Origin of the sequence: Flavobacterium sp. A45 (genome assembly GCF_002001005.1) — a bacterium.
Taxonomy (GTDB): Bacteria; Bacteroidota; Bacteroidia; order Flavobacteriales; family Flavobacteriaceae; genus Flavobacterium.
The window spans coordinates 1-57,671 of the sequence record NZ_MUNX01000064.1 but is presented as its reverse complement, the minus strand read 5'-3'; the positions used below and the strand labels follow the sequence as shown (position 1 = coordinate 57,671).

49 protein-coding genes, 1 tRNA gene, 2 pseudogenes and 1 riboswitch (1 of these 53 running past the window's edge) are annotated in these 57,671 nt (G+C 34.7%); of the genes and pseudogenes, 24 read left to right on the top strand and 28 right to left on the bottom strand.

Features of this window, described 5'->3' with window-relative positions:
* The 11 genes and pseudogenes from B0E44_RS06055 to B0E44_RS06005 form a co-directional block, all read right to left on the bottom strand.
* Positions 1–2,805, bottom strand: a pseudogene (locus tag B0E44_RS06055) (DUF11 domain-containing protein) (its annotated part extends 1,204 nt beyond the left edge of the window); the annotation flags it as partial.
* 239 nt (positions 2,806–3,044) lie between these two features.
* Positions 3,045–3,965, bottom strand: a complete 921-nt coding sequence (queG, locus tag B0E44_RS06050; RefSeq protein ID WP_077371533.1) for a tRNA epoxyqueuosine(34) reductase QueG — start codon at positions 3,963–3,965, stop codon at positions 3,045–3,047.
* A 123-nt stretch (positions 3,966–4,088) separates the two neighbouring features.
* Positions 4,089–5,111, bottom strand: coding sequence for a Holliday junction branch migration DNA helicase RuvB (ruvB, locus tag B0E44_RS06045; RefSeq protein ID WP_077371530.1), 1,023 nt, complete (start codon positions 5,109–5,111; stop codon positions 4,089–4,091).
* A gap of 82 nt (positions 5,112–5,193) precedes the next feature.
* Positions 5,194–6,990 (bottom strand): cbb3-type cytochrome c oxidase subunit I, encoded by a 1,797-nt coding sequence (locus B0E44_RS06040; protein ID WP_077371527.1) that lies wholly within the window; start codon positions 6,988–6,990, stop codon positions 5,194–5,196.
* Between the two features lie 28 nt (positions 6,991–7,018).
* Positions 7,019–8,176 (bottom strand): cytochrome c oxidase subunit II, encoded by a 1,158-nt coding sequence (locus tag B0E44_RS06035; protein ID WP_077371524.1) that lies wholly within the window; start codon positions 8,174–8,176, stop codon positions 7,019–7,021.
* Positions 8,177–8,195: 19 nt separating this feature from the next.
* On the bottom strand, positions 8,196–9,572 hold the full coding sequence (locus tag B0E44_RS06030) for a quinol:cytochrome C oxidoreductase (protein ID WP_077371521.1): 1,377 nt from the start codon (positions 9,570–9,572) through the stop codon (positions 8,196–8,198).
* Positions 9,573–9,602: 30 nt separating this feature from the next.
* Positions 9,603–10,151 (bottom strand): cytochrome c, encoded by a 549-nt coding sequence (locus tag B0E44_RS06025; protein ID WP_077371518.1) that lies wholly within the window; start codon positions 10,149–10,151, stop codon positions 9,603–9,605.
* Positions 10,152–10,158: 7 nt separating this feature from the next.
* Positions 10,159–10,683 (bottom strand): DUF3341 domain-containing protein, encoded by a 525-nt coding sequence (locus tag B0E44_RS06020; protein WP_077371515.1) that lies wholly within the window; start codon positions 10,681–10,683, stop codon positions 10,159–10,161.
* Positions 10,676–12,079 (bottom strand): NrfD/PsrC family molybdoenzyme membrane anchor subunit, encoded by a 1,404-nt coding sequence (nrfD, locus tag B0E44_RS06015; protein ID WP_077371512.1) that lies wholly within the window; start codon positions 12,077–12,079, stop codon positions 10,676–10,678. The genes B0E44_RS06020 and nrfD overlap by 8 nt, the downstream gene beginning before the upstream one ends.
* Before the next feature lie 36 nt (positions 12,080–12,115).
* Positions 12,116–15,178 carry a TAT-variant-translocated molybdopterin oxidoreductase gene (locus B0E44_RS06010; RefSeq protein WP_077371509.1) on the bottom strand — a complete coding sequence of 1,021 codons (3,063 nt, stop codon included), beginning with the start codon at positions 15,176–15,178 and terminating at the stop codon, positions 12,116–12,118.
* An 86-nt stretch (positions 15,179–15,264) separates the two neighbouring features.
* Entirely contained in the window at positions 15,265–16,590 is a 1,326-nt protein-coding gene (locus B0E44_RS06005; protein ID WP_077371554.1) for a c-type cytochrome, read from the bottom strand.
* A 219-nt stretch (positions 16,591–16,809) separates the two neighbouring features.
* Between B0E44_RS06005 and B0E44_RS06000 the strand changes: the two genes are divergently transcribed.
* Positions 16,810–17,199: an SPOR domain-containing protein gene (locus B0E44_RS06000; RefSeq protein ID WP_124019294.1), complete on the top strand. Its 390-nt coding sequence runs from the start codon at positions 16,810–16,812 to the stop codon at positions 17,197–17,199.
* 30 nt (positions 17,200–17,229) lie between these two features.
* Here the strand turns inward: B0E44_RS06000 and B0E44_RS05995 are convergent, their stop codons facing one another.
* The 4 genes from B0E44_RS05995 to rimP form a co-directional block, all read right to left on the bottom strand.
* Entirely contained in the window at positions 17,230–17,985 is a 756-nt protein-coding gene (locus tag B0E44_RS05995; protein ID WP_254423258.1) for a 5'-methylthioadenosine/adenosylhomocysteine nucleosidase, read from the bottom strand.
* Positions 17,986–18,322: 337 nt separating this feature from the next.
* Positions 18,323–21,226 carry a translation initiation factor IF-2 gene (gene infB / locus B0E44_RS05990; RefSeq protein WP_077371503.1) on the bottom strand — a complete coding sequence of 968 codons (2,904 nt, stop codon included), beginning with the start codon at positions 21,224–21,226 and terminating at the stop codon, positions 18,323–18,325.
* Between the two features lie 90 nt (positions 21,227–21,316).
* Complete coding sequence (gene nusA, locus B0E44_RS05985; RefSeq protein ID WP_077371500.1) at positions 21,317–22,570, bottom strand: transcription termination factor NusA; 1,254 nt, start codon at positions 22,568–22,570, stop codon at positions 21,317–21,319.
* A gap of 13 nt (positions 22,571–22,583) precedes the next feature.
* A complete protein-coding gene (gene rimP / locus B0E44_RS05980) occupies positions 22,584–23,048 on the bottom strand; it encodes a ribosome assembly cofactor RimP (RefSeq protein ID WP_077371497.1) in 465 nt (154 codons plus the stop codon).
* Positions 23,049–23,220: 172 nt separating this feature from the next.
* Between rimP and B0E44_RS05975 the strand changes: the two genes are divergently transcribed.
* Positions 23,221–24,045, top strand: a complete 825-nt coding sequence (locus B0E44_RS05975) for a universal stress protein (RefSeq protein WP_077371494.1) — start codon at positions 23,221–23,223, stop codon at positions 24,043–24,045.
* 108 nt (positions 24,046–24,153) lie between these two features.
* Here B0E44_RS05975 and B0E44_RS05970 read toward each other — a convergent pair.
* Positions 24,154–24,224, bottom strand: a tRNA-Gln gene (locus B0E44_RS05970).
* A 262-nt stretch (positions 24,225–24,486) separates the two neighbouring features.
* Between B0E44_RS05970 and B0E44_RS05965 the strand changes: the two genes are divergently transcribed.
* Both B0E44_RS05965 and B0E44_RS05960 read left to right on the top strand, forming a co-directional pair.
* Complete coding sequence (locus tag B0E44_RS05965; protein WP_077371548.1) at positions 24,487–27,762, top strand: DUF2723 domain-containing protein; 3,276 nt, start codon at positions 24,487–24,489, stop codon at positions 27,760–27,762.
* A gap of 96 nt (positions 27,763–27,858) precedes the next feature.
* The gene (locus B0E44_RS05960) at positions 27,859–28,536 is read left to right on the top strand and encodes a polysaccharide deacetylase family protein (protein ID WP_077371491.1); all 678 of its coding nucleotides are present in this window, start codon (positions 27,859–27,861) and stop codon (positions 28,534–28,536) included.
* An 18-nt stretch (positions 28,537–28,554) separates the two neighbouring features.
* On the opposite strand, the gene B0E44_RS05955 is transcribed toward B0E44_RS05960, so the two are convergent.
* Positions 28,555–28,851 (bottom strand): co-chaperone YbbN, encoded by a 297-nt coding sequence (locus B0E44_RS05955; protein ID WP_077371545.1) that lies wholly within the window; start codon positions 28,849–28,851, stop codon positions 28,555–28,557.
* A gap of 73 nt (positions 28,852–28,924) precedes the next feature.
* Positions 28,925–30,160 carry a metallophosphoesterase gene (locus B0E44_RS05950; protein WP_077371488.1) on the bottom strand — a complete coding sequence of 412 codons (1,236 nt, stop codon included), beginning with the start codon at positions 30,158–30,160 and terminating at the stop codon, positions 28,925–28,927.
* Between the two features lie 131 nt (positions 30,161–30,291).
* Between B0E44_RS05950 and polA the strand changes: the two genes are divergently transcribed.
* Positions 30,292–33,153 carry a DNA polymerase I gene (polA, locus tag B0E44_RS05945; RefSeq protein WP_077371485.1) on the top strand — a complete coding sequence of 954 codons (2,862 nt, stop codon included), beginning with the start codon at positions 30,292–30,294 and terminating at the stop codon, positions 33,151–33,153.
* A 234-nt stretch (positions 33,154–33,387) separates the two neighbouring features.
* Positions 33,388–33,807, top strand: a complete 420-nt coding sequence (locus tag B0E44_RS05940; protein ID WP_077371482.1) for a hypothetical protein — start codon at positions 33,388–33,390, stop codon at positions 33,805–33,807.
* Positions 33,808–33,902: 95 nt separating this feature from the next.
* Here the strand turns inward: B0E44_RS05940 and B0E44_RS05935 are convergent, their stop codons facing one another.
* Complete coding sequence (locus tag B0E44_RS05935; protein WP_077371479.1) at positions 33,903–34,922, bottom strand: LacI family DNA-binding transcriptional regulator; 1,020 nt, start codon at positions 34,920–34,922, stop codon at positions 33,903–33,905.
* A gap of 350 nt (positions 34,923–35,272) precedes the next feature.
* Here B0E44_RS05935 and rplM point away from each other — a divergent pair, with 350 nt between their 5' ends.
* From rplM to tsf, 4 genes are all read left to right on the top strand, one after another.
* On the top strand, positions 35,273–35,728 hold the full coding sequence (rplM, locus tag B0E44_RS05930; protein ID WP_077371476.1) for a 50S ribosomal protein L13: 456 nt from the start codon (positions 35,273–35,275) through the stop codon (positions 35,726–35,728).
* Positions 35,728–36,114: a 30S ribosomal protein S9 gene (gene rpsI, locus B0E44_RS05925; protein WP_077371473.1), complete on the top strand. Its 387-nt coding sequence runs from the start codon at positions 35,728–35,730 to the stop codon at positions 36,112–36,114. Before rplM ends, rpsI begins: the two co-directional genes overlap by 1 nt.
* A gap of 174 nt (positions 36,115–36,288) precedes the next feature.
* Entirely contained in the window at positions 36,289–37,083 is a 795-nt protein-coding gene (rpsB, locus tag B0E44_RS05920) for a 30S ribosomal protein S2 (RefSeq protein WP_077371470.1), read from the top strand.
* A 136-nt stretch (positions 37,084–37,219) separates the two neighbouring features.
* A complete protein-coding gene (gene tsf / locus B0E44_RS05915; protein ID WP_077371467.1) occupies positions 37,220–38,182 on the top strand; it encodes a translation elongation factor Ts in 963 nt (320 codons plus the stop codon).
* A gap of 316 nt (positions 38,183–38,498) precedes the next feature.
* Here tsf and B0E44_RS05910 read toward each other — a convergent pair whose 3' ends face one another.
* Positions 38,499–39,740: an MFS transporter gene (locus B0E44_RS05910; protein WP_077371464.1), complete on the bottom strand. Its 1,242-nt coding sequence runs from the start codon at positions 39,738–39,740 to the stop codon at positions 38,499–38,501.
* Positions 39,741–39,961: 221 nt separating this feature from the next.
* Here B0E44_RS05910 and B0E44_RS05905 point away from each other — a divergent pair, with 221 nt between their 5' ends.
* The 12 genes from B0E44_RS05905 (at position 39,962) to B0E44_RS05850 (ending at position 50,311) form a co-directional block, all read left to right on the top strand.
* Positions 39,962–41,020, top strand: a complete 1,059-nt coding sequence (locus B0E44_RS05905) for an exopolyphosphatase (RefSeq protein WP_077371461.1) — start codon at positions 39,962–39,964, stop codon at positions 41,018–41,020.
* Positions 41,021–41,171: 151 nt separating this feature from the next.
* Positions 41,172–41,873, top strand: a complete 702-nt coding sequence (locus tag B0E44_RS05900) for a hypothetical protein (RefSeq protein ID WP_077371458.1) — start codon at positions 41,172–41,174, stop codon at positions 41,871–41,873.
* Complete coding sequence (locus tag B0E44_RS05895; protein WP_124019293.1) at positions 41,870–42,433, top strand: DNA-3-methyladenine glycosylase I; 564 nt, start codon at positions 41,870–41,872, stop codon at positions 42,431–42,433. Before B0E44_RS05900 ends, B0E44_RS05895 begins: the two co-directional genes overlap by 4 nt.
* A 91-nt stretch (positions 42,434–42,524) precedes the next feature.
* Positions 42,525–42,619: riboswitch (TPP riboswitch) on the top strand.
* Between the two features lie 64 nt (positions 42,620–42,683).
* The gene (gene thiS, locus B0E44_RS05890) at positions 42,684–42,890 is read left to right on the top strand and encodes a sulfur carrier protein ThiS (protein ID WP_077371455.1); all 207 of its coding nucleotides are present in this window, start codon (positions 42,684–42,686) and stop codon (positions 42,888–42,890) included.
* 188 nt (positions 42,891–43,078) lie between these two features.
* Positions 43,079–44,902, top strand: a complete 1,824-nt coding sequence (gene thiC, locus B0E44_RS05885; RefSeq protein WP_077371452.1) for a phosphomethylpyrimidine synthase ThiC — start codon at positions 43,079–43,081, stop codon at positions 44,900–44,902.
* An 86-nt stretch (positions 44,903–44,988) separates the two neighbouring features.
* Complete coding sequence (locus B0E44_RS05880) at positions 44,989–45,600, top strand: thiamine phosphate synthase (RefSeq protein WP_077371449.1); 612 nt, start codon at positions 44,989–44,991, stop codon at positions 45,598–45,600.
* Positions 45,573–46,328: a hydroxymethylpyrimidine/phosphomethylpyrimidine kinase gene (locus B0E44_RS05875; RefSeq protein ID WP_077371446.1), complete on the top strand. Its 756-nt coding sequence runs from the start codon at positions 45,573–45,575 to the stop codon at positions 46,326–46,328. The genes B0E44_RS05880 and B0E44_RS05875 overlap by 28 nt, the downstream gene beginning before the upstream one ends.
* The gene (locus B0E44_RS05870) at positions 46,321–46,959 is read left to right on the top strand and encodes a thiamine phosphate synthase (protein WP_077371443.1); all 639 of its coding nucleotides are present in this window, start codon (positions 46,321–46,323) and stop codon (positions 46,957–46,959) included. The genes B0E44_RS05875 and B0E44_RS05870 overlap by 8 nt, the downstream gene beginning before the upstream one ends.
* On the top strand, positions 46,940–47,716 hold the full coding sequence (locus B0E44_RS05865) for a thiazole synthase (RefSeq protein ID WP_077371439.1): 777 nt from the start codon (positions 46,940–46,942) through the stop codon (positions 47,714–47,716). The genes B0E44_RS05870 and B0E44_RS05865 overlap by 20 nt, the downstream gene beginning before the upstream one ends.
* A 157-nt stretch (positions 47,717–47,873) precedes the next feature.
* Positions 47,874–48,251 (top strand): GxxExxY protein, encoded by a 378-nt coding sequence (locus tag B0E44_RS05860; RefSeq protein ID WP_077371436.1) that lies wholly within the window; start codon positions 47,874–47,876, stop codon positions 48,249–48,251.
* Between the two features lie 99 nt (positions 48,252–48,350).
* Positions 48,351–49,487: a 2-iminoacetate synthase ThiH gene (thiH, locus tag B0E44_RS05855; RefSeq protein WP_077371539.1), complete on the top strand. Its 1,137-nt coding sequence runs from the start codon at positions 48,351–48,353 to the stop codon at positions 49,485–49,487.
* A gap of 113 nt (positions 49,488–49,600) precedes the next feature.
* The gene (locus tag B0E44_RS05850; RefSeq protein ID WP_077371433.1) at positions 49,601–50,311 is read left to right on the top strand and encodes a HesA/MoeB/ThiF family protein; all 711 of its coding nucleotides are present in this window, start codon (positions 49,601–49,603) and stop codon (positions 50,309–50,311) included.
* 104 nt (positions 50,312–50,415) lie between these two features.
* Here B0E44_RS05850 and aat read toward each other — a convergent pair whose 3' ends face one another.
* The 3 genes from aat to B0E44_RS05835 all read right to left on the bottom strand — a co-directional run bounded on the left by aat (position 50,416) and on the right by B0E44_RS05835 (position 52,462).
* Positions 50,416–51,054: a leucyl/phenylalanyl-tRNA--protein transferase gene (aat, locus tag B0E44_RS05845; protein WP_077371430.1), complete on the bottom strand. Its 639-nt coding sequence runs from the start codon at positions 51,052–51,054 to the stop codon at positions 50,416–50,418.
* A 125-nt stretch (positions 51,055–51,179) separates the two neighbouring features.
* Entirely contained in the window at positions 51,180–51,554 is a 375-nt protein-coding gene (locus B0E44_RS05840; RefSeq protein WP_077371427.1) for a DUF3127 domain-containing protein, read from the bottom strand.
* A 32-nt stretch (positions 51,555–51,586) separates the two neighbouring features.
* Positions 51,587–52,462 carry a flavin reductase family protein gene (locus tag B0E44_RS05835; RefSeq protein ID WP_077371424.1) on the bottom strand — a complete coding sequence of 292 codons (876 nt, stop codon included), beginning with the start codon at positions 52,460–52,462 and terminating at the stop codon, positions 51,587–51,589.
* A gap of 267 nt (positions 52,463–52,729) precedes the next feature.
* Here B0E44_RS05835 and B0E44_RS05830 point away from each other — a divergent pair, with 267 nt between their 5' ends.
* Entirely contained in the window at positions 52,730–53,875 is a 1,146-nt protein-coding gene (locus B0E44_RS05830; RefSeq protein ID WP_077371421.1) for a PAS domain-containing sensor histidine kinase, read from the top strand.
* A 214-nt stretch (positions 53,876–54,089) separates the two neighbouring features.
* Here the strand turns inward: B0E44_RS05830 and B0E44_RS05825 are convergent, their stop codons facing one another.
* The 3 genes from B0E44_RS05825 to greA all read right to left on the bottom strand — a co-directional run bounded on the left by B0E44_RS05825 (position 54,090) and on the right by greA (position 56,298).
* Complete coding sequence (locus B0E44_RS05825) at positions 54,090–55,256, bottom strand: transglutaminase domain-containing protein (protein ID WP_077371418.1); 1,167 nt, start codon at positions 55,254–55,256, stop codon at positions 54,090–54,092.
* A gap of 80 nt (positions 55,257–55,336) precedes the next feature.
* Positions 55,337–55,726, bottom strand: coding sequence for an HIT family protein (locus B0E44_RS05820; RefSeq protein ID WP_077371415.1), 390 nt, complete (start codon positions 55,724–55,726; stop codon positions 55,337–55,339).
* Between the two features lie 95 nt (positions 55,727–55,821).
* The gene (greA, locus tag B0E44_RS05815; RefSeq protein ID WP_077371536.1) at positions 55,822–56,298 is read right to left on the bottom strand and encodes a transcription elongation factor GreA; all 477 of its coding nucleotides are present in this window, start codon (positions 56,296–56,298) and stop codon (positions 55,822–55,824) included.
* Between the two features lie 166 nt (positions 56,299–56,464).
* On the opposite strand from greA, the gene B0E44_RS05810 reads away from it, so the two are divergent.
* The gene (locus tag B0E44_RS05810; RefSeq protein WP_077371412.1) at positions 56,465–56,881 is read left to right on the top strand and encodes a hypothetical protein; all 417 of its coding nucleotides are present in this window, start codon (positions 56,465–56,467) and stop codon (positions 56,879–56,881) included.
* 157 nt (positions 56,882–57,038) lie between these two features.
* Here B0E44_RS05810 and B0E44_RS05805 read toward each other — a convergent pair whose 3' ends face one another.
* Together B0E44_RS05805 and B0E44_RS18765 are read right to left on the bottom strand one after the other, a co-directional pair.
* Positions 57,039–57,506, bottom strand: a complete 468-nt coding sequence (locus B0E44_RS05805) for a hypothetical protein (RefSeq protein WP_124019292.1) — start codon at positions 57,504–57,506, stop codon at positions 57,039–57,041.
* Positions 57,487–57,671: pseudogene (locus B0E44_RS18765) on the bottom strand (hypothetical protein); the annotation flags it as partial. The pseudogene B0E44_RS18765 and the gene B0E44_RS05805, both read right to left, overlap by 20 nt.

Here is a 57,671-nt window from a genome sequence, read left to right as displayed (position 1 = left end):
CCTTACACTATAATCATCAATACTATTAGAATTTGATTGACGATTAACAACAACTCTAATGCCATTTATTGTAGCTCCTGCCGGAATGGCAAAACCGTAATTAGTTCCAAAAAGATAATTAGTTATCGCATTTGATGCCAAATTCTGAGAAGCAAAATTAGTATCAGATGTGTTGATTATATTTCCAGTATTTGTCCAAGCACCAGTTCCTATACTACTGTCATTTGTACCATTCCCAGCATTATTAGGTCCGCTTGAAATTGTAGTTGTGTTACACACACCTGAAGAACTCAACGAACCAGAACCATCCTGACAAATCGTAACACCAGTAGTTATTGGTAACCCCGCAACCGCATTAATAACAATATTTGCACTAGTATTTGAAACACAACCACTAGCATTAGTAACTGTAAAGGTATAAGTAGCATTCGCTGGCAAATTAGAGATAGTTGCTGTTGTTCCAGTTCCTGATGTCGTTATTGAACCCGGCATTCTTGTCACTGTCCAAGTCCCTGACGGAGGCAAACCACTTAACAAAACACTTCCTGTTGGTGTTGCACATGTTGGCTGCGTTGGTGCAGCAGCATTTGGTGCGACTGGATTTGCAGCAATTACATCTACAGTCCCACTAGTTGCTGAACAAGATCCACCAACAGTAGCAGTTACATAATAACCGTTCCCTGCTGGGAGTAAAGTCCATGTTAATCCTGATCCTGTTCCTGCTTTAGCGCTTTGTACCGCGACGTTACTGGAATTATACAACTGATAAATGACTCCACTAACTGATGTTGATGACGAAATTGTACCATTTCCTCCTGGTGACACGCAAATTGTGCTTCCTGTCAAAGAAAGAGCTGTGGGTAATGCAACGGGAGTAGTCGATACACTAGCTGAATTGTTCGCAGTATTACTATCTGGCTGACTACCTGTCGGAATACTAGCGGTATTCAAATAGATTCCAGAAGCATTTACTCTACATAAAACTTTTAAAGTAATTACTTGAGCATTATTTAAATTTCCTATACTCCAAATACCTGTACCTGAATTGTAAGTTCCAACTGATGGCACAGAACTTATATAAGTATAGCCTGAAGGCAATAAATCATTAACCGATAATCCAGAAGCATTATTGGGTCCTAAATTAGTTACTGTAACAGTAAACTCAACATTTGAGCCTACACATGGGTTAGCTACATCAACTGTTTTTACTAATTCAAGATCAGTACATAAAGTAACAACTACTGGTTTTGACTGAATCTGTGACCCACAAACTAAAGTTGACGCAACTGAATACGAACCTGTCTGTGTAGCTGTATATGTATTTGAAGTTTGACCTGAAATAGCAACTCCATTAAAATACCATTGATAAGGAGCAAATCCTAATGGTGTAGATAAAATTGCCGAATTATTAGTACATCCACCACCTGAAATATAAGTCAAAGTGGGATCATCCGGCTGTTGTGCAAAATTTGAGAAAAAACCAGCCATAGAAAACCCTCCTCCTTGCTGTACAATAGAAACAGTCAACTTTGCTGAACTTGAAACCGAAATTATATCTGGGCTATTAATTTCTGTATCCGTAAAATTTATTAAATACCATCCAGTTGTACCTAATTGATATCTTGCTCCCGCAAGGGTTTCAATATTAACACCATTAACATCAACAACTGCTGTAGCATCATTAAGAAGTACATAACCAAAATAAGGTAATGAAGTAGCCGTATTATAAGCTCTAAATTTTTTGGTTTCTATAAAATTTGATCCCCCACAAGCAGATACTGGCGCAATTACCGATATATCAACTTCACATGATTGTGCTGTTCCTGAATAAACTGCTACATTTTCTGTTGCAGAAATTCTTGATGCAGTAAAATCAGTCCCAGGAACTCCGTTTATAAATGTATGAAAATCACCGGCATTAATTAGAGTAGTTGTAACTGTACCTGTTAATGCACCCGTAATAGAAAAAGTATTAATTGTCAAAACAGTATTTGGCTTTGTAGCAACTACCGTAGTTTGCTCCGCAGTATTATTCCCTCTACCTCTTTGAATAAAATATTCAGATCCCAAAACAGCTTCCGGAGGAATTTGATCAAAAGTACCATCACCACAACCACCGGGAGCATCTAATCTAGCAGAGGTATTCATTACAGTACCATTCGAAGATTCAACCAAAGAACCAATTGGCGCTTGAAACAAATAACTTTGTCCTGCGTTTAATGTTGTTAAAACAGTACCATTTAATCTTACTGTAGTACCATTACTTATTGCTAATATACTGTAGGTTGGCGTTTCAGAGCCTGCAATAGCACCATTTCTATAGTAACCTATTCTATAACGAACACCTATTCCCGCATCCCCAAAACTTGTCAACGAAGCATTCCCTTTTATGTTAGCATCAGACCCTTCAGATCCTAAATTATCAGAAGCTACATTTCTTAAGTTAACCGAAGTTGGTCCATTACTAGTTACTATTAATCCGGCCGCATTTATAACTGTATTAGTTGGATGAACAGCCAAAACACTTGGAAGTCCCAAAAAACGATAAACTGCTGGCGTTCCCTTAATGGCAGTCAGATTTGCTATTAAAGTCCCATCACTTTTTTTCAACTCGACACTAACAGTAGTAGTAGAATTTGTAGCAATAATAATTTCATTAGCTTTACTAAAGTATTGCCATGGAGCTGGAGCTACATAATGTGTTGTGTAAAATTGAGAAAAAACAGTATGACTACTGAATAAAAACAAAGCAATAAAAAACAATGACTTAACAAGGTTAAGCCTTTTCAAAGTAAAGTTTGTCATAATCAATTTAGCATTAAGTTTAAATAGAATGGGTTTTGCAAAACTATATAATTATTAATAACTTATTAACAAAATCCGTTTAACTGCGTTTTTTGTCGCCAATTAGCATTTTAATCGACATAATGCCGAATAAAACGTTAAATAGCAATCAATTACAAGCTAAAAATTAAGTATTTCACAAAGAAAATGAAAGAAGCAAAACCAACAAGTAATACAAAAAACTTGTTAAAAAAATTGAATTATTCTAGAAACGAAATATTCCTATTAAGACCCTGATATTTAGCCCGTTTAAGAGGAGAATCCTTAAACACGATTTTGAAAATTTCCTCGGTAATTTCTATCCAATCTTTCTTGGACATTGAAAGTAATTCTGGATTTGCATTGAACAAAGGTTCATTGTGGGATTTAGAAAAACGATTCCAAGGGCAAACGTCTTGACAAGTATCACAACCAAAAGCCCAATCATCAAATTTACCCTTCATATCCGAAGGAATGTTTTCTTTAAGTTCAATAGTGAAGTAAGAAATGCATTTACTGCCATCCACGACATAAGGCGCAACAATAGCCTCTGTTGGACAAGCGTCAATACAGGCTGTACAGGTACCGCAATGGTCCGTAACAGCTTGGTCATATTCTAAATCCAAATCAATTATAAGCTCAGCGATGAAATAAAAAGAGCCAACTTTTTGAGTTAATAAATTACTGTTTTTGCCAATCCAGCCTAAACCACTTTTGGCGGCCCAAGCTTTATCCAAAACAGGAGCAGAATCCACAAAAGCGCGCCCAGAAACTGCACCTATATTTGACTCTATCGAAAAAAGAAGTTCTTTAAGTTTGTCTTTGATGACAAAATGATAATCCTGCCCATAGGCATATTTGGATATTTTATAGGAATCTGGATTTTGAAATTCTGAAGGGTAGTAATTTAATAAAAGAGATACCACACTTTTGGCATCATCAACGAGTAAAGTGGGATCCAAACGTTTATCAAAATGATTCTCCATATAGGACATCTGTCCATTGTAATTTTGATTCAGCCAGTTTTCCAAACGAGGTGCTTCATTTTCCAGAAAGCCAGCTTTTGATATACCACAAGATAAAAACCCGAGACGTTTGGCCTCGGATTTTATAAATTGCGTGTATTTTGACTTATTATTTATGACTTATTTTTTAAAAAAGATCTTAATCACTATCAAAGCCCTAGCCCTGATAGAAACGGCTTCCTTTTCTGCTTCCTTCAAGCAGAAAAAGATATAGTGGATAGCAGGAATTTCTCCTAGCCATTAAAATAACCCACCTTGAATATTGGTATTTATTTTTCCCAAATGCTTATAAGCTTTTTCGGTAACTTCACGCCCTCTAGGTGTTCGCATAATGAAACCTTCCTGAATCAAAAATGGCTCATAAACTTCCTCAATAGTTTCGCTACTTTCGGACACAGCTGTTGCCAATGTCGACAAACCAACAGGACCTCCTTTGAACTTATCAATGATGGTATTCAAAATTTTATTGTCCATTTCGTCCAAACCATGAGCATCTACATTTAATGCCTTTAAGGCATAACGGGCAATTTCAATATCGATTGTTCCATTTCCTTTTATTTGAGCAAAATCACGAACACGACGCAATAACGCATTTGCAATTCGAGGCGTCCCTCTGCTTCTGCCAGCAATTTCGATAGCGGCTTCCATAGTAATCGGCATTTTGAAAATCATGGCACTACGTTCGACAATAGTGGTCAAAAGCTCCGTGGTATAGTATTGCAGTCTTGAGGAAATACCAAAACGAGCACGCATTGGAGCAGTCAAAAGCCCTGAACGGGTAGTCGCACCAATAAGCGTGAATGGATTCAAATTGATTTGAACTGTCCTTGCATTTGGACCCGATTCGATCATGATATCAATCTTAAAATCCTCCATAGCCGAATATAAGTACTCTTCGACTATCGGACTCAAACGATGAATCTCGTCTATAAACAAAACATCTCTTTCTTCAAGATTGGTAAGCAATCCAGCTAAATCACCTGGCTTGTCCAAAACAGGTCCAGAAGTAATTTTGATGCCTACCTCCAATTCATTGGCCAAAATATTAGCCAAAGTTGTTTTTCCCAAACCTGGAGGCCCATGAAACAGCGTATGATCAAGAGCTTCATTTCTTTGATTAGCCGCAGCAACAAAAACCTTTAAATTCTCCAATACTTGATCCTGACCCGCAAAATCATCAAACGATAATGGCCTCAATTTTTTTTCAATATCCAGTTCTTCAGAACTAAAGTTATTATTGGTCGGATCTAAGTTTTCATTCATGCGATAAAGATAAAAAAAGTAATCATTCTATATAAAAAAAATGCCTTTCAATATTGAAAGGCATTTATATGATTTTGAAATTTTAGTGATGTAAAACTACCTCACCCTCTTTCATTGGAACCGTTTGAGGTACAAAATCCTCTTCGTGAGCAGGATTACTGTAATCGTAAGGCCAACGGTGTACATGAGGAATTTCTCCTGGCCAGTTACCGTGTATATGCTCAACTGGTGTAGTCCACTCTAAAGTATTAGACTTCCATGGATTTTGAACCGCTTTTTTACCGTAGAAAATACTAACAAAAAAGTTATACAAAAACACTAATTGGAAAGCTCCACCAATTAAAGCAAAAGTTGTTATCAATACGTTTACATTTTGCAAATCATCAAACAATGGGAAGTTAGTATTTGTGTAATAACGTCTTGGTAAACCAGCTAAACCGATGAAGTGCATTGGAAAAAATACTCCATAAGCACAAACAGCTGTTACCCAAAAGTGAACATATCCTAAATTCTTGTTCAACATTCTACCGAACATTTTTGGATACCAGTGGTAAACTCCAGCAAACATTCCGTAAAGAGCAGATATACCCATTACTAAGTGGAAGTGAGCTACAACAAAATAAGTATCGTGAACATTAATATCTAATGTACTATCTCCAAGAATGATTCCCGTTAAACCTCCAGTGATGAAAGTAGAAACCAAACCAATAGAAAACAACATGGCAGGATTCATTTGTAGATTACCTTTCCAAAGTGTAGTAATATAATTAAATGCTTTTACAGCGGATGGAATTGCAATCAACAGGGTTGTGAAGGTAAACACAGATCCCAAGAATGGATTCATTCCAGAAATAAACATGTGGTGTCCCCAAACAATTGTAGATAAAAATGCAATTGCAATAATAGACATAATCATCGCTCTGTAACCAAAGATTGGTTTACGAGAGTTTGTAGCTATAATTTCAGAAGTAATCCCCAATGCAGGTAAGATTACAATATAAACCTCAGGGTGACCTAAGAACCAAAACAAGTGCTCAAAAAGAACAGGAGAACCACCTTGGTAATGTAAAACTTCACCAGCGATATAAATATCCGATAAGAAGAAAGAAGTACCAAAACTTCTGTCAAAAATCAACAACAATGCAGCTGATAATAAAACCGGGAAAGAAACAATACCAATAATAGCAGTTACAAAGAAAGCCCAAATAGTAAGTGGCAATCTTGTCATAGACATACCTTTTGTTCTTAAGTTAATTACCGTTACAACATAATTCAAAGATCCCATCAAAGAAGAAGCAATGAAAACAGCCATAGAAACTAACCACAAAGTCATACCGGCACCAGATCCAGAAATAGCTTGAGGAAGTGCACTTAAAGGTGGGTAAATTGTCCAACCCGCATTAGCAGGTCCTGATTCAACAAATAATGAACAAATCATTAATACACTGGACAAAAAGAATAACCAATAGGAAATCATATTCATGAATCCTGATGCCATATCCCTAGCACCAATTTGCAGTGGTATCAACAAGTTACTAAACGTACCACTTAATCCAGCAGTAAGAACAAAGAATACCATGATCGTACCGTGTATTGTAACTAAAGAAAGGTAAATATCGTTAGCCATTACTCCATTTGGAGCCCATTTGTCTCCAAGTAATATATTGAAAATCTTAAAAGATTCTTCTGGCCAAGCTAATTGCATTCTGAAAAGCATAGACATACCAACACCTATAACTCCCATAATAATACCTGTAAGCAGGTATTGCTTGGCAATCATTTTATGGTCAATACTAAAAATATATTTAGTAATGAATGTGTCCTTATGGTGGTGTTCGTGTTCGTGATCGTGTCCGTGATCGTGACCTTCTGCTGACATATATTTATACTTTAAATTTTCTTAATAATTATTTCATTGCTATTTTGGCAACAGCTGCAGTATCTTTTGTAAGAGTAGAATCTTTACCTAAAGTTGCATCTGGAGCAGCTGGTTCAGCTTTTGAAGCTTTTACTTCACTAACTAATGTTGCTTTTTCACTTAACCATTTTTTATAATCCTCTGGAGTATCAACAACAACTTTCATTTGCATATTGTAGTGAGATGAACCACAAATCTTGTTACATAACAACAAATACTCAAAAGTGTAAGGATCCAATCCAGTTTCACCTTTAGCAACCAATTCAATACTTCTTTTAGCTCTAATAGCATTAATATTAGCAACTTTCTCTATTATGAAAGGCATTGCTTGATATTCCGCTGTTGTATAAATTGGTGTAAAAGCGAATTCAGTTACCATACCAGGAACACAGTTCATTTGCGCTCTAAAATAAGGAAAGTACGCTGAGTGCAATACATCTTGGGATCTCATTTTGAAGTGAACCTTTTTTCCTTTAGGGATATGCAATTCAGAAACCACAATATCATCTTGAGAATAAGGATCTGACAAATCAACACCTAGAGTATTGATACCTTCAATCAATCTAACGTTTGCTTTACCTAAAACATTATCGGCTCCAGCATATCTTGCAGTCCATTTAAACTGTTGAGCATACAACTCAATAACTACTGTATCCTCATCCTCATCAACAAACATAATGTTTGTCCAAGCATAAAGTCCATAAAGAATTAAACCAGCCAAAACTACAGCAGGAATTACACTCCAGATTGCTTCCAATTTATTATTGTCTGCAAAATACAAGGCTCTTTTATCCTTATTTCCTCTGTACTTAAATGCGAAGTAATGCAATAGTACTTGTGTGATTGCCTGAACAATAAAAATCAACACCCATGTAATATTCATTAGGTTGTCAATCAGCGCACCATGTTCAGATGCAGGAGTATGAAGAACCAATGGTCCCCATGCGTAAACACCATATATTGTAAAGATATAGATGAAGGCCAAAAAACCAAACATCAAATATCCCTGCACATTATTATCATCATCGGTTGCAACCTGTGAATCGTCCGAAGCCGATGCAACTTGCGTTAAATCGAATATCTTCGTCAATTGCCACACAGCAACAGCCAATAAAACTAAAACTATAATTACCAACAAACTTGTCATCTGTTTATCTCTTTAAATATTAATAATGAAAATGTTTACTCTCTTCTATGAATGGATTTCTTTTTGCTAACAAAGGAGCTTTAGTCAATGCTGAGAAAACAACAAATATAAATAATCCAAGGAAGAATAAAACGGATGCAATTTCTGGAACACCAATAAACCAACTACTTCCTACAGTACCCGGCATAATCATATTAAAGAAGTCAATATAATGACCTAACAATATAACAATACCAGCCATAACTAAAATCCAAGTAATTCGTTTGAAATCTGTATTAATTAAGATTAAAACAGGGAACAAGAAATTCATGACAACAGCACCAAAGAAAGGTAAGTTATACTCTTGAATTCTTGTAATAAAGTAAGTGATCTCTTCAGGGATGTTAGCGTACCAAATCAACATAAATTGTGAGAACCATAAGTAAGTCCAAAATACGCTGATACCAAACATAAATTTAGCTAAATCGTGAATATGGCTTGAATTTACATTTTCTAAGTATCCTCTAGATTTCAAGTAAAGTGTAACCATACAAATCATAGTAATACCGCTTACAAAGAAACTTGCGAATACATACCATCCAAACAAAGTACTAAACCAGTGAGGATCGATTGACATAATCCAGTCCCAAGACATAATAGATTCAGTAACGATGAAGAATACTAAAAATCCAGCTGAATAGTTAAAATTCTTTTTGTAGAAACTATTGTCATTTGATTCATCTTGAGCCAAACAATTTTTTCTAGAATAATAACGATACAAATTCCATCCTAACAAAAATACTGCAGCTCTAACAATCCAAAAAGGGAAGTTCAAGAAACCAGATTTTGTCTGAATAAGTTCGTCGTGTTTTACAACTTCAGGATCTAACCAAATAAACAAATGATTAAAGTGTAGTCCACAAAGTACCAAAAAGATGAAGAATATCACTGAACCTACTGGTAAGTAAGCAGTAATCCCTTGCATAACTCTAAATAAAACTGGAGACCAGCCAGCTTGTGCAACTTGTTGAATGGCGTAAAAAGCCAATGTTCCTAAAGAAAGCAACATAAAGAAAATACAGGCCACATACAATGCTGCCCATGGTTTGTTGCTTAACTGATGAAGCACATGCTCTAAATGTTCTTGGTGTTCAGCATCAGCTTTTACATCATGCTTACCAGCCTCAGCTTTACCGTGTACTGGTGCCACTGCTTCATGAGCACTTTCAGAACCATGTGCAGATGAAACTGCTTCATGAGTTGCTTCACCGTGACCTCCATGTGAGTCAGCAGCAAGAAGAGCTTCTACTTCTTGAATATTTTTTGGTGCAGTCAAAAAACCATATCCAATTCCCAAAAGGCCTACAGCCATTAAGACGAAAGAAAAAGTTTTTAATTTACTTGAAAATGTATACATATCTATTACGATCAGTTTGTTCAACAATTATTATTGTGCTTTTAGTTTAAGAACATAGTCAGCAACTAACCAACGTTCGTGAGCACTCATTTGATTAGCATGTGAACCCATGGCATTCAAACCATAAGTTTCAACATAAAAAATACTTCCTTCAGTAATTTCTCTGTCTTTGTAATTAGGAACACCAAGAAATTTTTCTCTTTCAACTAATTTTCCTTTACCATCACCTGTCGCACCGTGACAGCTAATGCAGTATATTTCGTAAAGCTCTTTTCCTTTTTCGGAATTTCTGTCCAATGAATCTAAAGGAGATTTCAAATTGGCTTTAGCCAATGCATAACCTTCTGGAGTGTTTTCATATTCGAATGGCTCAAAGCCTCTATTTATAGAACCCACAGCAGGAAGTCTACCTTCTTTACCATCTTTAAAAACATCAACCGGAGCTGTAGCATAAGTTTCTGCACTTACTGCTTCATACATATTTGGAAAATATTGATAATTCGGTTTGTCTTTATTAAAACAAGATGAAACCGTTATCATTAAACCCAATACAAGTGTTATTTTATATAAACTTTTCATATCTCAATTAATGCTTTTCAATTACTTTAACTTCTACCGCACCTGTACCTTCAAAGAAAGAAATAAGCTCTTCTTCATTATTGTTAACAGCCACTTCCATCAAAAAGTGATCATCAGTAGTTCTCACATCAGGATTTTCAGCTTCTTTAAATGGCCATAATCTACTTCTCATATAAAAAGTGATCACCATTAAGTGAGCTGCAAAAAATACCGTTTCTTCAAACATAATAGGCACAAAAGCCGGCATGTTATCAATATAGCTAAAACTTGGTTTTCCACCAATATCTTGAGGCCAATCTTGAATCATAATATAATTCATCATCCAAGTACCAAAAGATAATCCACACAAACCGTAGATAAAAGCACATATCGCTAAACGTGTAGGTGCAAGTCCCATAGCTTTGTCCAACCCGTGAACTGGGAATGGTGTAAATACTTCTTCAATATGGTGATGAGCTGCACGTGTCTTTTTTACGGCATCCATCAAAATATCATCGTCATTATAAATGGCGTATATAACTTTATTACTCATGGTGTGAATGTTTATTAGCTTCTCTTTCTTTAATATATTGTTCTCCTGTAGCTTTCAATATTGTTTTAACCTCGGCTTGAGCAATTACAGGGAATGTTCTTGCATACAATAAGAATAACACAAAGAAGAAACCTATTGTTCCGATAAAAATTCCAATATCAACAAATGTTGGAGAGAACATAGTCCATGAAGATGGTAAATAATCTCTATGTAATGAAGTTACGATAATTACAAATCTTTCAAACCACATTCCAATGTTTACAACAATCGAAATTATAAAAGAAAACATAATACTAGTTCTTAATTTTTTGAACCACATAAATTGTGGAGAGAACACGTTACATGTCATCATAGCCCAATATGCCCAAGCATAAGGTCCAGTTGCTCTGTTCAAGAAAGCATATTGCTCATACTCTACACCAGAATACCAAGCAATAAACAACTCAGTAATATAAGCAACACCAACGATAGAACCTGTAATCATAATTACAATGTTCATCAATTCGATATGCTGAATAGTAATGTAAGCTTCAAGATTAATAACTTTTCTCATAATGATAAGCAAAGTATTTACCATTGCAAATCCAGAAAAAACAGCTCCAGCAACGAAGTATGGAGGGAAGATTGTAGTATGCCATCCCGGAATTACAGAAGTAGCAAAGTCCATCGATACAATTGTATGTACAGAAAGTACAAGAGGAGTAGCTAAACCTGCAAGAACCAATGAAACTTCTTCGAAACGTTGCCAATCTTTAGCTCTACCGCTCCATCCAAAACTTAAGATAGAATAAACTCTTTTATTAAAAGGTGTAACAGCTCTATCACGCAACATTGCAAAGTCAGGCAACAATCCAGTCCACCAGAAAACCAATGATACTGAAAGATAAGTTGAGATAGCGAATACGTCCCAAAGTAATGGAGAGTTAAAATTCACCCAAAGAGATCCAAATTGATTTGGAATTGGTAATACCCAATACGCCAACCAAGGACGTCCCATGTGTATAATTGGAAATAAACCTGCTTGTATTACAGAGAAAATTGTCATTGCCTCTGCAGAACGGTTAATCGCCATTCTCCATCGTTGACGGAATAATAAAAGTACAGCAGAAATAAGTGTTCCTGCGTGACCAATACCAACCCACCAAACGAAGTTAGTAATATCCCAAGCCCAACCAACTGTTTTGTTTAATCCCCAAGTACCAATACCTGTAGATACTGTGTATATAATACAGCCTAATCCCCAAAGGAAGGCTATTAATGCGATTGAAAATACAATCCACCATTGTTTATTTGCTTTACCTTCAATAGGTGCGGCTACGTCTACAGTTATATCGTGATACGATTTATCACCTATAACTAAGGGTTTTCTAATGGCTGCTTCGTAGTGAGACGACATAATCCTTTATTTGATTCTTAATTAATAATTTTTGTACTAGGTATTTCTAACTTTAACATGGTATACAACATTTGGTTTTGTACCAACATGCTCTAATAAATGATAACTTCTTTCGTCTTCTGCCAATTTAGCAACAACAGCTTCTTTATCATTTACATCTCCAAATATCATTGCTCCAGTAGAACAAGCATTTGAACAAGCAGTTTGGAATTCACCATCTTTTATTGCTCTTCCTTCGTTTTTAGCTTTCAAAATTGTTGCTTGTGTCATTTGAATACACATTGAACATTTTTCCATTACTCCACGAGAACGAACGTTAACATCTGGATTTAAAACCATACGTCCTAAATCATCATTCATATGATAATCGAATTCACTGTTTTTGTTGTATAAGAACCAGTTGAAACGACGTACTTTATAAGGACAGTTATTAGCACAGTAACGAGTACCAACACATCTGTTATAAGCCATTTGATTTTGACCTTGACGACCGTGTGAAGTTGCAGCAACAGGACAAACAGTCTCACAAGGAGCATGATTACAATGTTGACACATTACAGGTTGGAAAGAAACTTGTGGATTATCTCCTGCTTTTTCCATTTCATTGAAAGTAGATAATGAACTAGATAAACCAGCTATATTATCTTTTCTTTCATTGTCTCCTTCAAATGTGCTTTCAGAAGAATAGTATCTATCAATACGCAACCAGTGCATATCTCTACTTCTTCTTACTTCATCTTTACCAACAACTGGTACGTTATTTTCAGCATGACATGCAATAACACATGCACCACATCCAGTACAAGCATTTAAATCAATAGAAAGATTAAAGTGATGTCCAGTAGAACGATCAAATGAACCCCATAAATCTACCGAAGTAGCATCAACTTCTTTGTGATCTAAAGAAACCTTCGGTTGTTCATTCCAAACTTCTGCATCTTTAGTATTGAAAATTTCAAGAGTAGTTTCTTTAATGATATCTCCTCTTCCCATTAATGTTTTCTGACCTTGAACACAAGCAAATTCGTGTTCACCATCAGCCTTCACTATTGAAACAGATTGTACATTATTAAATCCACTATATAAAGCGTAAGAATTAATACCTACTTGCATTTCTTCTTTTAAAGCTGCTTTACGACCGTAACCCAAAGCCATTCCCACAGTACCAACAGCTTGACCTGGTTGAACAATTACAGGAACATTTTCAAGTTTAACGCCATTAGCAGTCAAAGTAACATAGCTACCGTTTAATCCACCGTTAGCAACTATCTCATTTGACAATCCCCATTTCTTAGCATCTGCATTAGAAACAGTAACATAATTATCCCAAGAAACTCTTGTCAATGGATCTGGAAACTCTTGCAACCAAGGATTATTAGCTTGCTGACCATCTCCCATTCCTGTTTTAGTATATAATACCAATTCAGTAGCAACAGATTTCGCTTGAGCTAATGCATTTGCAGCACCATTGTAATCTGCAGTTCCAGCTGCTGATGTCGGAACAACACCAACATAAACACCATCATGTAAAACTTTATTCCATGAAGAACCAGCAATAAATAATCCTGAAAAAGCTTTCAAGTAATCATAATAAGTTCCAGGAATTCCGTTTATAGACAATAAAACATCTTGAAATTGTTTTGTATCGAATAATGGACGAATAGTAGGCTGAGTAATACTATAAGTGCCTTTTGTCAAAGTTAAATCTCCCCAAGCCTCTAAGTAATGAGGAACTGGAGCAGCAATTGTTGTCAAAGAAGCAGTTTCATCTTCTTTTAATGACAATGCAACTGATGTTTTTACTTTTTTCAAACCTTCAACAAATAATTTGCTGTCAGCCAAAGTATAAACTGGGTTAACACCGCTCATGATTAAAGTATGAACACTTCCAGCATTCATGTCTTTTACTAACTGAGCTACTTTTTCATTAGATCCTTTACGGATTTGTCTAGTTCCAGAAGTATTAAAAGCTTCACTTGCCAAAACTTGGTTAATAGCAAGAACTAATAACTGAGCATTTTTATCTTGAATACCTGAAACTAAAACACCTTTAGCACCAGCAGCTTTTAATTGCTGAGCTGCTTTAGTAACATCAGCTTTGAAAGCTGCATCCAAAGAAACAGCAACAGATGAACCAGTAATAACATTATATATATGAACTAATGCTTGCTTTTGATTAGCAGTTGACATAGCAACACGCTTATCAGCAGCAGCACCAGACAAAGTCATATTAGACTCTAATTGTATGTGTTTTGATATTGTTTTCTTTCCAACAGATCCTGATGGAATTCTTCCTTTTGCATATCCTGAATCATAACCTCCACCTTGCCAGTCTCCAAGGAAATCAGCACCAACAGAAACAATAACTGATGCTTTTGAAAAGTCATAATCCACTAAAGCTCTTTCTCCATAAACTGTTTCAAAAGCATCTAACGCTTCTGAAGAAGAAACAGCATCATATATAACATGTTTTGCATTAGGATTCTTAGCAATAAAATCAGCAATCAACTTTTCAGTTGAAGGACTTGCCAATGTATTTGTTAAAAAGACTATCTGTCCTCCTTTTGCTTTAGCATCAACAATACTAGATTTGATTTTTGAATCAACTGCTGACCAAGACGCATTTTTAGCATCTAGCTTAGGCTCTTTCAAACGCATATTATCATACAATGACAATATAGAACCATGAACTCTGGCATTAGCAGAAAACTTAGCCCCAGCAATAGTGTTATTATCTATTTTAATTGGACGCCCTTCACGAGTTTTTACCAAAAGGTTTGCAAAATCAAAACCGTCAAAAACCGAAGTTGCATAATAATCAGCTACTCCAGGAACGATTTGTTCAGGTTGCAAAACATAAGGAATTGATAAATGCACAGGACCCTCGCATGCAGCAAGAGAAGCTGCAGCTGTACTAAAACCAACGTACTTTAAAAAGTCACGACGTGTAGTTGAAGAAGAAGACAAAGCCGCTTCATTTCCTAAAAACTCATCCGTAGGAATCTCTTCAACAAATTCGTTATTTCTAAGCGCCTCAACAATAGAACTATTTCCGTCTAGTTCTTCAACACTTTTCCAGTATTTTTTGTTTGATGACATATTATATATAAATATTAATCTTAATAATTTTTTTTAGTTCTAACCTTTAATTTCAATCACTTAATCAGCAATTTAGAATTAAATTCTTAATAGTGGCATTTACCACACTCCAGTCCACCCATTTGAGCAGCTGTAAGTTTGTCAACACCATACTTTTTAGAAAGTTCTTCGTGTATTTTTTTATAATACTCATTTCCTTCCATTTTAACATCAGTTTTTCTATGGCAATTTACACACCATCCCATTGTTAAAGGAGAGAACTGTTTCATTATTTCAAATTCTTGAACTGGACCATGACAAGTTTGACACTCAATACCCGCTACAGTAACGTGCTGAGAGTGATTAAAGTAAACAAAATCAGGTAAGTTATGAATACGAACCCATTTTACAGGTTCCGTTTTTCCAGTATAAGACTGCGTTGCAGCATCCCAGCCCACAGCTTTATATAATTTTTGAATTTGCTCATCATAAAAAGCTTTGCTGTACTCAGGAGTCGCAGTAGTTTCGGCAACCTCACTAATACTTTTATGACAGTTCATACAAACATTCAACGAAGGGATACCCGCATTTTTACTTACACGTGCAGCAGAGTGACAATATTTACAGTTGATTTCATTATCACCAGCGTGAATTTTATGAGAATAATGTATCGGCTGAATCGGTTCGTAATCTTGATCAACACCAACCTGCATAAAAAATCCGTAAACTAAATAAGCACCTGAAAGCAATAAGAATATAGCAGATACCAAAACCAAAAACTGATTTTTAACAAATGCTTTCCAAATTGGCAAGGTAGGCTCTTTAGCAACTACTTCTATTCCATTTGCAGCAGCTACTTTTCTTAACACTTTGTTGACCAAAACCAGCATCACAATAAGTATTGCCATTACTAATGACAACGCTCCTAATATTACATTATTAGAAATACCATCATCTTGAACTGTACCAGGAACACCTGCAGTAGCACCAGCAGCAGCAGTAGGAGCTTCAGCTTTTGGCTCAGAAGTATAAGCAATTATATTATCAATATCCCCTTCTGATAACTGAGGGAAAGCGGTCATTGGAATTTTATTATTTTCTTCAAATACTTTTACAGCATCAGCATCTCCTGACTTAATTAAATCTGAACTATTATGTATCCATTTATAAAGCCATGCTTTTTCTCTTCTAGAAGCAACATCCCTTAAAGCAGGACCTGTTGATTTTGCATCAAGTTTGTGACAAGCAGCACAATTGGCATTAAAAAGTTCTTTACCTTTTGCCGCATCACCACCAGAACTCGCTGCTGGAGCCACTTCAGCTACAACCGGAGCTGCATCCTGAGCAAATGAAGCTACGGAAATACTCAACATTAATGCTAAGCTTAAAAATAATTTCCTTGAATTCGAATTATGGTTACCCACCTTTTTCATATTAATATATTGATTATCTACTAAAAATTGTTCGCTTATCATCCAAATAAATTAGAAGACTAAACCCTCCTTATTTAAAAATTTGGACAAAAAATACGACTTAAGAACTATTCTCAAAACCTTAAAATAATCTTAATTATAATTTATATTAAATCTAAATAGCAAATCTATTACGATTTCCTGTTAAAAAACTATTTTTGCAGAATAAATAATCAGATTATGAGATTTTTAAGACCACACGAGGCATTGTTACTAATTACTTTTTCTTTTACAACAACAAGCAAAATTATAGCCCAATCCTCCAATTTAAGTGTAAATCAGGACCCTAAATTCGAACAATTATTGAATGAAAAAAGAAAATCCAATATTAATTTATCCTATTCTGACCGTTATAAAATTCAAATCTTCAACGGAGCAAGTGAAAGTGCAAAAAAAACTTTAAATGAGTTTCGCCAAGAATTTAGAAACATAGACGGGACTATTATATTTAATACACCCAATTATAAAGTTTGGGTTGGCAATTTCAGAACCAGAATGGAAGCTGAACGAAATCTTGTTGACATTCATAAGAAATATAAAAATGTGTTTTTAATAAAACCAAATAAATAATATTTCTATCGAAAACAGCCCTTTTAAGGGCTATTTTTTTAACATTTTTTTTATTATCTCAACCCCAAATCTGGAAGCTACTTGAGATACGAATTCTTTAAAATCTACTACAGAATTATCATTTGCCTCATCTGAAATAGTTCGAATTATGATATAAGGAATTTTATATTCAAAACAAACTTGTGCTACTGCAGCTCCTTCCATCTCAACACATAAAACATCAGGAAGTATTGCCAAAAGATTTTCTTTATCTTCATGACTAGCAAAAAAACGGTCACCACTAGCAATTTGACCAACAACTATTTTTGGATTCGATAAAGAAAACTTCTCTCTTTGTTTTGGCAAAAGCGAATGAATTAAACTTTCGTCTCTTACCAATTCACCTATACCCTCTACTGCCTTATCCAACATCTCTTTTGAAGGACAAAGCATAGTTTTTCCCAACAAAGGAATTTCAAATTGACTCATTATAGGACGTGCATCCAAATCATGCTGAATCAAACTACTAGCAATAACAATATCACCAATGTTTAAATCTGGATGAATTGCGCCTGCAACTCCGGTAAAAAACAATTCCGTTATTCCAAACTCAACAATTAAATGGGTAACTGTAGTCGCTGATGCCACTTTCCCCCAACGAGAAAATACCACTACAACTTCAACATTATTTATCGTTCCTAAATAATAAGTACGCATTCCCTTTACAACTTCCGATTTGTCTTTTAACAAAGAAACAATACCGTTTATCTCTTCTGGCATTGCGCCAAGAATCCCAATTCTTTTCATATACTGCATTCTATTTTAAACCTGAATTCAATTATTACTCTTTTTCCATTTTTTTTGATGATGGCAAAAAAAACTAAGCATTTCCCCTTAGCCCTGATGGGAAGGAAAATCCTTTTGTGAACTTTGTCAAAGTTTTAAACTTTGACAAAGTTCACAAAAGATTTGGAAGGACAGCAGGAAACCTTCTTTACAAAAAAGCCAAATCTTTCTGCTCCTAAAAAAAAAAAATCAACTTTAACTTAATAGCAATTTTTAAATTTCCAAACAATAAAACCATCATTACCTAAACAAAAAAATCCCAACGAATTGGGATTTTAAATTATAGGTCTATGAAATCTTATTTCAATTTCTTTTTGATTGCAACTTCATGGTATGCTTCAATAACATCTCTTTCTTCGATATCATTGTATCCTTTTATTTGAATACCACAATCATATCCTTTAGCAACTTCTTTCACATCGTCTTTGAAACGTTTCAATGCAAGTAGTTCACCCGTGAACACAACAACTCCCTCTCTAATGATTCTGATTTTAGCATTTTTGGCAATTTTACCATCCATAACCATACATCCTGCGATAGAACCAACTTTAGAAATTTTGAATATCTCTCTGATTTCAGCAGTACCAAGTACTTCTTCTTTCATTTCAGGAGCTAACATTCCTTCCATTGCATCTTTCAAGTCATCGATAGCAGCATAGATAATAGAGTAATAACGGATATCGATTTCTTCTTTATCAGCCAATTGTCTAGCGTTTCCAGCAGGACGAACGTTAAATCCGATAATGATTGCATCAGAAGCAGAAGCCAACATAACGTCAGTTTCTGTAATCGCACCAACTCCTTTATGGATAATATTAATTTGTATTTCTTCAGTAGACAATTTAGAGAAAGAATCAGATAACGCTTCAACAGAACCATCCACATCTCCTTTAAGGATAATGTTCAATTCTTTAAATTGACCCAATGCGATTCTACGTCCAATTTCATCTAATGTAATATGCCTTTGTGTACGAACTGATTGCTCACGCATCAATTGAGAACGTTTGGCTGCAATTTGTTTCGCTTCTTTTTCGTCTTCAAAAATATTGAATTTATCACCAGCAGTAGCTGCACCATCAAGACCTAAAACAGAAACCGGAGTCGAAGGACCTGCAACGGTAACTATATTACCTCTTTCATCATGCATGGCTTTAATTTTACCATGGTGTTTTCCAGCCAACATATAATCTCCAATTTTAAGAGTACCGTGTTGTACTAGTATAGTAGAAACATATCCTTTTCCTTTGTCAAGGAAAGCTTCAACCACTGTTCCTTGAGCCGCTTTATTTGGATTCGATTTCAAATCTAAAATTTCAGCTTCTAACAATACTTTTTCCAATAATTCTTTAACACCTGTACCTACTTTCGCAGATATATCATGCGACTGAATTTTTCCACCCCAATCTTCTACCAAAAGATTCATACCTGCTAATCTTTCTTTTACTTTTTCAGGATTAGCATTTGGCTTATCAATTTTATTGATTGCAAAAATAATAGGAACTCCAGCTGCTTGAGCATGAGAAATCGCCTCTTTGGTTTGTGGCATGATATCATCATCTGCAGCAATTACGATAATTGCAATATCTGTAACTTGAGCACCACGAGCACGCATCGCCGTAAAGGCTTCGTGACCCGGTGTGTCTAAAAATGCAATTTTTTGACCGTTATCTAAAGTTACTCCGTAGGCACCAATGTGTTGTGTAATTCCTCCAGATTCACCAGCGATAACATTTTCTTTACGAATATAATCTAATAAAGATGTTTTACCGTGATCGACGTGACCCATTACAGTAACAATAGGAGCTCTGAATACTAGATCCTCTTCTTTGTCTTCGACAACTTGAATAGCTTCTTCGATATCTACAGTAATAAACTCAACATCATAACCAAACTCATCGGCAACAATTGTTAATGTCTCAGCATCCAAACGTTGGTTCATGGTAACCATGATTCCAAGTGACATACACGTTCCAATCACTTTAGTAATTGGCACATCCATCATGATTGCAATTTCACCTACAGTAACAAACTCAGTAACTTTTATAGTTTTACTTCCTTCGTCTAAAGCTCTTTGCTCATCATCAGATTTCTGACGGTGTGTATCTCTTTTATCTCTTCTGTATTTTGCCGCTTTAGATTTACCACCTTTACCTTGAAGTTTCTCCAAAGTTTCACGGATTTGGTTTTTAACCTCTTCCTCAGTAGGCTCTACTTTTGCAACAATTGCAGGTCTATTTCCTTTTACAAATCCAGGTCTTGCACTTCTATTTGCATTAAAACCACCACCTCCAGTATTCGGAGTAATTTTATTAGGATTTGGCGCTCCAGGAACTCCAGGAGTAGCAGGCGGTCTAGGCGCACCTGGCTTTGGAGCAATTCTTTTGCGTTTATTTTTATTAGCATTATTAGCACCAGCCGCTCCAGGAGCACCAGGCTTATTAGGCGTAATTTTTGGATCTTCTTTTTTCTTTTTCGGCTTATTGAATTGAGACAAGTCGATAACTTGACCAGTTAATGTTGCACCCGAAAGTTTTTGGTATTGAGTTGTAATAGATTCCTCAGCTGGAGTTTCACCTGAAGTCGCTTCAATTTTTTTCTCTTCTACTACTTCTTGTTTTTCAACATTTTTAACCTCCTTAAACTTTGGCTTATCTTTTACCTCAGAAACAGGAATTTCCTTTTTATCTTTTTCGACTGGCGCCTCAGCTTTAACAACATTCTCGACAGTTTCTTTTTTAACTTCTTCTTTTAAAACAGGCTTGTCTTCTAGAACTACATCTTTAGGAGCAATTACTTTTTCAGCAACAACAGGTTCTGGAGCAGCAGTAGGCTTTTTAGGATTAAGATCAATTTTGCCAACTTGTATTGGTCCCGACAAAACAGCTCTAGCTTTTATAACTTCTTGTTGTTTCAAACGCTCTTCTTCTAATTTGCGTTTGTCTTCCACTTCTTTTTCACGTTCAATACGCAAAGCTTCTTTTTCTTTTCTTTTCTCCTCGCCTACTTCCTTAGAAGCCTCTTTATTCCCCTTGTCGCCTGCAAACTGACTTTGTAGGATATTAAATTCCTGCTCAGAAATCTTTGTGTTTGGGTTTGACTCAATAGCAATACCCTTATCTTTTAGATAATCCACAGCTCTTTCTAACGAAATATTTAATTCCCTTAAAACCTTGTTTATTCTAATAATTCTCTCTTCAGACATAAAACCTTTTTATTTTTACCTTATTCGTTGTTCTACTTATATCTTATAATAAAAATAGAAATTTATTTTATATGAGGAATTAATAGTATGTTAACTATCAAACTCTTCATTTAATATTCTCATTACATCTAAAATCGTTTCCTCTTCTAGGTCTGTTCTTCTAACCAAATCTTCTACATCATGTTTCAAGATACTTTTTGCAGTATCCAAACCAATTTTTGCAAATTCTTCAATTACCCACTCTTCTATCTCATCTGAGAACTCAGTCAATTCAACATCGTCATCATCAGCTGTAGTTCCAGCAACGTCACCTTCACGGATTACATCCAATTCATAACCAGTCAACAAACCAGCTAAACGAATATTATGACCTCCTCTACCGATTGCTTTAGAAACTTCTTCCAATTTCAAAAACACTTCAGCTCTCTTTGTCTCTTCATTAATTTTGATTGAAGAAACTTTAGCAGGACTTAATGCTCTAGTAATATACAATTGAACATTGCTAGTATAATTGATTACATCAATATTTTCATTTCCTAATTCACGAACAATTCCATGAATACGAGAACCTTTCATACCTACACAGGCTCCAACTGGGTCAATACGATCATCATAAGAATCAACAGCTACTTTTGCTTTTTCACCTGGGATTCTCACAACATTTTTAACCATAATCAAACCATCAAAAACTTCTGGAATTTCTTGCTCAAACAATTTCTCCAAGAACTTATCTGAAGTTCTGGACATAATAATTTGAGGTTTATTCCCTTTTAATTCAACGCTTTCAATTATACCTCTAACGTTATCTCCTTTACGGAAAAAATCTGAAGGTATTTGTTTTTCTTTCGGCAAAACGATTTCGTTACCGTCATCATCCACCAAAATTACAACTCTTGGGCGTACATGATGCACTTCTGCAGTATAAATATCACCAATAATATCTTTAAATTGTTTGTAAAGATTAGTATTATCGTGTTCGTGTATTTTTGAAATCAAATTTTGTCTTAAAGCTAATATCGCTCTTCTACCCAAATCTATAAGCTTAACTTCCTCAGAAACCTCTTCACCAATTTCAAAATCAGCTTCGATTTTTCTAGCTTCAGTCAATGTAATTTCTTCATTTTCAAAATCCAAATCCTCGTCGGCAACGATTACTCTTCTTCTCCATATCTCCATATCTCCTTTATCAGGATTTATGATGATATCAAAATTATCATCTGAACCGTATTTTTTCTTCAATGCATTTCTAAATACATCTTCCAAAATTGCCATAAGCGTTACACGATCAATAAGTTTATCATCTTTAAACTCTGAAAATGAATCGATTAATGCTAAATTTTCCATGCGAATTCTTTAATTAAAATGTTACTGTAACAATTGCTTCTTTAATATCTGTGTAAGGGATCTGCAGTTCTTTTTGAACAGTTTCTTTACCTTTACCAACTTTTTTGGGTTCTCTAGCTTTCCATGACAAAATTATAAAAAGATCATTAGCTTCAACTAATTCTGCTTCAATATTTTCGGTATTCGTCTTAACAATTAATGTTCTACCGATATTTTTTTTATACTGTCTAACCAATTTTAAAGGAGAACCAACTCCAACAGAAGCTACTTCCAAAGAGTAATCCTGCTCTTCTCTATCTAAATTATTCTCAACAGCACGACTTACATCAATACAATCCTGCAAAACCACACCATTGTCTCCATCAATCCCAATAATAATCTTAAAACTGTCCGTTATGGTCAGGTCAATTAAAAAAATAGATGGTTTTTCAAGAAGAGCCTCTTCTAATACTTGCTTTACTTTTTCTTTAAATGTCATATCTTTATAAAAAGAGGGGACATTAGTCCCCTCATTATTTAAGTTTTAATAAATAACGGTGCAAATATAGTGTTTTTTTACAAATCAAAAAAATTGATTACTATTAAAAAAATTTATATCTTTAAATTATCAAATTAATCAAGTTTCACTGATAAATCAAACCCCAAAGACCATGAAAAGAATTCTAATCCCAACTGACTTTTCCAAATATGCTGATGAAGCAATAGAAGTTGGCGCAGAAATTGCAAAAAAAAACGATTGTGAAATCATTTTAATCCATATGCTTGAACTGCCCGGCCAAATGAATGACGCCATCAAAGGAGAAACAAGCATACCTGAAATAATGCTATTCAAACGAAAAGCCGAAGAAACATTAAAAAACATTAAAAACCGTCCTTATCTGGCTGGTATCAAAATAACTGAAGTAGTTAGACTTGACAATGCTTACCAAGGGATAAACAATTACATCAAACAAAACAGCATGGATCTTATTGTCATGGGATCGCACGGTGCAACAGGAATCAACGAAATAATAATTGGCTCCAATACCGAAAAGGTAGTCAGACAATCCGAAACTCCTGTTTTGGTCATCAAAAACAAAATAGACAATTTCAAAATTCAAAATATTATTTTCGCTTCCGATTTTTCTAAAGAAATCAAAAAACCATTTCAAAAAATGCTTGATTTTACTAAATTATTTGGAGCTAAGCTAAACCTAGTCATGATTTGCACACCAAACAGCTTCAAAAGCACTTTGGCATCCCGTAAAATAGTAAATGATTTTGTTGCTGATTTTGACATGCCCGAATATACATTTGAAACCTACAACGAAAGCAATATAGAAAAAGGGATTATTAACTACTCCAATGAAAAAGATGCAGACTTAATTGCATTTTGCACTCACGGCAGAACAGCTCTCAGTCATTTCTTTACTGGCAGCATCTCTGAAGATTTGGTAAACCACGCTAACAAACCGGTATTAACTTTTAAAATATAAACGCACATTACAAACAAAGCCTTTCAAAATTCTGAAAGGCTTTGTTTTTCATTATATCAAACTAGAATTAACTCCATAAAAAAAGCCTCTCAATTGAGAGGCTTTCTGTTGGTCTACAAGGACTCGAACCTTGAAAGACTGCACCAAAAACAGTTGTGTTACCATTACACCATAGACCAAAAAACTTGCTGACATTTCTGCTAAGCGAGTGCAAATTTAAAACAAATTCCAAGCTATGCAAACTTTTTTTGCCTTTTTCTTTAAAAAAAATGAAACAAAATTGATTTTAAAAAAAATACTCTTACTAATTCACTGAATAACAAATCATTTCATAAAAAGAATATTTTGGATAAAATTATAATAATGCAACTGAACTTTAAAAAAAAAAACATTTTCTTTGTAACACTTTTCAAAACCCATAAAAAAACAGAAGACAAGTATATGACATCATTCAATTTCAACAAATGGAATACCATTACAGGTTGGTTTGCCTTTTCAATCGCATTAATAACTTATACACTTACTGTTGAACCCACCATGAGTTTTTGGGATTGTGGTGAATATATTGCTACAGCTGCTAAACTTGAAGTTGGTCACCCACCAGGAGCTCCTTTGTTCCAAATGATCGGTGCCTTTTTTGCGATGTTTGCCATAGATAAAGAACATATCGCATTGATGGTAAATATGACTTCTGTATTTTCGAGTGCTTTCACCATATTATTTATGTTTTGGTCATCAACAATGATCTTGAAAAAAATAATCGGACAATATTCAGAAATCAACTCTAACAATTCAATTGTCATTCTTGGAAGCTCTTTAGTTGGAGCATTAGCTTACGCCTTTTCGGATAGTTTCTGGTACAATGCTGTTGAAGCCGAAGTTTATGCCATGGCCACATTGTTAATTTCTTTGCTTTTATGGCTTGGTCTGCGTTGGGAACAGGAAATGAACACTCCAAGAGGAAACAAATGGCTCCTTTTAATCTCTTTGGTAGTTGGACTGTCTTTTGGAGTGCACTTTATGTCGCTTTTGACCATTCCTGCAATAGGCTTTTTATATTTTTTCAAAAACTACAAAGTAGTCACCGTTAAAAACTTCATTATAGCCAACATTGTAGTTGTGTCTATCTTACTTTTTATATTCAAATTATTACTACCATTAACGATGGCATTCTTTGGTAAAACCGAAGTCTTCATGGTTAATTCAATGGGATTACCATTTAATTCGGGAACTATTTTCGTAACCCTTCTTCTAATTGGATTCTTTTATTTTGGATTAAACTACACCCATAAAAAAGGATTAATACATTATAACACTCTACTTTTATGTGTTCTTTTTATCCTAATTGGGTTCTCAACTTGGTTAATGTTACCAATTCGCGCTAATTCGAATACGGTTATTAACGAAAATAAACCATCAGATGCGGCAGAAGTTTTAGCCTATTACAACAGAGAACAATATGGTGTAAACCCATTGTTTTATGGACCTCAATACACTGAGACTTTTGCGGGATTAGACGCAGAAAATCCTTATTTAGACAAAGCTCCCAATTATGAGAGAGACTACAAAACAGGTAAATACGTAATCGTAAACAACTATATAAAAGCAGAACAAAATAGTGATGACAATCAAAAAACTATTTTGCCTAGAATGTGGAGTTCAGAGCATATTGAAAATTATATAAACTTCACAAATCCGCCAGCATTTCGAATAGATCCTAACCATGATTATGATGAGGATCTGGTAAAATACGGATTAGATCCGAGCCAATTAAGCGAAGAAGATTACAACAAAGCAATAGCTCAGTTAAAAAATGAAACCGAAAAGACCATAGCCGAGTTTAGACAAGCATATGCCCAAAAACAAATCGACAATGAAGGCTATGTTTCATTCCTAAAACATTATGGCGATTATTTAATCATTGAAAAACCAACTACAGCGGACAATTTCAGCTTTATGTTTGAATACCAATTTGGTTATATGTATTGGAGATATTTGATGTGGAACTTTGTTGGAAGACAAAACGACAATCAAGGACGCTATGATTATCTGGATGGAAATTGGATAAGCGGAATAACATTCCTAGACACTTTACATGTAGGCTCACAAGAAAATTTACCTTCGGATGTTTTAAACAACAAAGGTAGAAACATGTATTTCTTTCTGCCATTTATACTAGGCCTGATCGGAATCATGTATCATGCTGGCAAAGACAGAAAAAGTTTTTATGTTTTATTGGCTCTTTTCCTTTTCTTGGGAATTGCATTGAAAATTTACCTAAACGAACGACCATTTGAACCTCGCGAAAGAGACTATGCCTTGGTGGGTTCATTTTATGTTTTTGCCATTTGGATCGGATTTGGAGTATATGCATTATACGAAAGTGCACAGAAATATCTTGCTCCAAAAATCGCCGGACCAGTACTTATTGGCGCATGTTTATTGGCCGCACCAATACTTATGGCTTACCAAAACTGGGATGATCATGACCGTTCCGGAAAACATACCGCTACTGCAATGGCAAAAGCGTATCTTCAATCCTGTGATCCTAATGCAATTTTATTCACCATTGGAGACAACGACACCTTCCCTCTTTGGTACGCGCAAGAAATAGAAGGAATCCGTACCGATATCAAGATTGTCAACACCAGTTTATTCATGACCGATTGGTATATTGATCAAATGAAAAGAAAAGCATATGAATCTGAAGCTTTGCCTATTTCATTTACACATGATGAGTATGTTGGAGATAAACTTGACTATGTAGCATACATTCAAAAAACAGAAAGCCGTTGGGATTTAAAAGATTTTATTTCCTTTATTAAAAATCCAAAATCAACTGTAGAAATGCAAAACGGGCAGACCATTCATTTCTATCCAACCAATAAAATCAGGATTCCTATTGACAAAGCCAATATTATAAAAAACAAAGTCGTTAATCCACAATTGTACGACTCTATTGTTCCTTATATCGATATTGACATCAAAGGAAATGCAATCTACAAAAACAGATTGATGATGCTGGATCTAATCAACAACAACAACTGGAAAAGACCAGTTTATTTCAGCGGAGGAGCATTTGATCCCGAAGATTATTTATGGATGAAAGATTACCTTCAATTAGAAGGCATGGTATACAAATTAGTTCCAATAAAAACAGCTTTAACAAAAGATTCAGGTCAAATGGACATGGGACGAATTGACTCTGAAAACATGTACAATAAAGTAATGAAATGGGACTGGGGCAATAGCGAAAGTGACAAAATATATCACGATCCTGAAACCCGCAGAGAAAGCCTTACCTACAGAATGAATTTGGCCCGCTTGATGAACAAACTCATTGAGGAAGGCAAAATCGATAAGGCAAAAAACATCATTAACTTGGCAATGACAAAAATGCCTTTGGAAAAATTTGGTTATTATTCACTTTTAGAACCATTCGCCAAAGGATATTATGATGTTGGGGAGAAAGCCAAAGCAAGAGATTTACTGAATAGACTAATGGATAAATACAAGGAAAACCTTAATTATTATGCAAAACTAGCACCATCAGAACAATCGAGTATCAGTATCGAAATCATAACCGATTTGGAACGCTACAGAGGTTTATTGACAGTAATGAAAAACAGTAATGATGTGGATTTTTACAATTCAAGCAAAAAAACTTTCAACACCTATATCGAAATTTTTGCTCGATTTGGACGTGAAAAAGAGTAATTATTAGATTAAAAAAATATCTTTAAAAATGCAGTGCTACTAAAAAAAGCACTGCATTTTTTTGCTTAAAACTGGATTTAATTGTAGTATTGGATTATGAAACCCTATTGGATTAAAACGAATAAGTTCATAAAAAAATTATTCCCAAATTACGTTTGGGATATCCCAAATACGGAGAATAAAATCTACCTCACATTTGACGATGGCCCAACTCCAGAGATCACAGAATGGGTTTTGGAACAATTAAAAAAACATCAAGCCAAAGCCACTTTTTTCTGCATTGGCAAAAACATAAATAATCACAATGATATTTATTTGAAAATTATAGAAGAAGGGCATTCAATTGGAAATCACACTTACAATCATTTAAAAGGATGGATTACCACAACTGAAGATTATTTGGACAATATTGATTTATGTAAATCTGAAATTGACAATGCTTCGCCTGTTCGCTATCGCTCGGATCTAAATTTCACGATTTGCAATCTGCAAACTCCCCTCTTCCGCCCACCTTATGGCAAAATAAAAAATTCGCAATCAAAAAAATTGCGACAATTAGACTATAAAATAATTATGTGGGATGTTCTTAGCGCTGATTTTGACCAAACCATAACACCAGAAAAATGCTTAGAAAACGTATTAAATAATGTAGAATCTGGAAGCGTAATTGTTTTTCATGACAGTGCAAAAGCATTCAAAAACCTAGAATACACACTACCAAAATCTTTGGAAATTTTAAAAAAAAGAGGATATGTTTTTGAAGTAATTCGGTAACAATCTAAAAAAATGAGCCTACAATTGCTCTTGTACTATTCCGATTAAAGTATTGGCATCCAACTCACCAGACTGCCTCCAAATCATCATTCCTTCTTTGTAAATCATCAAAGTTGGCAAGCCTTTGATACGCAAAGCATCGGCTAACTCTTGATTTTTGTCTACATCGATCTTGATTACCTTTACCTTGTCACCAAGCGCTGCCGCGACATCTTTTATTACAGGATGCATTGATACCGAAGATTCGTTCCAATCTGTGTAAAAATCTATTAACACAGGAACTTGCGTATTTATAAGTTCTCCAAATTTTGACATAAAACCAAAATATTTAATTTCTATATACTTTCGAAAAGAGATATTATCTTGCAAATTTAGCATTTTAAACCAATTATGCTAATTTTTCCCCTTTTATTAGTTGAATTACTGTGATTTCGGGCATAATTCCCACCCTTCCTGGGTAAGCATGAAATCCAAATCCTCTATTTACATACACATATCTCCCTAAGTTCTCATACAATCCTGCCCATTGTTTGTAAACATATTGAGCCAAACTCCACTTAAAAAAACCTGGAATTTCAATCCCAAATTGCATTCCATGTGTATGACCAGACAATGTTAAATGAAAATGCTTATCGTCGTGCTGAACCACTTCATTCCAATGACTTGGATCATGACTCATTAAGATCTTAAAATCATCTTTACTCAAATGTTGAGACGCTTTCTTTAAATCACCCGCCTGCTTGAAATTTTTACCCCAATTTTCTACTCCAACCAATGCAATTTTACCGCCATCTTTTTCGATAAAAACATGTTCATTCAATAACAGTTGAAAACCAATTTGACCATACAACTTTTTTATGTCTTCAAAATTTTCATCTTTCTCTGTTTGAGTAGGCCAAGTTACATATTCCCCGTAATCATGATTCCCAAGAACTGAAAACTTACCATATTTATGTTTCGAAATTCTGCTGAAAGTCTCAATCCAGGGATGCATTTCTTTGGCATGAGTGTTAACAATATCTCCAGTAAATAAAATCATATCCGAATTTTGCTCATTAATCAAATCAATTGCATAATTAATTTTTTCAGCCTCATCAAAGCTTCCGCTGTGCACATCTGAGATTTGGGTTATCTTAAAACCATCAAAAGCATCGGGTAAATCCGGGAAATGTATCGCTTGCTTTATTACTTTATAATTATATCTCCCTTCAAAAATTCCATAAATCAAAGACAAAAAAGGAATAGAAGCTAATCCTAAGCCAATTTGACTAACGAATTTACGTCTAGAAGGTAAAAAATCGGAATTACTATTCTTGTCAACAAAATAATTAATAGCCCCAGCTGTCAAACGGAATACATCTTCTCCCAAAAGAATGACTGTCATAACAATTTTTGGAAGATAAACCACAAGCATAAGTCCCATCGTAAACATAGTCTGCTTGGTTTGTCCGACCGAACGATCAAATTGCGTGAAAGAATAAACGATAAAAACCAAAAGTAAGAGGCTAATAACTGAATAAGCCAAAAGTATCCATCTTAACTTTATTAAAGTCTTAACAGATTGATAAGCATATATTTCAATAACCAAAAAGAATAGACAAAAAAACAATAACCTTAAACCCATTTTTAAAAATTTTACACAAATTAACAAATTTAAAAAAGGATACCGATTTTAATTAATTAAAAATTAACGCTTGTCATCACCATTCAATTATGTTTGATTATTTTTACCCTTCTAAAAAAATACATTTATTTATGTCTTCTCAAAAACGACTTTTTCTTCTCGATGCATACGCACTTATCTTTCGCGGCTATTTTGCTTTTATAAAAAACCCAAGAATCAATTCCAAAGGCATGGACACATCAGCCATTATGGGATTTATGAATGCCTTGATGGATGTCATCAAACGCGAAAAACCAGATCATTTAGCAGTAGCTTTTGACAAAGGTGGAAGCACCTATCGTTATGAAATGTATCAAGAATACAAAGCTCATCGTGATGAAACCCCTGAAGCTATTAAAATTGCGGTTCCTTATATTCAAGAATTATTAAAAGCAATGCATATTCCTATCATTGAAGTAGCCGGTTTTGAAGCAGATGATTTGATTGGAACATTGGCCAAACAAGCCGAGAAAGAAGATTTTAAAGTTTTTATGGTAACTCCGGACAAAGATTTTGCACAATTGGTTTCCGAAAATATTTTTATGTACAAGCCAGCCCGAATGGGTAACGACATCGAAATATGGGGAATTCCCGAAGTTTTGGCAAAATTCGAAATAGAGCGTCCCGAACAGGTAATCGATTTTCTTGGAATGATGGGCGATGCAGCCGACAATATTCCTGGATTGCCAGGAGTTGGCGAAAAAACAGCCAAGAAGCTGCTCAAGGAATTTGGTTCAATGGAAAACCTTTTGGCTAATACTGACAAATTAAAAGGTGCCATTAAAGAAAAAATTGAAGCCAACGCAGAAAAAGGAATTCTGTCAAAAAAATTAGCAGCTATTATACTTGATTGTCCTGTACAGTTTAATGCTGGTGACTACGAATTATCAAAACCCAATGTTGAAAAAACAGACGAATTATTTCAGGAGCTTGAATTTCGCCAAATGAAAGCCCAGTTTGACAAATATTTTGGAACAGGGAAAGAATATGACGAAATCGAAACCAACGGCAATGGAACTTCTGGTGAGTCGTCACAACCAGTAAAAAAAGCTCCTGTTAAAAAATCTAATGAAGACCAATTTGATTTATTCGGTTTTTCAGATGAAGAAACTAGTGAGGCAAAATCGAGTTCGCATTATGCAACTTTAGAAAACACTGAACATTTTTACCAAAGCATTCAAGGAGATTTTGCCGTAAAATTGCTTTTGCAAAACTTAATGAATCAATCTTCGGTTTGTTTTGACACCGAAACCACCGGAATTGATGCTTTGAATGCCGAATTAGTTGGAATGTCATTCTCTTTCGAAAAAGGAAAAGCATTTTATGTTCCATTTCCAGAGAACCGAGACGAAGCACAAATTTTGGTTGACAAATTCAAGCCTTTTTTCGAAAATGAAAACATCGAAAAAATTGGTCAAAACGTCAAATACGATTTAAAGATTCTTTCGAATTATGGTGTTCAAATAAAAGGGAAACTATTCGATACGATGATTGCGCACTATTTAATCAATCCTGATATGCGTCATAATATGGATGTTTTATCGGAAACCTACTTAAAATATTCGCCAAAATCAATTGAAGATTTAATTGGCAAAAAAGGCAAAGGTCAAAAAACAATGCGTGAGGTACCACTGGAAGACATTAAAGAATATGCTGCGGAAGATGCCGATGTTACCTATCAATTAAAACAAAATTTTAGTCCGATTCTGGATAAAGCAGAAACCAAAAAACTATTTGACGAAATCGAAATTCCGTTGATACCTGTTTTGGCAGCAATGGAGTTGGAAGGAATTAATCTGGACGTTCCTTTCTTAAAATCGATGTCGGTTGAAATGGCTGCCGAAAGCAATGCATTGGAACAAAAAATATACGAAACTGCTGGGGAGAAATTCAATTTGGCTTCTCCAAAACAACTTGGTGATGTTTTATTTGACAAATTAAAAATTGGAGGAGCGAAACAAAAGAAAACCAAAACCGGCCAATATGCTACTGGCGAAGAAGTTTTATCTTATCTTGCAAATGACAACGAAATTGTTCGTGATATCCTCGAATGGCGTCAAATGGTAAAATTGCAAAGTACTTATATTGATGCATTACCCAATCAAGTTGACTCAAAAACAGGACGCGTCCACACTGATTATATGCAAACTGTTGCTGCAACTGGCCGTTTGAGTTCAAACAATCCAAACTTGCAAAATATTCCGATTCGTACCGAAAGAGGACGATTGATCCGAAAAGCATTTATAGCCCGTGATGAAAATTACACCTTGGTTTCTGCGGATTATTCTCAGATAGAACTGCGAATTATTGCCGCTTTATCTGGCGAAGAAAACATGATTAAAGCCTTTCAAAACAACGAAGATATTCACAGAAGTACAGCTGCAAAAGTATTCAACGTTCCATTAGAAGAAGTAACCAAAGAACAACGTAGCAATGCCAAAACCGTAAATTTCGGAATTATATATGGTGTTTCGGCCTTTGGACTTTCCAATCAAACCTCGCTTTCGCGAAAAGAAAGTGCTGAACTGATTGATGCCTATTATGCAACTTATCCAAAACTAAAATCTTATATGTCGAATCAGGTGGATTTTGCAAGAGAACACGGTTACGTACAAACAGTTTTAGGGCGAAGACGTTACTTAAAAGATATTAATTCTGCCAATATGATGGTCAAAAGCGGTGCCGAACGAAATGCCGTTAACGCTCCAATACAGGGTTCTGCAGCCGATATTATCAAAATTGCGATGATTAATATCCACAAAAAATTGATTTCAGAAAATTGGAAATCAAAAATGTTACTGCAAGTTCATGATGAGCTTGTGTTTGATGTTCACAATTCTGAATTAGAAAAAATTCAGCCAATGATAAAGTATCAAATGGAAAATGCCTTTAAAATGGATGTTCCGCTGGATGTTGAAATTGGTAAAGGTAAAAATTGGTTGGAAGCGCATTAGGAAGTACTCCATCAGCAGTTTTCAAACTAAAAACAAAAAAGTGCAGAAATCGTAAAGTAAATAACCTTTTCGATCTCTGCACTTTTGTTTATAAACCTTATCTCAAAAGTTTAATTCTTAATTTTTACAAGATTTAGAAAATGTTGAATAAAGAAATCGAAAATCTTCAAAATTTTTTTATTATCTTTAATACTTTGATTTTTAACCAATTGTATCAACCAAAAAAAAATCATTATGAGAAGAACAATTAAAACGGTTATTTTTTGTTTTGTGTTTTTTATAGTAGCAGACAACTATATCGCTAGTGCACAACCACCTGCTCATGCAAAAGCACACGGTGTAAAAAAGAAATACAGATACTATCCAGAATCCAATGTGTATTTTGACCCTGTAGTTAAAAGATATACCTACCTGAATGGAGGCAAATGGGTTACTGGTGCCACTTTACCCAATACTATTCGATTAATAGGAGCTTTTAATGATTTTGATTTTGAGGGAGACGATCCTTGGAAAGAAAATTCACAGCACAAACAAAAATACAAACCGGCTAAACAAGCCAAGCCAATTAAAACCAGTGATGTAAAAAAAGTTGAAAAAACAGTTAACTCATACGATTCAAAACCTAGTAAAGGCGGAGGAAAAAAGAATAAATAATAGTTTTTTAGGAACTACTCTTCTTTAAATACAAAAAGGCAACCGAGAAAATTTCGATTGCCTTTTTTTGAAATTATATTACAGAATCTCTTTTATTATTTAGTTGATTCTCTTTCCTTTAATTTTGTTTTGATTACAACGGTTTCATAAGGTTTGTGTTCTTCTTTGGATTCCAACCTGTCGATCAGCAATTTCACAGCAACTTCACCTATATCGATTCCATGTTGACTAACAGTTGTTAAGCTTGGGGATAATCTTCTTGATGCAAGTATACCATCGGCAAAACCAATAATTTTAAGATCCTTTGGTATTTTGTATCCTTTCTTTACTCCTACTTTTAAAGCTGCAACCGAGTCATTTTCGTCTAATGCAAAAACACCGTCGATAAGATTATTGGAATACAAATCAGCAATTTTATCGACAAGATCCATTTCCGAATCTGTTCTTATTATAATGTTCTCATTTATTTCAATATTATTATCTTTCAATGCTTTCAAATAACCATCGGCTCTTAATTTACCAACACTTAAATTATCTACTGACGAAATTAAGGCAATATTTTTACACCCTAAATCAATCAAATGCTGTGTTGCATTGTGGCCAGAATCAAAATCGTCAACAATCACTTTATCACATTCTACTTCATCAGTTGTTCTGTCGAACATCACAATTGGAGTTCCGTCATTAATAATTGAAACGAAATGACTGTAATCATGCAGTTTTTGTGCTTCTTCAGAAATTGACAAAACGAACCCATCAATAGTTCCGTTACTTAGCATTTCAAGAGTATGAGCTTCTTTCTCCAAAGACTCATTAGAAATACACATAATTACATTATAGCCGTTTTCATCTGCTACTTTCTCAATACCACTAAAAACTTTGGCAAAAAAAGAGTTTAATATATTAGGTATAATAACTCCAATAGTTTTTGTTTTTCGATTTTTAAGATTCAAACCGATAACATTAGGCTTGTAGTTTTTTAATTTGGCGTACTCTTTAATTCTAATTTTAGTTTGTTCGCTTATTTCAGGGCTATCGTTTAGCGCCTTAGAAACAGTTGATACCGAAACATCAAGTTCTTTTGCAATTTGTTTTAATGTCGCTTTTGCTTTCATTGGAGAATGGTATTTGGTACTATATTAAGAGTCTATAAAAATTAAAATAACTCAAGGATTAAACAAAAAATGCTAAATTTTTACTAAATATATAAAATTTAACAGGCAATTGAAAGGTTAAAAGCGAAAATTACAAAAAAAATGCAACATCAAAAAAAATATTTTGGTAAAATATATTAAAAAAACAAATCCCAAAGTGAATATAAAATGACACATACTAAATATATATTTGATAATCAGCCCAAATCAGACAAAAAAATATTCAAATAAGGTATTTGTATTTAAAATAATTAATTGTACTTTTGCAACCCCTTTATTGGGGATGGAATGTTTAATTAAAATATATTATTGTGAACGCATTAAGCTACAAGACAATTTCAACAACAAAAGCAAATTCTACTAAAGAATGGATTGTTGTAGATGCTGACGGTCATAACTTAGGTCGTCTTGCTTCAAAAGTCGCTATGATTTTAAGAGGTAAGTACAAACCAAGTTATACGCCACACGTGGACTGTGGAGATAACGTAATTGTTATCAACTCAGAAAAAATTAACCTAACAGGTAACAAACTGGATGAAAAAACATACATCCGTCACACTGGTTACCCTGGAGGACAAAGAACTTTAACTGCTAAAGTATTGCAAGCAAAAAACCCTGCATTATTAGTAGAGAAAGCTGTAAAAGGAATGTTACCTAAAAACAAATTAGGAGCTGAACTTTTTAGAAATTTAAATGTTGTTGTAGGATCTGAGCACAAACAAGGAGCTCAAAAACCTAGAACTGTTAACCTAAACGATCTTAAGTAATGGGAGTTATTCACAAAATCGGTAGAAGAAAGACCGCTGTTGCACGTGTTTATGTTTCTGAAGGAACAGGAGTTATCGTTGTAAACAAAAAACCATTCGCAACTTATTTCCCAACTGCTACTTTACAGTACAAAGTTTTGCAACCAATGTCTATGACAGAAAATGCATCTAACTTTGACGTAAAAGTAAACGTTTATGGAGGTGGTTCAACTGGACAAGCAGAGGCTGTAAGAATGGCATTGGCACGCGTTATGTGTGAAGTAAATGCTGAAAACAGAGCAATCTTGAAACCAGAAGGTTTATTAACTAGAGATCCAAGAATGGTTGAACGTAAGAAATTCGGTCAGAAGAAAGCTCGTAAGAGATTCCAATTCTCTAAACGTTAATATTGCCTGTCTTGTTCAATTAGGACAAGACATTCTAGAATGTATTAAAAAATTTAAAACAATGTTGTTGTTGTCCCATCGAGGTGGGAAATTAGTTTAGCATCTAAATGTATACAGCCGAGAAATCGCCATTTATACATTGCTAATTCAACAGAACGTAAACTAGTACAAAAAATGTCAAACAAAGTAGAAGTAAAAGAATTACTAGAAGCAGGTGTTCATTTTGGACACATGACTAGAAAATGGGATCCAAATATGGCTCCTTACATTTATATGGAGCGTAATGGTATACACATTATCAATCTATATAAAACTGCAGCAAAAATTGAAGAAGCTAATGACGCTTTGAAAAAAATCGCTGCATCAGGTAGAAAAATATTATTTGTTGCTACCAAGAAACAAGCAAAAGACATCGTTGCTGATAAAGCAAAAGCTGCAAACATGCCTTACATCACTGAAAGATGGCCTGGTGGAATGCTAACTAACTTCGTAACTATCCGTAAAGCTGTTAAAAAAATGGCTACTATTGATAAAATGAAGAAAGATGGTACTTTCATGACCCTTTCTAAAAAAGAGCGTTTACAAGTTGATCGTCTTCGTGCTAAACTAGAGAAAAACTTAGGTTCAATCGCAGATATGTCTAGACTTCCTGCAGCATTGTTCGTAGTAGATATCAAAGCTGAACACATCGCAATAAAAGAAGCTCAAAAATTAAACATTCCAGTTTTTGCAATGGTTGATACAAACTCTGATCCACGTGAAGTAGATTATGTTATCCCTGCAAATGATGATGCTTCTAAATCAATTGATAAAATTTTATCTTTAGTAACTGCTTCAATTATCGATGGTCTTGCAAACAGAACTTCTGATAAAGAAACTGATGCTACTGAAGTTGTTGCTGAAACTGAAGCTCCTGTAGCTGAAGCTCCAGCAGTTGAAGCTGCTCCAGCTCCAGCAACTGAAGAATAAATCAAATTTTAAATTCCAATTTTAAATTCCAAATTCCATAAAAAATTAGAAACTATATGTTGATAATTTAATAAAATTGGAATTTGGGATTTGAAGATTGGAATTTTTATTTTTATAACATTAAACACATTATATTATGGCAACAATTACTGCTGCAGACGTAAATAAATTAAGACAAACTACAGGTGCCGGAATGATGGACTGTAAAAAAGCTTTAGTTGAAGCTGAAGGAGATTTCGATAAAGCTATACAAAACCTTAGAGAAAAAGGACAAAAAGTTGCTGATAACCGTTCTGACCGTGAGTCTTCTGAAGGAGCTGCTGTTTCTTTTATCAATGCAGACAAAACTAAAGGAGCTATCATCACTTTAAACTGCGAAACAGATTTCGTAGGTAAAAATGAAAGTTTCGTAGCTTTAGCTAAAGAATTGGTTGAAAAAGCGATCAATTTCTCTTCTAAAGAAGAATTCTTAGCTTCAGATTTCAACGGAATTACTGTTGCTGAAAAATTAATTGAACAAACTGGTGTTATCGGTGAAAAAATCGAAATCGGTGGTTTCGAAATCGTAGAAGGTGCTTTCGTAGGATCTTATGTTCACGTTAACAAAATTGCTGCTTTAACAGCGATTTCGGCAGCAGTTCCTAATGCTGAAGTGTTAACCAAAGACATCTCTATGCAAGTTGCTTCAATGGGAGCAGACACATTATCTTACAAAGATTTTGATCCAGCTTTCGTTGCTTCAGAACTTGCTGCTCGTATTGCTATAATCGAAAAAGAAAATGAAGAAGCAAAACGTTTAGGAAAAACTTTGAAAAATGTTCCTAAATATATTTCTTTCTCTCAATTAACTGAAGAAGTTATAAAACAAGCTGAAGAAGATGCTAAAGCTGAATTAAAGGCTGAAGGAAAACCAGAACAAATTTGGGATAAAATTATTCCAGGAAAAATTCAGCGTTTCATCTCTGACAACACTACTTTAGATCAAGAAAAAGCCTTATTAGATCAAAACTTCATCAAAGATGACAGCAAAAAAGTTGGTGATTATGTTAAAGGATTCAACGTTGAAATTACAAATTTCAAAAGAGTTACTTTAGGATAATCTATAAGATTACATCAACGAGGATTATTTACTGATTTTCGTTTACTTATAGAATCCCATTTCATAATGAAATGGGATTTTTTTTATACATCTTCTTAACCATTTTTAAGTCAAGTATCATAACTAAACCAAATATAACCTAAGGCTTCAAAATGCAAAAACAACAACAAAAAAAGGAACTTAACTCATAACAAAGCATCAACAAAAGCAAATAACCAGTAGTAGTATTAAAGCAAATAAAAACAGCAGCAAACTAAAAGAGTTCACTGCTGTTTTTATTTAATATTCTATTTGTATAAATCGGATGAAACCCGAACTAATTCTTCTCGTTACTTTCTACAGGTATCATTCTATCTTTCAACTCTTCTTTATCAACCATCTTAGACAGTTTAAAGACAAGCAAAGTACCCATTACACCAAGAGCAGTCATAAACAACCAATTCGACTCATACCCTGAATTTTGAATAATTTCCATACCAGTCTTAGCACTTAATATATGTGCAAAACTATAACTCATAGTAAAGGCAGCCATGTACTTACCTTCTTGCAATTCATACGATCTCTCCATTGCAAATGAATTTGCAAAAGGAAAAGTCAACATTACTCCGCAAGTCATAAAAAGCATCATAGGAATCAAAATAGCTTCCCAAGGAAACAATAGAAGCAAGAAGCTAGTTGCCATAAGCAATAACCCTAAAGAAATCACTTTATGATTGTTTATCTTATTTTTAGTCACATAATTCACAATAGGAAGCTCAAAAAGCAAAATAAGCAATCCATTTAGACTCAAAAGCAATCCGCTATCAAATTCTGACATATTAAATCGCTCTTTATGATACAATGGTAAAGTTGTAAAAATCTGAAAAAATAAGATTCCTGTTATCAAACATATCACCAAGTGAAGCATAAAAGGCTTGTCCTTCATTACTGAAACTTTACTAAAAGCTTTCTCGTGATGCTTATTCAATTTGACAGGCAATTTCTTTTCTTTTACAAAAAACATGAAAACAATTATTGCCAAGATACAGGTTGCACCATCAACATAAAATATATATTCATATCCCAATTGCATAATAATCAATCCACCCAATACAGGCCCAAAAAGAAACCCTAAGTTAATAGCCGCGCGGGTTAATGAATAAGCACGAGCTCTGTTTTCTTTTGTGGTAAATGTCTTTAAACACACAAGCATTGCAGGCCTAAACATATCGGCTATAGTTGTCAACACAAGTATTCCTACGCATAGTTCCTCGAAAGTAGTTGCATAATGCAACAAAATAAACACGATACCACTAGCAAACAAACTGAAGACCATCACTTTATAAAAGCCGATCTTATCAGATAATTTACCACTAAGCCATGTTCCGATTATAGAACCAGCTCCAAAGAAAACCATCACCCAGCCAATTTGACTATAACTGAATTCTAAATTTTCTTTCATGTACTTTGACAGAAAAGGAATAACCATTGTTCCTGCTCTGTTGATGAATGTGATTAAAGTAAGTATCCAAATCTCTTTTGGAAAATCTTTAAAATTGTCGAAGTATTTTTTTATCATAATTAATTTTTTTTGGGGCAAAAAATTTATTCATTTTGGCAAAAATAGATTTTTTTTTCAATCAACCAACAATCAAGTAGTTAAAAAACACAATAATTTTATAACAATTCAAAAACATTTTCACTTTAAAAAAAAGTTCTTCAAAAAAACCATTAAAAAAAAGGAAATTATAGATTTTTAATATAGATTTGCATCCAGCATTAACCCCAAATAACAATATCATGAAAGAAAAAATCTACTATTTAATAATATGCCTAATCTTAACCTATACGGCCCAAGCACAACTCTATGGAGGAATAGAAATTGGAAGTAAAGGCATAAAAATGACCGTTCTACAGGTTGAAAGCATTAAAAGAAACACCTACGATGTAAAAGAGTTTTGGACTGAAAACGTAGGAATTGCAACTGGTATCGGAATAGACGGTACACTACTAAAAGAAGACATCGAAAAGGCTGGCGGAGTAGTTTACAACAACTACAAAAGAATGCTTAACGAATACAAAATTGAAGACAAAAATATTTTTATTGTAGCTTCTTCAGGTGTAGGTCTTGCAACAAACACTAATGATTTAGTGGTAAAAATAAAAGAGGTTACAAATAAAAAAATAGAAATTATCTCCTCATCACTAGAGGCTAAATTACTTTTGAGAGGATGTATTCCTCCTAAAAACTATTTGAGCTCAGTAATTATTGACATAGGAGGTGGAAATACTAAAGGAGGTTATGCAAAAGACATTAACGACTCATCTGTATTTTTCCCTATCTCATGTGACCTTGGAACTGTAACTTTGACTGAAATTATCAATAAAAAATGTAAGCAAAAAACAATATTCGAATTCAACGAAAACTTGTTTGACTATTTACCTACAATGAGAGAAAGTTTCAAAAAAATGTACACAAGCAGACCAGAATCTCAAGATAAAAGTAATGTTTACATTTCTGGAGGTGCGGCTTGGGCTTTTTACACTCTTTTAAATGGTGTTAAAGCAGAAGAAAACTTTACTCAAGTACAATACGATGACATTCTAGCTATCAGAACAATCGCAGAAAATAATTATCAAAGATTTGTCACAAGTGCTGAAAGCAATGTTGAAATGAAGAAAGTATTGAACACTTACCAACAAAAATACTTAATCGCAGCTTTTAATCTTTTGGAAACTTCACTTGAAGTTATCCCTAACATACAAAGCAAAAAGATTTACTTCGCTAAACAAGGTCAAATTGCGTGGTTAGTTAGTTATGTATTTGACAATGCTAAAGGTGTAAAACAAATATACTAGAACAAAGACAGGACCTAACCCTTCTAAAAAATCAAATCCCATTCATATGTTTGGGATTTTTTTATTTGTATTATTCTAACATTCCTATTTTATTAGACCCAAAAAATAGATTAAATTTGACAAACTTTTTCAGCATCACAATAACACAATTATGACAAATTTAAAAATAATCATTTCATTTATATTTCTTGCATCAATAATTAGTTGTGGCAAAAACAAAGAGAATGAAGAACACGAATTAGAACAAACTAAGGAACCAAATTACGAGCAAAAAACTCCGGAAAATCCTGAAATTCAAAAAAAAGACACTATTTATGTAAACCCTGAAGACAGTATAAAAGCAGTCAAGCACTCAATTTTAAGAAAGCAAAATTTCAAGAAAAAGGAACAGACAGGTAAGTCTGAAGATAACCTAATAGAAATCCCGGAAATTGCAGCACCCTCTACACCTGATGTCCCTGCAGTCAAAAAAGCTAAAGCCCCTTCTTTTGTTTACATCAAAAAGATTCTAAATGAATGCGAAATTGGAAAGACAATGACACAAGAAGACTTGCAGCACCAATTTAACATTCCCAAAGAAGCCATACAATTAGTCAAAACCGTTACCAAAATATCTGAAAACGAACTGGACATTAAATGGAAATCGACTTGGCTTATAGAAAAAATGTCAGATGCCAAATTCAAAGACGGACGCCTAAAAGTACGCTTCGAAAAAAATAAAATGTACACTTCAGGGGGTGCTATAGGAATCAAATACGAGAAAAAAATGTACACAGATTTGTATCTAATAGGACGTTCCGCTTACATCCCAACAGTAAAAGGATACTATTGGCAAATTGGAAAAGACAAATGAAAATAGAACCTAAAAGATGCGGATGGTGCTTATCCAGCGATTTATATAAAAGATACCACGACGAAGAATGGGGTGTTCCCGTTTATGACGACCAAAAATTATTCGAATTCCTAATACTGGAAACTTTCCAAGCTGGATTAAGCTGGATAACCATACTCAACAAAAGAGAAAACTTCCGCAACGCTTTTGATAATTTCGACTATAAAAAAATAGCAGCTTATTCTGAAGATAAAATTCAGGAATTGCTCATAGATGCTGGTATCATTCGAAACAAACTCAAAGTATATTCCGCAGTTTCCAATGCGCAGGCTTTTATGAAAGTACAAGAAGAATTCGGTAGTTTTTCAAAATATATCTGGGATTTTGTTGATGGAAAACCAATCGACAACCAACGAAAATCACTAAAAGAAGTTCAAGCCACCACTCCACTATCCGATACTATCAGTAAAGATTTAAAAAAGCGAGGCTTCAAATTTGTAGGCTCTACAGTCGTTTACGCCCATATGCAAGCCACTGGAATGGTTAACGATCATGTAGCAGATTGCTGGAAGAAACAGTAACATTTTACAAATCAATCACAAAACAAAATCATAAAGTTTTATTTTTTTTCAAAATAAACGAATCATCAATTAAATAATATCCTACTTTTGCTTCACACTTTAGGGGTGTCTGCAATCGCAGGCTGAGACTTTACCCTCGAACCTGATCTAGTTCATACTAGCGTAGGAAAAAGTAAGATGACTTCTTGTCGCACATTTGTGCGCAACTGTAGCCATTCCTAAAGTATAACTTATACTAATTCAAAAAGGAATGGAGCTAAAAATCAATAATCAAACAAAACAATTTGCCAATGACAGCTTAACTGTTCAGGCACTTCTTGACTTGGAAATTCCCGAAAAACAAAACGGAATCGCCTTAGCTGTCAACAATACGGTAATTCCAAAATCCTCCTGGAATTCACATCCCCTCAAAGAAACCGACGACATTTTAATCATTTCTGCCACACAAGGCGGATGATTTGGGCGTGACCCCGTTGAGAAAAAGGGCTTACTCTTAGCAACGCTTATAAAGCCCTTCTCCTCAACGCGGTCGGGCTGTCCGCGTTACTTTGGTAACTTGCTCCCATCCCTCACGCAAAAACTGCAAACCAAGAACTTTTAATTTTCAACACAAGAAACAACTTATTCAACATAACAGCTTAAGCGATGAACAACGAAGAAAAAATCTCAAGAACCCCATTTCCAAACTCCAAAAAAGTCTATATCGAGGGAGAAATCCACCCCATAAAAGTAGCCATGCGTGAAATTTCACTCGCAGACACCAAAATGTCCAATGGTCGAATCGAAAAAAATCCGTCAGTAACCGTTTACGACACTTCAGGGCCATACACGGATCCAAACATCGAAATCGACATCCGAAAAGGATTGCCACGCATTCGCGAACAATGGATTCTTGACCGAAATGACGTAGAAGAACTAACCGAAATCTCTTCCGAATACGGAAAAAAACGCCTAAATGACGAAAAGCTAAACGACTTGCGTTTCGAATATTCACACAAACCGATGCGTGCCAAAAAAGGAGCCAATGTTTCTCAATTATATTACGCAAAACAAGGCATTATCACTCCCGAAATGGAATACATCGCCATTCGTGAAAACCAACGTATCGAGCAGCTGAATGAGCAAACCAAAGCGATGCAATGCCAGCACCAAGGACATAATTTTGGAGCCCAAACCCCAAAAAGCAAAATTACTCCCGAATTCGTTAGGAGTGAAGTAGCCCGTGGTCGTGCCATTATCCCAAACAACATCAACCACCCCGAAAGTGAACCAATGATAGTGGGGCGTAATTTCTTGGTAAAAATAAACGCCAACATTGGGAACAGTGCCGTGACTTCCAGCATTGAAGAAGAAGTAGAAAAAGCCGTTTGGGCCTGCCGTTGGGGAGCCGACACAATTATGGATTTATCAACCGGAAAAAACATACACGAAACCAGAGAATGGATCATTAGAAATTCTCCAGTACCAATTGGAACCGTGCCTATCTACCAAGCCTTAGAAAAAGTAAACGGAATCGCCGAAGACCTGACTTGGGAAGTATTCCGTGATACCCTTATCGAACAAGCCGAACAAGGAGTTTCCTATTTCACCATTCACGCCGGAGTTTTATTGCGTTACATTCATTTAACTGCCAATCGTGTTACTGGAATCGTTTCCCGTGGCGGTTCGATTATGGCAAAATGGTGTTTGTTTCACCACAAAGAAAACTTTCTTTATACTCATTTTGAAGAGATTTGTGAAATCATGAAACAATACGATGTCGCTTTCTCATTAGGCGACGGATTACGTCCGGGATCAATTGCCGATGCAAATGACGCAGCACAATTTGCCGAATTGGAAACTTTAGGCGAACTGACAAAAATCGCATGGAAACACGATGTCCAAGTATTCATTGAAGGTCCAGGTCACGTGCCAATGCATATGATCAAAGAGAATATGGACAAACAATTGGAACATTGCGATGAAGCTCCTTTCTATACTTTAGGCCCATTAACCACAGATATTGCTCCGGGTTATGACCACATCACTTCTGCCATTGGCGCTGCAATGATTGGCTGGTACGGATGTGCAATGCTGTGTTATGTTACTCCAAAAGAACATCTTGGATTGCCCAACAAAAAAGATGTAAAAGACGGTGTCATAACTTATAAAATTGCCGCACACGCTGCCGACTTGGCCAAAGGTCATCCCGGTTCGCAATACCGCGACAATGCCTTGAGCAAAGCCCGTTTCGAATTCCGTTGGGAAGACCAATTCAATTTATCATTAGACCCAGATACAGCAAGAGAATTCCATGATGAAACCTTACCCGCAGATGGGGCAAAAGTGGCTCATTTCTGTTCGATGTGCGGGCCAAAATTCTGTTCTATGAAAATATCACAGGAAATCCGTGACGTTGCCGAAGCGGAAAAAGGAATGAAAGAAAAGTCAGAGGAGTTTATTGAACAAGGGAAAGAAATTTATATTTAAAGCGGGAGATTAGAGGTTAGAAATTAGAAGTGGAAATTTAGAACTTCTCAAACCTCAACTTCTTATTTCTAACCTCTTACCTAACAATGATAGTAATCACAAATCCAATTCCGATAGCCAATGAAATCAGCACTATTCATTCTCTTTTTGAGAACGGATTGGAGTTGCTGCACATTCGGAAACCAAACTTTTCTGACTCAGAAATGAAACAGTTTATATCGGAAATAAAATTGGAGGAAAGAAGACGATTAGTTTTGCACAGTCATCATCATTTAGCTGCAATATTTGGTATGAATCGAATCCACTTTAGCGAAAGCAAAAGAAAAACAATGCAGCTGTTACCCAGAAAATCCCCATTTGAAAAATACAAAACAAATGATTTTCATTTATCGACTTCGGTTCATTCTATAGAAGATTTTAATGATTTGAACTGCGCTTTTGAATATGCATTTTTGAGTCCTTTTTTTCCAAGTATTTCTAAAGAAAATTATTCCTCAAAAACCAATTTACTTGAAGCTATTAAAAACAGGACAAATTTTAGAACTAAACTCATCGCTTTGGGCGGAATAGAATCAAAAAACATTACACAAGCATTAGAAAATGGTTTTGATAATGTAGCCTCATTAGGAACCATTTGGAATCAAAACAATCCAATAGAAAATTTTAAACTATGTCAGCAAATCGTCCAATCGTTTTAACTATTGCAGGCTTTGACCCTTCGGGCGGAGCAGGAGTTTTGGCAGATGTCAAAACATTTGAGCAGCATAAAGTATATGGTTTTGCCATTAACACAGGTAACACCATTCAAACTGAAAATGAGTTTTTTGAAATGCAATGGACTGATTTGGCTTTTGTCTTAAAATCGTTAGAAAAATTATTTGGCAATTATACAATCAAAGCAGTAAAAATTGGCATTGTCCCATCATTAGACTATTTAAAACAAATTGTTTTTACTCTAAAAAAACTTTCGCCAAAAACAAAAATTGTTTGGGATACAATCCTAAAATCCTCTACTGAATTTGATTTTTTAAGTATCGAAAACCAAATAGCTCTAATTGAAATACTAAAAAAAATTGATTTGATTACCCCAAATTACAATGAAATCAAGCACTTTAACCGAGAGGAAATAGACCCGAAAAAGAATGCAAAATTCTATTCTGATTATTGTTCAATCTTATTAAAAGGCGGACATAACTCCGATGAAATTGGAGTCGATTATTTATATACTCCAAATGGCATTCATAAGCATTTGCCCAAAAACGTCAACTGTTTTGAGAAACATGGCTCAGGCTGTGTGTTATCTGCTGCAATTACAGCCAATCTTGCATTGGGACAAAACCTGAAAACGGCTTGTGCAAATGCAAAAACATATACAGAAAACTACTTACTGTCGAACTCATCTAAACTAGGATTCCATCATGTATAACAAACTACAATACATCTCTCAGGGAGAAAGCGTCGAAGAACAACTGTATAACATCCATCAAACTTTGGACAATGGATGCGATTGGATACAAATGCGATTCAAACATCAAAAACCTAAAAAGGCATTGGCTTTGGCAGAAGCCACAAAATTTCTGTGTGAAGAATACCTAGCCAATTTCATCATTAACGATGATGTTCATTTAGCCGAAAAAATTAATGCTGATGGTGTGCATCTTGGCCTTTCGGATATGGAAGTTTCAGAAGCAAGAACCATTCTCGGTAAGACAAAAATCATCGGAGCAACGGCAAATACCTTCGAAGATATTATCCGTCAAACAAATAATGGCTGTGATTACATAGGATTAGGCCCTTTTCAACATACGAAAACAAAGGCTAATCTCAGTCCGATACTGGGACTGGAGGGATATCTCTCCATACTATCCAAAATGAAACAGTCCGAGGTTGACATACCCGTTTATGCCATCGGAGGCATCACTTTAGCCAATGTTAATCCTCTAATGGAAACAGGAATTCATGGAATTGCAGTTTCCGGTATTATTACCAAAAGTGAAAACAAACAAGCACTCATTACGCAACTTAACGAAAAATTATATGGCAACGTCATTGTTTAAGATTGGAGACAAAATACTAGAATCAAGACTGTTTTTAGGAACTGGTAAATTTGGTTCCAATATAGAAATGGAAGAAGCAATTTTGGCTTCTGAAAGCGAATTGGTAACTGTGGCCTTAAAAAGAATCGACTTGGAAACTGACACCGATGCTATTTTAAATCACTTGAAGCATCCCAGAATCAATTTATTACCCAATACTTCCGGAGCACGAAATGCCAAAGAAGCGATTTTTGCCGCGCAACTCGCTAGAGAGGCTTTGGAAACCAATTGGCTGAAACTTGAGATTCATCCAGATCCAAAATACTTAATGCCAGATCCGATAGAAACTCTGAAAGCAACAGAACAATTAGCAAAACTAGGATTTATTGTTCTGCCCTACATTCACGCCGACCCGGTTTTGTGCAAACATCTGGAAAATGCGGGGACTGCAGCTGTAATGCCATTGGGTTCTCCTATTGGAAGTAACAAAGGATTAAAAACAATTGATTTTCTGGAAATAATCATTGAACAAAGTTTGGTTCCGGTCATAATTGACGCTGGAATTGGCGCACCATCAGATGCCGCAAAAGCTATGGAAATAGGAGCCGATGCAGTATTGGTCAACACTGCAATTGCCGTAGCCGGAAATCCAAAATTGATGGCTGAAGCTTTTAAGGAAGCGGTAATCGCTGGGCGAAAGGCATTTGAAGCAAAACTGGGACAGCAATTTAAACATGCGATTGCTTCTAGTCCTTTGACTGCTTTTCTTTACGAGTAATATTTTTAATTGGCACGCAGATTTTGCAGATTTACGCAGATAAGAATTAAAAAGTATAGTAAAATATTCTAGAATACATCTTCAACAGAGATTAACAGCTCCCTTTTTTGAAATAAAATAACTACATTTAATTAGTACTAATTTTAAATTTTATAAAATGACAGAAAATGACATTTCATTCAAAATAAGAGGAGCAATTTTTAAAGTTTACAATAATCTTGGGCCAGGTTTGTTTGAATCTGTTTATGAAAGTGCGTTATATTATGAGCTAACTAAAATAAATTTAAAAGTTGAAAGACAAATTGAAATTACAATTCCTTATGAAGAAATCATATTAGATGTTGCCTTTAAAATTGATTTATTGGTAGAAGGTAAGGTAATCATTGAATTAAAATCTGTTGAAGATTTATCTCCAATACATTATAAACAGATTACAAACTATTTAAAGCTCACTAACATAAAACTAGGAATATTAGTCAATTTCAACACTGTCAATATACTGGACAACATTAAAAGAATTGCTAATAAAATATAAAAAGTGACACGCAAATTTTTTCAATTTTTATCTGCGCAAATCTGCAAAATCTGCGTGCAAAAAATTATTTTGATTTCGCGTAAAATACAAAACAGAAAAATGAAAACATTCAAATCGGTTTTTGAGGGTTATGATTGGAACACCATTCAAACCAAAATATACCAAACGACCACCAAACAAGTTGAACAGGCATTGGCAAAAAGCAAAAGAAATCTGGACGATTTTACGGCTTTGATTTCGCCGGCTGCCACAATCTATTTGGAGCAAATGGCGCAGGAATGCCACGAATTGACAAAAAAACGTTTTGGAAAAACCATTCAGATGTATGCGCCGCTGTATTTGAGCAATGAATGCCAAAATATTTGCACGTATTGCGGATTCAGTCTGGACAACAAAATCAAACGCAAAACATTATCAGATACAGAAATAAAACTGGAAGTAGAAGCCTTAAAAACAGTAGGTTTCGATCATGTATTATTGGTTACCGGCGAAGCCAATTATACTGTAAACATCAATTATTTTCTAAAAGCGATTAACCAAATAAAAGAGCAATTCTCAACCATTTCGGTAGAAGTACAACCCCTTTCCACCGAAGAATACCAAAAGTTACATGAAGCTGGAGTGTATTCGGTTTTGGTGTATCAGGAAACCTATCATCAGGAAGTGTATAAAAAATATCATACCAAAGGCAAAAAGTCCAATTTTGATTTTAGGCTGGAAACTCCAGACAGAATAGGGAAAGCGGGAATTCACAAGATTGGATTGGGTGTTTTATTGGGTCTGGAAGATTGGCGAACAGACAGTTTTTTCAATGCCCTGCATTTAGATTACCTGCAAAAAACGTATTGGCAGACAAAATATTCGGTTTCTTTTCCTCGATTGCGACCCGCAGAAGGAATTATAGAACCCAACTTTATTATGGACGACAGAGATTTAACGCAATTGATTTGTGCATATCGTTTGTGGAATGAAGATCTGGAGATTTCAATTTCGACACGGGAAAACGAAAATTTCAGGAATAATATCATTCCAATTGGGGTGACCAGTATGAGTGCGGGTTCAAAAACCAATCCGGGCGGCTATGTTGTTGACCCACAATCCTTGGAACAATTTGAGATTAGCGATGAGCGTTCTGCTCAAGAAATAGCCAAAATAATCAGCGATAGAGGATATGAACCCGTTTGGAAAGATTGGGACAGAAGTTATGATGGCAGAATTTTGATTAACGATTTTTGATTTCAGATCTATTCCTAAAATCAAGAATTATATTAAATATCAAATCCAACTCGAACAATAATAACCAAACTTTTAGCTTAGATTTCCATCTAAAATCAAAAATCTAAAATCCAATGAGCGTAATTCAAGAATATTTAAGATACAACCGCCAAATGATGTTGCCTGAAATAGGCGATGAAGGACAAGAAAAACTAAAAAAAGCCAAAGTCTTGATAATTGGTGCCGGCGGATTGGGATGCCCTATTTTGCAATATATTGCTACCGCAGGTGTTGGTACGATCGGGATTGTTGATTTTGATAAAATTGAGATTCATAACCTGCACCGCCAAATTTTATATACTGAAAATCAAGTAGGCCAAAGCAAAGTCATCACAGCAAAAGAAACATTGGAAGTAATGAATCCTTTGATTTCAATTGTGGCATTCGAAGAAAAATTAACTTCTGAAAATGCCGTTACAATTGTGCAGGATTTTGATTTTATTGTAGATGGATCAGATAATTTTGCCACTCGTTATTTAGTAAATGACACTTGTGTGGCTTTGGGAAAAACATTGGTTTACGGAAGCATTTTAGGCTTTGAAGGGCAATTGGCCGTTTTCAATCATAACGGAACAAAAAATCTTCGGGATTTATTTCCAGAACCGCCCAATCCTATGGATGTGCCCAATTGCAGTTTTAATGGAGTGTTAGGCACTTTGCCTGGAATGATTGGAACTATGATGGCGCACGAAACCTTGAAACTAATAATGGGTTTACCAACTTTAGAAAATGAATTGGTATTATTCAGCACTTTGAATTGGAGTTTTACAAAAATAAAATTTTAACCATATAAGAAATATAAGTTCATTTAAGATAGAACGTTAAACTCTTATATGCCGTTATATTTCTTATATGGTAAACCTTTTCTTAACACTACTCTTTTTTTTAACTATTTACTCTTCAAAATTATCATAAAAGCTTCACGCTCAATTTCCTTGCATCCTAAACTTTCGAGATGTTCGTTATAAACTTGGCAGTCCAATAAACGATAATTGTCTTTTTTTAGTTGATTTACCAAAGCAATGAACGCCACTTTGGAAGCATTGGAAACCAACGAAAACATACTTTCTCCACAGAAAACATGTCCTAAATCGATACCGTACAATCCGCCTACCAATTGATCGTTTTGCCAAATTTCGACTGATTTTGCTAATCCAAGTTCATTGAGTTTACAATAAGCTTCAATCATTTCATTGGTAATCCAAGTTCCCGTTTGTCCGTCGCGTTTTACTTGTCGGCAATTGGAAATAACATCCCTGAAACTTTGATTGAAAGTTACCTTAAAAATATTTCGGTTGAGAATGTTCCGCATGCTTTTGGAAACAATCAATTCATTGAGAAACAAAACCATTCTTGGATTTGGTGACCACCAGATAATAGGTTCTCCTTCGTTAAACCAAGGAAAAATACCGCTGGTATAGGCTAACTGCAAACGCTCTGGAGACAAATCACCGCCAACGGCAAGAATCCCATCGCTATCGGCGTGAGAAACTGGAGGAAAAAATAAATCTTTGGATAAATAATACATTTTCAATTACAAAAATCAATGGCAATGGCAAAAATCAAATTCAACAACAACTTCAAAAAAAAATCAGAAATTCAAGTAAACTCAAACTTCTGACTTCTTATCTTTAATATCTAACTTCTTTTTTCTTAGAATGGCAAATCGTCTGCTTCTTCTTCATTTAAATTAGTTGCTGGTGCAAAAGTTGCTGCAGCCGGCATTGGAGGTGCTTGCTGAGCTGGTGCATCGGCAGCTAATCTTTCGATTCTCCAACCTTGAATACTGTTAAAATATCTTGTTTCTCCTTGTGGATTAACCCATTCTCTCCCTCTCAAATTGATAGAAACTTTTACTGCTTCACCAATATTATAACTGCTTAGCAAATCACATTTGTCTTGTGTAAATTCAATCAGAATGTGCTGTGGATATTGCTCATCTGTAGTAACAACCAATTCTCTTTTCTTGAATGCTGCACTCACTTGTTGCTCTGGATTAACAACTTTAATTTTTCCTAATACTTCCATCTTCTTTTTGTTTTATTATTGTTACTTTGAATTTATTTTTTGGCTAAAAGCACTTTCCAAGCTGAAAGAACATCATTTTCTAAAAGATACTTTTTGGCTTCCAAGTGCTGTTTTTCAAGATCATCAGAGCTCAAAACTGCTTTTATTGAAAAATTTTGGTTTACAAATATACTAACTTCTTTAGTTGTAGGCAAGGCTTCAATATTCCCAAGCATCCCTAAATCGTTTCCATCAAAAACGGAACTGTTTTTAATAAAATCCGGAATGGCATCTACTCCAACACCAAGCGTTGTAAGCGGTTTTGGCACTTCAAACAATCCTTGATTCGATCGGGAATACCAATTGGCTCCAAGTCTGGAAACCAAATCAATTTTGTGCTGGTCGATTGTTCCGTTTTCATTTAGAACCGCTTCGCTGATATGAATGCGAACCACTTCGCAAAGGATTAAATTCCCTGCTCCGCCTTCTGTCCCCAACGGAATTATCTGAGTTACTTTGCACTCAAACTGAACTGGTGATTCTTTTACTCTAAAAGGTTTTACAACCTCAGATGGAACAGGAGTAAATCCAGCTTTTATAAACTCATCAACACCTTCGGCATATTCTGTACTGGCCAGCGAAGTCTGCTGTACCATATCGTAATTTACGACATTGATAACGACTTCACCATTATCTTCAGCATTGATTAAAGTATGTTTAACCGTATTATCCCTCACACGTCTTGCGGGCGAAAAAATCAGTATTGGCGGATTGGCACTGAAGACATTAAAAAAACTGAAAGGCGACAGATTTGGAATTCCAGTTTTGCCAACAGTACTTGCAAAAGCAATAGGTCTAGGCCCGACTGAACTTTGCAGATAGCCCTGCAATTTTACGGTTTCAATGCTTTTTGGATCAATGCTAATCATATATTTTTTATTTGGACAAAAATAACAAAATAGCCGTTAGATTCTCGATAATTCAAAAATTATATTATAAAAACAAATGCCCTAGCCCTGATGGAAACGACATCCTTTTGTGTCTCGTTTTTTTGGACGAGACACAAAAGATATAGTGAACAGCAGGAATTAGCTCCAAAGAACAATTATGATCGATAAAATGAATACAATGATTTTTCGCACCTACACAATCCAAAGTCCATTATTTCGTTATATTTATACCACAAATTTACTTTTATGAATTTTTCCGAAAACAGCAACCCCATTCGTTGGATTATTATTTTTATATCTTTTTCCATAATTGCCATTATCCTTTGGAATACCTATACTTTTTTTCAGATATTTAAAAACGAAGAAAGGATAAAAATGAATCTTTGGGCTACAGCCGAGAAAACCTTAATCAATGCACAAGAAAATACCGAGGTCGATTTACCACTTCAAATTTTCAACAACAACACCACTATTCCTCTGATACTAACCGAAAATGACAGCATTATAAACTCCGTTAATATTGATGAGGAAATCATAAAAAACAAAAAGAGAGCCACCGAATATTTAAACGAACTAAAAAGTGAAAATGAGCCTATCAAAATCATTTATGCGCCTGGAAAATCACAAGAACTGTATTATGGTGATTCTTCCTTGATAGACAAACTGAAATATTACCCAATTGCCCTGTCTCTGATCATCGTTTTGTGCGGCATCCTTATTTACAATTTTTACCTCAGCCATAAAATGTCTACCCAAAACAAACTATGGGCGGGAATGGCTAAAGAAACAGCTCACCAAATAGGAACACCGCTTTCATCATTAATTGGTTGGTTGGAAATTTTAAAAATGGAAAATATTGATGAGTCAATAACTGTTGAAATCGAAAAAGATATCGAACGTTTACAGACTATTACTGACCGTTTTTCCAAAATTGGCTCAGAACCTAAATTAGAATTAAAAGATGCAGTCGAGGAAACAAAACAATCTTATAATTATTTAATTTCCCGTTTTTCTAACCAAATCGAATTTTCTTTTAAAGCACCTTCCAAGCCCATTCCTATATTATTGAACCCCACATTACACAGTTGGACCATAGAAAATCTGGTCAAAAATTCCATTGATGCGATGAAAGGAAGAGGAAAATTGTCAATGGAAATGGAAGAAGATAATCATCATGTAAAAATAAATGTAACCGATACTGGCAGTGGCATTCCCAAAAAAGAATTCCATCGTATTTTTGAAACCGGTTTTACCACCAAAAAAAGAGGATGGGGACTTGGGCTTTCCTTAACCAAAAGAATTGTTGAGGAATACCACAAAGGCACAATCAAAGTATTGCATTCTGAGATAGGAAAAGGAACAACGATGCAAATTATCTTAAGGAAAACGTAAATTTTATCCGCTATATTTAATTTTTAACATGTAAGTCACATAAGTTTTTTAAAACTGTTTATTCGCTTAGTCGCTAAAAAGAGGATATAAGTCAAATATCTTTACTTGAATGAACTTTTGATTTTACTTCATTTGTTTCGACTAAAAACTTATATGACTTATATGTTTAACAATTCGTTTGACAAAATACTGTCACCTGAAGCAGCAAGCGCTCTTATCTAACCGGAATTCCGAAAAAAGTCGTCGTGCTAAACATTGATTTTCTCCCAGATTTGCTTTTGCTTAAATAATCGTTCACAAATTTTTCTTGTACTTCGATTTGCCTAAGAACATCAATTATAGAATTCTTTAATGATTTTACATTAGCAGTATTACTGTCATTATAAGCACCAATCTTATAAATACGGCTTTGACAATCCATTATTTTCTGTTTTGGAGATTCAATCATCGCCTTAATCTCTTCATCTGGCAAGACTGGTTTGAATCTATTATTCCGGTAATAAATAAAATCATTAAACATTGCAATCGCTTGATTATAATCGTCACTGATTTTCTGCATTCTATCCATTGCTTGATTATTCTGCAAGGCATCAACGTCATTCTTTTTTGAAAGAACATTCTCTTGAATCAATTTATTTTTGATTCCATTTTTCTCCATTCGACTTAAAGTCGTTTTTGCTTTATCCAAATCCGACATATTTTCATACTCCCCAATTTGAGTAACGAAATCAAAATTGGCTTTAGTTTTATTCAACTGTATCTTTCCGTCAATAAATTCTTGATTTGTAATTGGCTGATTTAAAAACTGCCATAAATAATCAAAAGGCATGTGTGATGCGATAAATTGACTTGGGTCGACTTTATAATTAAGGTTGTTTATTCTTTTGAAAAACTTTTTTTTATCAACGTAACCCGCTCCCCAAGTGGGGTCAAAAAGCCACCAAACATTATCAATTCTAGCAGCACACCAAGCATGTGCCAGTACATCTACTTTTCCGTTCTGCTTGGTATATCCGAAAACGAGATAGGATTTAACTCCCACTTTTTTGGCAATATCATTAAAGACCTCAGCATAATGAATACAAACTCCTTTTTTGGAGAGCACTGCATTTTTTATTTTATCCTGAGAGATTTCTTTGTAATCAATCGATTCTATATTCTCGATATCGTAGCTGATATTTGAGGCTGTCCAATAAAAAACAGCTCTTACTTTGTCATTCTCCGATTTGAAATTAGCATTAATAAATTCAGCAATTCCATCAGTAGAGGAACTTAAATCAGCAGGAATTTTGTCCATTTTAGCATCGACCAAAGCAAAGTTGCTTTTGTTTTGGCCAAAACTGAAAACCGTAAATATTAAAATTAAAAACACACTCTTCATACTATCTTTTTTTGAGCATAAAAAAACACGAACCTTTTAAATTACTTATTAAAAGATTCGTGTTCATAGCCTTTAAACTTTTATAAATTCGCTTGAATACTTTTCGCCAAAGATTCAAATTCTTCTTTTGTCAAACTCACTTTGTGTCTGAAAGTCATTTCTCCCATTTCATTCAAAGGAATTAGGTGAACGTGAGCATGAGGCACTTCAAGTCCTATTACAGCCATCCCTATTCTTTTACATGGAACCGTTTTTTCCAAGGCTATGGCTACTTTTTTGGAGAAAGCCATCAAACCAAGATACAAATCATCTTCAAGATCAAAAAACTTGTCTATTTCTTTCTTAGGAATACAAAGTGTATGCCCTTTTGCATTTGGGTTTACATCTAAAAAAGCCAGGAAATTTTCATCCTCTGCTACTTTGTAACAAGGAATTTCTCCGTCGATTATTTTTTTAAAAACAGAACTCATTTTAAGTTAGAGATTAGAAGTTAGAAATTGAGAAAGAAAAAAGATTGTAGAAACTGCAATCTGAACACTAAAAACTGCCAACTGAATACTGAATATTACTCTCTTGAAATCTCAAGAATTTCAAATTTCAAAACACCGTTAGGAACAGTAATTTCAGCAACTTCACCTACTTTTTTACCCAACAAACCTTTCCCGATAGGAGAAGTAACCGATATTTTACCCGTTTTCAAATCGGCTTCACTTTCGGCTACCAATGTGTATTTCATCTCCATTCCATTGGTTTGGTTTTTAATTTTCACAATCGACAAAACCAACACTTTAGAGAGATCCAAATGTGTTTCATCAATTAATCTTGCGTTAGAATGCACCTCTTCCAACTTTGCAATTCTCATTTCCAGCATTCCTTGGGCCTCTTTGGCTGCATCATATTCTGCATTTTCAGATAAATCTCCTTTATCCCTTGCTTCTGCTATATCTTGAGATGCCTTTGGACGCATCACGCTTTTTAAATAATCTAATTCTTCTCTTAATTTTTTTAATCCTTCCGCTGTGTAATAAGATATTGCGCTCATAATTTCGTCATTTATATAAAATAGAAAAAATCCCATCAGGACGGGATTTCTTTCCACAAAGATAGTATATTTTTGTTTTTAGTTTACAATTATATGTTAATCCTAACAAATTCAAAGTTAAATAAATTAAATTTGTTTCGCTAATACTTTACACTTAATTTTTGACATGAAAAAATACTTCCTTATAATTATTATCTCGCTTTTTTTCCTGGGATGCAGCAACAATGAAAACTCCAATAAAAACCCATATATACCCAATTACTCTTTCTCAGTAGACTTGAATCTGAACCTTCCTCTTTATTCAAACTTAAAGTATGTTAGTAATCCAATTTATTATGCTGATGTGGGTGCTAGGGGCATAATTGTCATGTATACAGGAAGTGGCTACAATGCTTTTGATGCCGCTTGCCCTAATCAAGAATTAAGTTCTTGCTCAACAATGACTATCAATGGGATCAATGCCGTTTGTTCTTGTGACAAAAAAGAATATAGCTTATTCACCGGCCAGGGAAATATGCCTTATCCGTTAAAACAATACCGCGTACAAGTAGTCAGCGAAACGCTTATTCGTATTTATAATTAAGCCCTTTTGGGTGTGATCCTAAAAATATTTTAAAACCAAAAAATCCTGAAAGTTCATATAAACTCTCAGGATTTTATTTTAATGAAAAACCATACTAAAACTTTAACATTAATCCAAATTTTTCATGCTCAGCATAATAAAACCCTAAAGAAATCATCTACCTTTTTGGAGGTTCTTCGCCATCAGATTCAATTTCTAAATTTCTCCATTTCACGGGATATATAACGAATTGTTTATCACTGATTATCTCAATAAGATAGGTTTGAAAAATTCCATTTTTATCAAATGGCGGATAGAGTTTTCCATATTTTTTTATCAAAGCTTTTTTGCTTTTTTTTCTCCATTGTTTTTCTAGTATTTCTATTTCTTCAAAAGTTGAAATTTTATATTTTGCTATTTTAGATATTGGCAAAGTGTCTGATTTAGATTTATACAAAAAACTATTCCCTCCACTACAAAAAAAAGTAAGAACAATCCCTTTTTCTTCTTGATAATAAAATTTCAATAGTTCATTGCATTTTTCCGTTTTTTCAAATTTTATATATATTATTTTTTTTTCAATTTTTTGTCCATATCCCATGAAAACAAAAAATAATAGATAGATTTTAATTAAAATACGGTTCATTTCTATAGATATTTTGAAGTGATGTATTGATATTGTCTCTTTCTGTTTGTAAAAGATTGTTCCATGCGGTTGTTCCTTTTAGTCCGAACCATGATATGGTTTCATAAAAAACTTCCGAATGTTGGTTACTATCATATTGTCTCAAGACTTCCTTTATTACATTTC

Bases quoted from the DNA above. Each gene is read 5' to 3' on its own strand.
- B0E44_RS05820 (WP_077371415.1), bottom strand. From the start codon at position 55,726: ATGAGTTCTGTTTTTAAAAAAATAATCGACGGAGAAATTCCTTGTTAC.
- thiH (WP_077371539.1), top strand. From the start codon at position 48,351: ATGAAAACATTCAAATCGGTTTTTGAGGGTTATGATTGGAACACCATT.
- B0E44_RS05870 (WP_077371443.1), top strand. From the start codon at position 46,321: ATGTATAACAAACTACAATACATCTCTCAGGGAGAAAGCGTCGAAGAA.
- B0E44_RS05810 (WP_077371412.1), top strand. From the start codon at position 56,465: ATGAAAAAATACTTCCTTATAATTATTATCTCGCTTTTTTTCCTGGGA.
- infB (WP_077371503.1), bottom strand. From the start codon at position 21,226: ATGTCTGAAGAGAGAATTATTAGAATAAACAAGGTTTTAAGGGAATTA.
- thiS (WP_077371455.1), top strand. From the start codon at position 42,684: ATGGAGCTAAAAATCAATAATCAAACAAAACAATTTGCCAATGACAGC.
- nrfD (WP_077371512.1), bottom strand. From the start codon at position 12,079: ATGTCGTCTCACTACGAAGCAGCCATTAGAAAACCCTTAGTTATAGGT.
- tsf (WP_077371467.1), top strand. From the start codon at position 37,220: ATGGCAACAATTACTGCTGCAGACGTAAATAAATTAAGACAAACTACA.
- B0E44_RS05935 (WP_077371479.1), bottom strand. From the start codon at position 34,922: ATGAAAGCAAAAGCGACATTAAAACAAATTGCAAAAGAACTTGATGTT.
- B0E44_RS06020 (WP_077371515.1), bottom strand. From the start codon at position 10,683: ATGAGTAATAAAGTTATATACGCCATTTATAATGACGATGATATTTTG.
- B0E44_RS05895 (WP_124019293.1), top strand. From the start codon at position 41,870: ATGAAAATAGAACCTAAAAGATGCGGATGGTGCTTATCCAGCGATTTA.
- rpsI (WP_077371473.1), top strand. From the start codon at position 35,728: ATGGGAGTTATTCACAAAATCGGTAGAAGAAAGACCGCTGTTGCACGT.
- B0E44_RS05965 (WP_077371548.1), top strand. From the start codon at position 24,487: ATGACATCATTCAATTTCAACAAATGGAATACCATTACAGGTTGGTTT.
- B0E44_RS05910 (WP_077371464.1), bottom strand. From the start codon at position 39,740: ATGATAAAAAAATACTTCGACAATTTTAAAGATTTTCCAAAAGAGATT.
- ruvB (WP_077371530.1), bottom strand. From the start codon at position 5,111: ATGAATGAAAACTTAGATCCGACCAATAATAACTTTAGTTCTGAAGAA.
- B0E44_RS05865 (WP_077371439.1), top strand. From the start codon at position 46,940: ATGGCAACGTCATTGTTTAAGATTGGAGACAAAATACTAGAATCAAGA.
- B0E44_RS05835 (WP_077371424.1), bottom strand. From the start codon at position 52,462: ATGATTAGCATTGATCCAAAAAGCATTGAAACCGTAAAATTGCAGGGC.
- B0E44_RS05960 (WP_077371491.1), top strand. From the start codon at position 27,859: ATGAAACCCTATTGGATTAAAACGAATAAGTTCATAAAAAAATTATTC.
- B0E44_RS05940 (WP_077371482.1), top strand. From the start codon at position 33,388: ATGAGAAGAACAATTAAAACGGTTATTTTTTGTTTTGTGTTTTTTATA.
- polA (WP_077371485.1), top strand. From the start codon at position 30,292: ATGTCTTCTCAAAAACGACTTTTTCTTCTCGATGCATACGCACTTATC.
- B0E44_RS06035 (WP_077371524.1), bottom strand. From the start codon at position 8,176: ATGACAAGTTTGTTGGTAATTATAGTTTTAGTTTTATTGGCTGTTGCT.
- B0E44_RS05860 (WP_077371436.1), top strand. From the start codon at position 47,874: ATGACAGAAAATGACATTTCATTCAAAATAAGAGGAGCAATTTTTAAA.
- B0E44_RS05950 (WP_077371488.1), bottom strand. From the start codon at position 30,160: ATGGGTTTAAGGTTATTGTTTTTTTGTCTATTCTTTTTGGTTATTGAA.
- thiC (WP_077371452.1), top strand. From the start codon at position 43,079: ATGAACAACGAAGAAAAAATCTCAAGAACCCCATTTCCAAACTCCAAA.
- greA (WP_077371536.1), bottom strand. From the start codon at position 56,298: ATGAGCGCAATATCTTATTACACAGCGGAAGGATTAAAAAAATTAAGA.
- B0E44_RS05850 (WP_077371433.1), top strand. From the start codon at position 49,601: ATGAGCGTAATTCAAGAATATTTAAGATACAACCGCCAAATGATGTTG.
- B0E44_RS05905 (WP_077371461.1), top strand. From the start codon at position 39,962: ATGAAAGAAAAAATCTACTATTTAATAATATGCCTAATCTTAACCTAT.
- B0E44_RS05975 (WP_077371494.1), top strand. From the start codon at position 23,221: ATGAAAAGAATTCTAATCCCAACTGACTTTTCCAAATATGCTGATGAA.
- B0E44_RS05995 (WP_254423258.1), bottom strand. From the start codon at position 17,985: ATGAAAAGAATTGGGATTCTTGGCGCAATGCCAGAAGAGATAAACGGT.
- B0E44_RS06010 (WP_077371509.1), bottom strand. From the start codon at position 15,178: ATGTCATCAAACAAAAAATACTGGAAAAGTGTTGAAGAACTAGACGGA.
- B0E44_RS05875 (WP_077371446.1), top strand. From the start codon at position 45,573: ATGTCAGCAAATCGTCCAATCGTTTTAACTATTGCAGGCTTTGACCCT.
- B0E44_RS05900 (WP_077371458.1), top strand. From the start codon at position 41,172: ATGACAAATTTAAAAATAATCATTTCATTTATATTTCTTGCATCAATA.
- aat (WP_077371430.1), bottom strand. From the start codon at position 51,054: ATGTATTATTTATCCAAAGATTTATTTTTTCCTCCAGTTTCTCACGCC.
- nusA (WP_077371500.1), bottom strand. From the start codon at position 22,570: ATGGAAAATTTAGCATTAATCGATTCATTTTCAGAGTTTAAAGATGAT.
- B0E44_RS05825 (WP_077371418.1), bottom strand. From the start codon at position 55,256: ATGAAGAGTGTGTTTTTAATTTTAATATTTACGGTTTTCAGTTTTGGC.
- B0E44_RS05955 (WP_077371545.1), bottom strand. From the start codon at position 28,851: ATGTCAAAATTTGGAGAACTTATAAATACGCAAGTTCCTGTGTTAATA.
- B0E44_RS05840 (WP_077371427.1), bottom strand. From the start codon at position 51,554: ATGGAAGTATTAGGAAAAATTAAAGTTGTTAATCCAGAGCAACAAGTG.
- B0E44_RS06040 (WP_077371527.1), bottom strand. From the start codon at position 6,990: ATGTCAGCAGAAGGTCACGATCACGGACACGATCACGAACACGAACAC.
- B0E44_RS05880 (WP_077371449.1), top strand. From the start codon at position 44,989: ATGATAGTAATCACAAATCCAATTCCGATAGCCAATGAAATCAGCACT.
- rimP (WP_077371497.1), bottom strand. From the start codon at position 23,048: ATGACATTTAAAGAAAAAGTAAAGCAAGTATTAGAAGAGGCTCTTCTT.
- B0E44_RS05830 (WP_077371421.1), top strand. From the start codon at position 52,730: ATGAATTTTTCCGAAAACAGCAACCCCATTCGTTGGATTATTATTTTT.
- B0E44_RS06000 (WP_124019294.1), top strand. From the start codon at position 16,810: ATGAGATTTTTAAGACCACACGAGGCATTGTTACTAATTACTTTTTCT.
- B0E44_RS06025 (WP_077371518.1), bottom strand. From the start codon at position 10,151: ATGAAAAGTTTATATAAAATAACACTTGTATTGGGTTTAATGATAACG.
- B0E44_RS06030 (WP_077371521.1), bottom strand. From the start codon at position 9,572: ATGTATACATTTTCAAGTAAATTAAAAACTTTTTCTTTCGTCTTAATG.
- B0E44_RS06005 (WP_077371554.1), bottom strand. From the start codon at position 16,590: ATGAAAAAGGTGGGTAACCATAATTCGAATTCAAGGAAATTATTTTTA.
- B0E44_RS05805 (WP_124019292.1), bottom strand. From the start codon at position 57,506: ATGAACCGTATTTTAATTAAAATCTATCTATTATTTTTTGTTTTCATG.
- rpsB (WP_077371470.1), top strand. From the start codon at position 36,289: ATGTCAAACAAAGTAGAAGTAAAAGAATTACTAGAAGCAGGTGTTCAT.